At 68.0% G+C, this 57,671-nt stretch carries 46 protein-coding genes (2 of these 46 cut by a window edge); 38 read left to right on the forward strand and 8 right to left on the reverse strand.

Going from position 1 to position 57,671, the window contains the following annotated elements; genetic code table 11:
* Nucleotides 1–299, reverse strand: the 5' portion of a protein-coding gene (locus KO481_RS25545) for a TetR/AcrR family transcriptional regulator (protein WP_215920492.1). Its footprint begins 457 nt before the window's first position; only the first 299 of its 756 coding nucleotides appear in the window; it begins with the start codon at nucleotides 297–299; its stop codon lies beyond the left edge, outside the window.
* 102 nt (nucleotides 300–401) lie between these two features.
* Between KO481_RS25545 and KO481_RS25550 the strand changes: the two genes are divergently transcribed.
* Together KO481_RS25550 and KO481_RS25555 are read left to right on the forward strand one after the other, a co-directional pair.
* Nucleotides 402–986, forward strand: coding sequence for a flavodoxin family protein (locus KO481_RS25550; protein ID WP_215920494.1), 585 nt, complete (start codon nucleotides 402–404; stop codon nucleotides 984–986).
* A 207-nt stretch (nucleotides 987–1,193) separates the two neighbouring features.
* A complete protein-coding gene (locus KO481_RS25555) occupies nucleotides 1,194–1,493 on the forward strand; it encodes a hypothetical protein (protein WP_215920496.1) in 300 nt (99 codons plus the stop codon).
* 18 nt (nucleotides 1,494–1,511) lie between these two features.
* Here KO481_RS25555 and KO481_RS25560 read toward each other — a convergent pair whose 3' ends face one another.
* Complete coding sequence (locus tag KO481_RS25560) at nucleotides 1,512–2,186, reverse strand: TetR/AcrR family transcriptional regulator (RefSeq protein WP_215920501.1); 675 nt, start codon at nucleotides 2,184–2,186, stop codon at nucleotides 1,512–1,514.
* Nucleotides 2,187–2,324: 138 nt separating this feature from the next.
* Here KO481_RS25560 and KO481_RS25565 point away from each other — a divergent pair, with 138 nt between their 5' ends.
* Nucleotides 2,325–3,740: an MFS transporter gene (locus KO481_RS25565; protein ID WP_215920503.1), complete on the forward strand. Its 1,416-nt coding sequence runs from the start codon at nucleotides 2,325–2,327 to the stop codon at nucleotides 3,738–3,740.
* A gap of 22 nt (nucleotides 3,741–3,762) precedes the next feature.
* Nucleotides 3,763–4,440: an SGNH/GDSL hydrolase family protein gene (locus KO481_RS25570; protein WP_215921057.1), complete on the forward strand. Its 678-nt coding sequence runs from the start codon at nucleotides 3,763–3,765 to the stop codon at nucleotides 4,438–4,440.
* A 71-nt stretch (nucleotides 4,441–4,511) separates the two neighbouring features.
* On the opposite strand, the gene KO481_RS25575 is transcribed toward KO481_RS25570, so the two are convergent.
* Nucleotides 4,512–5,147: a TetR/AcrR family transcriptional regulator gene (locus KO481_RS25575; RefSeq protein ID WP_215920505.1), complete on the reverse strand. Its 636-nt coding sequence runs from the start codon at nucleotides 5,145–5,147 to the stop codon at nucleotides 4,512–4,514.
* An 87-nt stretch (nucleotides 5,148–5,234) separates the two neighbouring features.
* Between KO481_RS25575 and KO481_RS25580 the strand changes: the two genes are divergently transcribed.
* From KO481_RS25580 to KO481_RS25600, 6 genes are all read left to right on the forward strand, one after another.
* Nucleotides 5,235–6,281, forward strand: coding sequence for an SDR family oxidoreductase (locus tag KO481_RS25580; RefSeq protein WP_215920506.1), 1,047 nt, complete (start codon nucleotides 5,235–5,237; stop codon nucleotides 6,279–6,281).
* A gap of 135 nt (nucleotides 6,282–6,416) precedes the next feature.
* Entirely contained in the window at nucleotides 6,417–6,971 is a 555-nt protein-coding gene (locus KO481_RS25585) for a GNAT family N-acetyltransferase (protein ID WP_215920508.1), read from the forward strand.
* A 784-nt stretch (nucleotides 6,972–7,755) separates the two neighbouring features.
* Nucleotides 7,756–8,640 (forward strand): hypothetical protein, encoded by an 885-nt coding sequence (locus tag KO481_RS43310; RefSeq protein WP_245401526.1) that lies wholly within the window; start codon nucleotides 7,756–7,758, stop codon nucleotides 8,638–8,640.
* 142 nt (nucleotides 8,641–8,782) lie between these two features.
* The gene (locus KO481_RS25590) at nucleotides 8,783–11,389 is read left to right on the forward strand and encodes an MDR family MFS transporter (protein ID WP_308166785.1); all 2,607 of its coding nucleotides are present in this window, start codon (nucleotides 8,783–8,785) and stop codon (nucleotides 11,387–11,389) included.
* Nucleotides 11,390–11,837: 448 nt separating this feature from the next.
* The gene (locus KO481_RS25595) at nucleotides 11,838–13,175 is read left to right on the forward strand and encodes an MFS transporter (RefSeq protein WP_215920512.1); all 1,338 of its coding nucleotides are present in this window, start codon (nucleotides 11,838–11,840) and stop codon (nucleotides 13,173–13,175) included.
* Between the two features lie 130 nt (nucleotides 13,176–13,305).
* Nucleotides 13,306–14,046, forward strand: a complete 741-nt coding sequence (locus KO481_RS25600; RefSeq protein WP_215920514.1) for a DUF8020 domain-containing protein — start codon at nucleotides 13,306–13,308, stop codon at nucleotides 14,044–14,046.
* A gap of 27 nt (nucleotides 14,047–14,073) precedes the next feature.
* Here KO481_RS25600 and KO481_RS25605 read toward each other — a convergent pair whose 3' ends face one another.
* Nucleotides 14,074–15,069 (reverse strand): AraC family transcriptional regulator, encoded by a 996-nt coding sequence (locus KO481_RS25605; RefSeq protein WP_215920516.1) that lies wholly within the window; start codon nucleotides 15,067–15,069, stop codon nucleotides 14,074–14,076.
* 117 nt (nucleotides 15,070–15,186) lie between these two features.
* Here KO481_RS25605 and KO481_RS25610 point away from each other — a divergent pair, with 117 nt between their 5' ends.
* The 10 genes from KO481_RS25610 to KO481_RS25650 all read left to right on the forward strand — a co-directional run bounded on the left by KO481_RS25610 (nucleotide 15,187) and on the right by KO481_RS25650 (nucleotide 21,737).
* On the forward strand, nucleotides 15,187–16,161 hold the full coding sequence (locus KO481_RS25610; protein ID WP_215920517.1) for a quinone oxidoreductase family protein: 975 nt from the start codon (nucleotides 15,187–15,189) through the stop codon (nucleotides 16,159–16,161).
* Nucleotides 16,162–16,189: 28 nt separating this feature from the next.
* Nucleotides 16,190–17,083 carry a TauD/TfdA dioxygenase family protein gene (locus KO481_RS25615; RefSeq protein WP_372452132.1) on the forward strand — a complete coding sequence of 298 codons (894 nt, stop codon included), beginning with the start codon at nucleotides 16,190–16,192 and terminating at the stop codon, nucleotides 17,081–17,083.
* A 41-nt stretch (nucleotides 17,084–17,124) separates the two neighbouring features.
* The gene (locus KO481_RS25620; protein ID WP_215920519.1) at nucleotides 17,125–18,177 is read left to right on the forward strand and encodes a beta-keto acid cleavage family enzyme; all 1,053 of its coding nucleotides are present in this window, start codon (nucleotides 17,125–17,127) and stop codon (nucleotides 18,175–18,177) included.
* A gap of 34 nt (nucleotides 18,178–18,211) precedes the next feature.
* Nucleotides 18,212–18,790, forward strand: coding sequence for an RBBP9/YdeN family alpha/beta hydrolase (locus KO481_RS25625; RefSeq protein ID WP_215920521.1), 579 nt, complete (start codon nucleotides 18,212–18,214; stop codon nucleotides 18,788–18,790).
* A gap of 282 nt (nucleotides 18,791–19,072) precedes the next feature.
* Nucleotides 19,073–19,879, forward strand: coding sequence for an acyl-[acyl-carrier-protein] thioesterase (locus KO481_RS25630; protein ID WP_215920523.1), 807 nt, complete (start codon nucleotides 19,073–19,075; stop codon nucleotides 19,877–19,879).
* A gap of 67 nt (nucleotides 19,880–19,946) precedes the next feature.
* The gene (locus tag KO481_RS44030; protein WP_281066194.1) at nucleotides 19,947–20,078 is read left to right on the forward strand and encodes a hypothetical protein; all 132 of its coding nucleotides are present in this window, start codon (nucleotides 19,947–19,949) and stop codon (nucleotides 20,076–20,078) included.
* Between the two features lie 17 nt (nucleotides 20,079–20,095).
* Nucleotides 20,096–20,392, forward strand: a complete 297-nt coding sequence (locus KO481_RS25635; protein ID WP_215920525.1) for a hypothetical protein — start codon at nucleotides 20,096–20,098, stop codon at nucleotides 20,390–20,392.
* A complete protein-coding gene (locus tag KO481_RS25640) occupies nucleotides 20,374–20,625 on the forward strand; it encodes a hypothetical protein (RefSeq protein WP_215920526.1) in 252 nt (83 codons plus the stop codon). The genes KO481_RS25635 and KO481_RS25640 overlap by 19 nt, the downstream gene beginning before the upstream one ends.
* Entirely contained in the window at nucleotides 20,622–21,149 is a 528-nt protein-coding gene (locus KO481_RS25645; RefSeq protein WP_215920528.1) for a hypothetical protein, read from the forward strand. The genes KO481_RS25640 and KO481_RS25645 overlap by 4 nt, the downstream gene beginning before the upstream one ends.
* 405 nt (nucleotides 21,150–21,554) lie before the next feature.
* Entirely contained in the window at nucleotides 21,555–21,737 is a 183-nt protein-coding gene (locus tag KO481_RS25650) for a hypothetical protein (RefSeq protein ID WP_215920530.1), read from the forward strand.
* A 189-nt stretch (nucleotides 21,738–21,926) separates the two neighbouring features.
* On the opposite strand, the gene eccCa is transcribed toward KO481_RS25650, so the two are convergent.
* Genes eccCa through eccD form a run of 3 tightly spaced genes read right to left on the reverse strand, consistent with a single transcriptional unit; the run spans nucleotide 21,927 to nucleotide 28,841 of the window.
* The gene (gene eccCa / locus KO481_RS25655) at nucleotides 21,927–25,949 is read right to left on the reverse strand and encodes a type VII secretion protein EccCa (RefSeq protein ID WP_215920538.1); all 4,023 of its coding nucleotides are present in this window, start codon (nucleotides 25,947–25,949) and stop codon (nucleotides 21,927–21,929) included.
* Entirely contained in the window at nucleotides 25,939–27,378 is a 1,440-nt protein-coding gene (gene mycP / locus KO481_RS25660) for a type VII secretion-associated serine protease mycosin (protein WP_215920540.1), read from the reverse strand. Before mycP ends, eccCa begins: the two co-directional genes overlap by 11 nt.
* The gene (eccD, locus tag KO481_RS25665) at nucleotides 27,375–28,841 is read right to left on the reverse strand and encodes a type VII secretion integral membrane protein EccD (protein ID WP_215920542.1); all 1,467 of its coding nucleotides are present in this window, start codon (nucleotides 28,839–28,841) and stop codon (nucleotides 27,375–27,377) included. Before eccD ends, mycP begins: the two co-directional genes overlap by 4 nt.
* Before the next feature lie 137 nt (nucleotides 28,842–28,978).
* Between eccD and eccA the strand changes: the two genes are divergently transcribed.
* Complete coding sequence (gene eccA / locus KO481_RS25670; protein WP_215920544.1) at nucleotides 28,979–30,814, forward strand: type VII secretion AAA-ATPase EccA; 1,836 nt, start codon at nucleotides 28,979–28,981, stop codon at nucleotides 30,812–30,814.
* Between the two features lie 12 nt (nucleotides 30,815–30,826).
* On the opposite strand, the gene eccB is transcribed toward eccA, so the two are convergent.
* Complete coding sequence (gene eccB / locus KO481_RS25675; protein WP_215920549.1) at nucleotides 30,827–32,245, reverse strand: type VII secretion protein EccB; 1,419 nt, start codon at nucleotides 32,243–32,245, stop codon at nucleotides 30,827–30,829.
* Between the two features lie 374 nt (nucleotides 32,246–32,619).
* On the opposite strand from eccB, the gene KO481_RS25680 reads away from it, so the two are divergent.
* From KO481_RS25680 to KO481_RS25760, 17 genes are all read left to right on the forward strand, one after another.
* A complete protein-coding gene (locus KO481_RS25680; protein WP_215920550.1) occupies nucleotides 32,620–34,617 on the forward strand; it encodes a hypothetical protein in 1,998 nt (665 codons plus the stop codon).
* On the forward strand, nucleotides 34,614–35,420 hold the full coding sequence (locus KO481_RS25685; RefSeq protein WP_215920551.1) for an ESX secretion-associated protein EspG: 807 nt from the start codon (nucleotides 34,614–34,616) through the stop codon (nucleotides 35,418–35,420). The genes KO481_RS25680 and KO481_RS25685 overlap by 4 nt, the downstream gene beginning before the upstream one ends.
* The gene (locus KO481_RS25690; protein ID WP_215920552.1) at nucleotides 35,413–37,638 is read left to right on the forward strand and encodes a hypothetical protein; all 2,226 of its coding nucleotides are present in this window, start codon (nucleotides 35,413–35,415) and stop codon (nucleotides 37,636–37,638) included. The genes KO481_RS25685 and KO481_RS25690 overlap by 8 nt, the downstream gene beginning before the upstream one ends.
* Nucleotides 37,635–38,465, forward strand: coding sequence for an ESX secretion-associated protein EspG (locus tag KO481_RS25695; RefSeq protein WP_215920554.1), 831 nt, complete (start codon nucleotides 37,635–37,637; stop codon nucleotides 38,463–38,465). Before KO481_RS25690 ends, KO481_RS25695 begins: the two co-directional genes overlap by 4 nt.
* Nucleotides 38,466–38,575: 110 nt before the next feature.
* The gene (locus tag KO481_RS25700) at nucleotides 38,576–38,923 is read left to right on the forward strand and encodes a hypothetical protein (protein ID WP_215920556.1); all 348 of its coding nucleotides are present in this window, start codon (nucleotides 38,576–38,578) and stop codon (nucleotides 38,921–38,923) included.
* 16 nt (nucleotides 38,924–38,939) lie between these two features.
* Nucleotides 38,940–39,248, forward strand: coding sequence for a YbaB/EbfC family nucleoid-associated protein (locus KO481_RS25705; protein ID WP_215920558.1), 309 nt, complete (start codon nucleotides 38,940–38,942; stop codon nucleotides 39,246–39,248).
* 37 nt (nucleotides 39,249–39,285) lie between these two features.
* Nucleotides 39,286–39,927 carry a type VII secretion target gene (locus KO481_RS25710; RefSeq protein WP_215920560.1) on the forward strand — a complete coding sequence of 214 codons (642 nt, stop codon included), beginning with the start codon at nucleotides 39,286–39,288 and terminating at the stop codon, nucleotides 39,925–39,927.
* A complete protein-coding gene (locus KO481_RS25715; RefSeq protein WP_215920562.1) occupies nucleotides 39,924–41,192 on the forward strand; it encodes a hypothetical protein in 1,269 nt (422 codons plus the stop codon). Before KO481_RS25710 ends, KO481_RS25715 begins: the two co-directional genes overlap by 4 nt.
* A 28-nt stretch (nucleotides 41,193–41,220) precedes the next feature.
* Nucleotides 41,221–41,529, forward strand: coding sequence for a PE domain-containing protein (locus KO481_RS25720; RefSeq protein ID WP_215920564.1), 309 nt, complete (start codon nucleotides 41,221–41,223; stop codon nucleotides 41,527–41,529).
* Between the two features lie 21 nt (nucleotides 41,530–41,550).
* Nucleotides 41,551–42,516, forward strand: a complete 966-nt coding sequence (locus tag KO481_RS25725) for a PPE domain-containing protein (protein WP_215920566.1) — start codon at nucleotides 41,551–41,553, stop codon at nucleotides 42,514–42,516.
* A complete protein-coding gene (locus tag KO481_RS25730) occupies nucleotides 42,513–43,295 on the forward strand; it encodes an ESX secretion-associated protein EspG (RefSeq protein ID WP_215920568.1) in 783 nt (260 codons plus the stop codon). Before KO481_RS25725 ends, KO481_RS25730 begins: the two co-directional genes overlap by 4 nt.
* A 60-nt stretch (nucleotides 43,296–43,355) precedes the next feature.
* Nucleotides 43,356–43,694, forward strand: a complete 339-nt coding sequence (locus KO481_RS25735) for a WXG100 family type VII secretion target (protein ID WP_215920570.1) — start codon at nucleotides 43,356–43,358, stop codon at nucleotides 43,692–43,694.
* 36 nt (nucleotides 43,695–43,730) lie between these two features.
* A complete protein-coding gene (locus tag KO481_RS25740; protein ID WP_215920572.1) occupies nucleotides 43,731–44,045 on the forward strand; it encodes a WXG100 family type VII secretion target in 315 nt (104 codons plus the stop codon).
* Nucleotides 44,046–44,114: 69 nt separating this feature from the next.
* Nucleotides 44,115–45,563, forward strand: a complete 1,449-nt coding sequence (locus tag KO481_RS25745; protein ID WP_215920574.1) for a hypothetical protein — start codon at nucleotides 44,115–44,117, stop codon at nucleotides 45,561–45,563.
* A gap of 46 nt (nucleotides 45,564–45,609) precedes the next feature.
* The gene (locus KO481_RS25750) at nucleotides 45,610–45,951 is read left to right on the forward strand and encodes a hypothetical protein (protein WP_215920576.1); all 342 of its coding nucleotides are present in this window, start codon (nucleotides 45,610–45,612) and stop codon (nucleotides 45,949–45,951) included.
* A gap of 6 nt (nucleotides 45,952–45,957) precedes the next feature.
* Nucleotides 45,958–46,401: a YbaB/EbfC family nucleoid-associated protein gene (locus tag KO481_RS25755; protein ID WP_215920578.1), complete on the forward strand. Its 444-nt coding sequence runs from the start codon at nucleotides 45,958–45,960 to the stop codon at nucleotides 46,399–46,401.
* A 34-nt stretch (nucleotides 46,402–46,435) separates the two neighbouring features.
* Nucleotides 46,436–57,671 carry the 5' portion of a WXG100-like domain-containing protein gene (locus tag KO481_RS25760; RefSeq protein ID WP_215920580.1) on the forward strand. 2,105 nt of this gene lie beyond the right edge of the window, so only the first 11,236 of its 13,341 coding nucleotides appear in the window; it begins with the start codon at nucleotides 46,436–46,438; its stop codon lies beyond the right edge, outside the window.

The following is a 57,671-nucleotide window of genomic DNA, read 5'->3' on the forward strand; positions in this document are numbered from 1 at the left end:
TCGACATGAATGTCCCACCCTCGGCGGAGGTCGTCGACGGCGTTTTCGCTCGGCTCGAACGCTCGCTTCTCGGCCAGGTAGGTCTCGAACCCGAAACTGGCGATGCTGTCGAGCAATCCGTCCTTGTCCTGGAAAAGGCGGTACAGCGTCGGGGTTTGCACCCCGGCTGCCGCCGCGACCGCACGCGTGGAGATGCCGGTTGGGCCGACCTCGGCCAGCAGTTTCACCGCGGCTTCGAGGATGCGCTCCCGCTGGTCGTCCCTGCCGCCTGCCGTTGTTCGCTCGAGGTCGCCTGCCATATGCCGATGGTAACAGAAATTCATTGACGTTGACATTGACGATGTCACGCCAATACAGTTGCCACTGTTAACAACAGTGCTCACAACGAGAACGGAACTTGCATGAACCCCATCACCGTCGCGATCGCCTACTTCTCCGGCTACGGGCACACCCTCGCGCTGGCCACCGCCGTCCGAGACGGCGTCGAGTCCGTCGCCGACGCCGACGCCGCAATGGTGAACGTGGCCTTCCCGGCAGAGACCGACTGGGAGACGCTCGACGCGGCCGACGCAATCATCTTCGGCACCCCCACCTACATGGGAACCGCATCCAGCGCGTTCCACGTCTTCGCCGAAGCGACCTCGAGCCGCTGGTCGAGGCAGGCCTGGAAGGACAAGCTCGCCGCTGGATTCACCAACTCGGGATCCATGAGCGGCGACAAGCTGCACACCCTGCAGTACCTGTCCCTGCTCGCGGCCCAGCATGGAATGCATTGGATCAGCCTCGGCCTGATGCCCGGCTGGAACACGACAACCAGCAGCCAAGACGACCACAACCGGCTCGGCTTCTACCTGGGCGCAGGCGCGCAAACCTGGAACGACCAGGGCCCCGAGGCGGTCCACGCAGCCGATCTCGCCACAGCGCGATACCTCGGCACACGGGTCGCCACCCAAGCCCGCGTCTACCGCGGCGCAGTCCTGGCCTGACGCGTACCACTGGGTGTAGCGCGCCCGGACCTCGTCACCTCGGCTACCGCGCTTCATGCGGCCGGACGCTGGACGCGATGGCCGAACGGGCGGGCAGGGGCGCGTTGTTGTCACGAGGAGATCAGGCCGTGCGTCCTGCCCACCAGAGGCCCCGGCGACCGGACATCCCTGGCCAGGACTGCTATCCACCCGCTGGATCCCACCTCGGTGCTCATTGCCGGACGTATCGGTGAGTGGACGTTCATCTACGACGATCTGGGCGAGACCCGCTGCCTGTGGCACCTCGAGCAGCGCCCACCGGTCCACACGACCGCGGCCCTGTCCGCCCCGGGGAAGGTCGCGGCCACCGGCAGCGTCGCGATGACCGGGCACGTGGGTTTCGCCTACGCGGTCGACGGGCAACTCCTGGTGTTCCACACAATGCGGATGATCTGTGCCCTTGCCGGGCTGCCCCGCACCCTGGACGAGCTTCGCGACGTTCCGCTGGTGATCGCGCCGTACGAGTAGTGGCTGGAGGACTGGGGGTCAGCCGCGAGGACCAGCTCGGTGAGTTCGTGGCGGGATGCCGGAATCGGTACCCGCACCGAGCAATCCGTTGACCACATGCCGCGCCATGCTCACGCTGTCGTCGTCGCCGAGGCGCAGTGCCAGATTGACGGCATTCAGCACGGCGGCGACTTGGAAGGCGGCCTCCTCGGGATTGAGGGGCGCGATCTCGCGGGCCGCGGCGGCCAGCCGGAACTGCGTCGCGAGAATCGCGACCCAGTCCCGCTGTTGCTGCCGCAGCGCATCCCGGACCGGCCCGGGCCGGCTGTCGAAGATCGGCAGGTTCGCGCCCCAGAAGCAACCGCCGGGGAACAGCGGCCGCGCGGCATAGTCGATCCATCCGTCGACGAGGGCGCGGATGCGTGCGACGCCCGCAGCACAGTCCCGGGCGGGCCGCACAACCGCGTCGACGAAGGCCTCCTGGGCCGCTTCCACCGTCGCGAGCTGCAGCGTCTCCTTGGTCCGGAACAGGGTCTGAATACCGGCCTTGCTGACGCCGAGATCCTCGGCGAGACGCCCGAAGCTGAGGCCGTCGAGTCCGTCCAGCGACGCGATCTCGACCGCGCGCCGGGTCACCGCACGCCGGGACCGCGCCCCGCGCTGTAGCCGTCGATCGGTGCTTTCCTCGGCCGTCTCATGCCCGGATATGACCATACAGTCGATCGTATGTTGCTGATCTCCTGCGCGCGAGGTTGCAATATAAATACGTGCGACCGTATTCTTTTTGGTGCCGGTGGAGCTCGGTGCGTTGCCGAGATCGATGCCGATGAGAAGGGACGCCTGATGGATGGCATGACTACCACTTCGACCACGGACAGGACGGCGGCACCGCGACCGGTCCGTGATCGTTCGACGGCGATCGTGTGGGTCCTGTGCTCGGCCGCGTTCATGGCGATGCTGGACGTATTCGTCGTGAACGTCGCGTTCACGAAGATCGGTGAGTCCTACCGGGGTTCCTCGCTGGCCGATGTGAGCTGGGTCCTCAACGGATATGCGATCGTCTACGCGGCACTGCTGATCCCGGCGGGGCGCTTCTCGGATCGGTTCGGGCGCAAGGCCGGATTCCTGGTCGGGCTGGGCATTTTCACGCTGGCGAGCCTGGCCTGCGCGGCGGCTCCGTCGCTGTGGGGGCTGGTGGCGTTCCGTGTGCTGCAGGCGGTCGGCGCCGCCGCTCTGACCCCGGCCAGCCTGGGGTTGCTGCTCACCGTGCTGCCCGCGGCACGGGTGCCGGGCGCGGTGAAGATTTGGGCGACAACGAGTTCCGCCGCCGCGGCGTTCGGTCCGGTGGTCGGCGGCGCACTGGTCGAGGCGTCCTGGCGCTGGGTGTTCCTGATCAATCTGCCGGTGGGCGTGGTGGCCGGGGTCGCGGCCGTGCGGCTGGTGCCGAATCTGCGGCAGCAGGTGCAGGCGCGGGTGCCCGACCTGCTCGGAATCGTGTTGCTGATCGTGGCGATCGGAGCGTTGTCGCTGGGCCTGGTGAAGAGCAGCGAATGGTCGTGGTCCGGTGCCGCGACACTCGGGGCGCTGGTCGTCGCGGTGGTCGCCGTGGTCCTATTCGTGGCACGGATGATGCGGCATCCGAATCCGGTGGTGTCGCCGGCCCTGTTTCGGGTGCCGACGTTCATGTGGGCCAATGCCACCGTGCTGGCGTTCTGCGCCGCGTTCGGGGCGTGGTTCCTGAGTATTGCCCTGTGGTTGGAGAACGCGGCCCACTACAACACCCTCGAGACCGGGCTCGCCATCGTCCCGGGACCCATCCTGGTACCGATCTTCGCCGTGGTCGGCGAGCGACTGATCAAACGAGTGCCGGTGGGAGTCGTTGTGGCCCTGGGGGATCTGTTGTTCGCCAGCGGCGTGCTGCTGGTGCTGGCCACTGCGTCCACGCCCGTGCGGTACGCCACCGAGGTACTGCCGGGGTGGGCGATTTCCGGCATCGGCATCGGCCTCGCGCTGCCGAGCATGATCGCCTCCGCGGCCGTCGATCTGCCGGCGGACCAGTCCGCTACCGGCAGTGCCGTGGTGAACACCGCCCGCCAGCTGGGCTATGTGCTGGGCGTCGCCGTCCTGATCGCCGTCCTCGGGTCGCTCGATGTCGCGGCCGACCGGATGCTGAGCGCGTTCCGGCACGGCTGGTTGTTCGTCGCTGTCGTTGCCGTAGTCAGTGCGGCAACAGCATTCGGCATCACCTCGCGTAATCGTCAGTCGTAGCCGGAAATTCAGGTAGGTGACCATGCCGACATCGGCAATGACCGAACAGTCCGATCCCTTCTGCTTATCCGAGATGACCGCCGCAGCATTGCTGTTCGACGCTCCGTGGCTACGCTTCGGCGTGATCGGCGACAGCCTGTCGGCCGGCGTCGGCGACCCCACACCTGGCTACACGAACAAGGGCTGGGCCGATCGGGTCGCAGCTGTACTGACGCGGGCGTGCCCCGGTGCCCAGTACCTCAACACCTCGGAAATCGGGGTGACCACGGCGGGAACCATTGCCGGCCAACTCGACCGTATGGTCGAGTTCGGCCCGGACCTCCTGCATCTGCCGTGCGGTCCGAACGATATTGTGCGCCGCAATCCAGATTTCTACGAGATCGAACGAACAATGCGGCACATGTACGACCGCGCGGCCGGCACCGGCGCCCTGCTGACGACGTTCACGCTGGGCAGGGCATATGTCGTCCCGTCATTTCCGGACTGGCACAACCGAACCCGGACCATGAACGACATCACCCGCCGCCTGGCCGCCGAATACGGGGCCGTGGTCGTCGACATGTGGAATCACCCGCTCAACGACCGGGACAACCTCCTGAGCAAGGATCGAATCCATTTCTCGACATCGGGTCAAGCGGTCATGGCAACCGAGGTCGTCCAGCAACTGGCGCACGTACTCTCCAGCCGGACAGGCGAATAGCTCTGGGTACCCGAGTCGGCGCGAGGCTCTGAGCGCATGTGCCGCTTCCGATCGTCGCGGTGAACAGAGGCTCAGTCGCGGTCGGTTGTGACGAGGGCGGCCAGCATGTGGGTGACGCGGGCGGCGAGTTCGGGGGTGTCGATGCCCATGTGGGCGGCGCGCTCGCCGAGTTTGCCGTCGAGGATCAGTGAGGCCAGGCCGTGGGCGAGGCTCCAATAGGTGAGGGCCAGGGTTTCCGCGTTCTCGGCGGGGACTATCCCGGCTCGGACGGCGTCGGCGATGGCTTGTTCCAGGACGGCGAAGGCGGCGTCGCCGGCGTCGCCGGCGTCGCCGGCGACGGTGTGCTCGGCGTGTTTGCCGGACTCGACCAGTTCGGGGCGGAACATCAGGCGGAAGTAGGACGGATTGGTGACGGCGAACTGCACGTAGCTGTCGACCATGGCGGACAGTGCGGCGGCCGGATCGGCGGCGGCGCGCGCGGTGAGCAGTTCGTCGCGCAGTAACTCGAAGCCGCGCGCCCGGAGTGCCGCCAGCAGTGCGGCCCGGTCGGCGAAGTGGTGATACGGCGCACCGGGGCTCACCCCGGCTTCGCGTGCGACTCGGCGCAGGCTGACCGCTGCCAGCCCTTCGGCGTCGATGAGCCGCAGGGATACCCGCAGCAACTCCTCGCGGAGGTCGCCGTGGTGGTAGCGGTCCTTGGTCGGCATGCGACGAGGGTACGGGGTTGACACTGCCGACTCCTCTCATCTATACAGTGATTACATTCTAAACACTGCTCAAATTGGAGTGCGGCAATGTCCGATCTCGTTCTAGTCACCGGCGCCTCCGGCTATCTCGCTGGGCACGTCATCACCGAACTGATCAACAACGGCTATCGCGTGCGTGGGACGGTGCGCTCGTCCGGTCGCGCCCGGATGCTCGACCACCTGCCGAACACAGTCGAACTCGTCGAGGCCGACCTGAGCTCGGATCGAGGCTGGGACGCGGCGTTGGCCGGGTGCCGATTCGTCGCGCACACCGCCTCTCCCTTCCCGGTCGGCGTTCCCGAGGACGAGAACGAGCTCGTGCGGCCCGCCGTGGACGGCACCGGACGGGTGCTGCGCGCGGCAGCGGCCGCGGGTGTCGAGCGCGTCGTGCTCACCTCGTCCTGCGCCGCGATCTCCGGCGGCGACTCCCGCGGACGCCTACTCACCGAACAGGATTGGGCCGATCCGGAGAGTATCGAGGCCTACTTCAAGAGCAAGACCCTCGCCGAGCGTGCCGCGTGGGACTTCACCGCAGAGCATCCGGAACTCGAGCTGGCCGTGGTCAATCCGGCCATGATCATCGGACCGATCCAACATGCCGGCGAGCCCGGCACCTCCGTCGCCGGCATCCGTGCCCTGCTGGCCGGAGGGATGCCCGGCGTGCCGCGACTGGCGTTCGCCACCGTGGATGTTCGAGACGCGGCCGTCGCGCACCGGCTGGCATTGACAACGCCGGGGGCGGCGGGCAACCGCTACATCCTTGCCCGCGAACAGCTTTCGCTTCCGGACATGGCCCGGATCCTCGCCACCCGGTATCGAATCACCACCCGCGTGCTCCCCGACTTTCTGGTGCGCCTCGCCGCCCGCTTCGACGCGAACGCCCGTGCCGCCACCCACTATCTCGGCCGCACGGAACACGTCTCGGCGGCCAAGGCCCGCAGCGAACTCGGCTGGACCCAGCGCCCTGTGGAGCAGACTCTGTTCGACACGGCCGAAAGCCTCATACGATTCGGGTTGGTCGCAGATCCGGGCAGGCCGAAACGCGCACCGGCCGTGGGCAACAGCGCCACTTCCGCCGGAATCCGCACCACCTGAACCGAATCGGCTGCCGCAATCCAGATCCGCGTCGGCGACATGATGGCCGAGGCCGGGGGAGACGCCGCCTGACCGAAGCTGGTTCAACCGATATTCCGATGCGACCTCCGAAGGTCGTATGGGAGGGTGGCCCACATGTCTCACGATCCGGTGGCCTCGAACGACAATCGCCCGCTTCCGCAGGTGCGGATAGTGCACCTGAACCGTGCGACGTTCGAGGCTCTCGCCGGTGGTGACCTCGCTGCGGCGAATGCGGCGAGCCCGGTGCCGCTGACTGCGGTCTTTGCGGGTCCGGATTCTCGGCGGCTGTGGCAGATGCGTTGTGCGCAGGTCGAGAAGGATCCGGTCAGTGCGGGGTGGGTCACCGGCGTCATCTGGGACGAACAAGAGCGACTTGCCGTGGGCCGGGCGGGTTTTCACGGGCTTCCCGACGCCTCTGGGATGGTTGAAATCGGCTATGCCGTCGACCCGGAATACCGACGTCGCGGCTATGCCCGTGCGGCGCTGGAGTATTTGCTGCGCCGCGCCGACCGCGAGCCGCAGGTGCAGACGGTTCGAGTCACCATCAGCCCCGAGAATCTCGCCTCGTATACGCTGGCATCGCAGTACGGATTCGTCGAGGTGGGGGAGCAATGGGACGAGGAAGACGGCCTGGAGATCATCTACGAGGTCGCGGCAGCAGAGGTGTAGGCCTGCCGGGAAACGTGGAGGGGATGAGGTCTCTTCGCCCCCTTCTCATTCTGCGTCAGCCGATCGGCGATCGTCGAATTGCCTTCCGGGTGAATAGGATGCGGCCGTGACGTACCCGCCGCGCGGTCCGGTCCCTGGGCTGCCACCAGCCCCCGCGCATATGCCGGACCAGGCGGTTCCCGGGCAGCCGGCCGCCCGCATGGAATTCCGCACCACCGCCCGGGCAGTTCCAGTACCCCACGCCGTACCCGCAACCTCCTGCGCCGCAACGGAAGCCTCGGACGGCGCTGATCGTGACGTGCATCGCCGTGGTGGTGTTGCTTCTCGCCGGAGGAGGCGGCGTCGGCTATTACTACCTGAAGAAGGACGACGAGAAGACCAAGTACGGCCTCACCGCTGAACATCGGTGCGGAGATCGAGCAGGACCCGGCCGAGGATGCACGAAACCTCCGCGCAGGCACCGGCATATACATCGGGGAGCTGGTCGACAATGGCAACACGATCTACCGAATCCCCGCCAACGGCGCCGAAGCGGGGTTCGAATACCTGAATGTCGAATCAGGACTGCACCTTTCCACGACGCACCTCGCCGACACCGCAGCGGTGAAGACATTCATGACCCGTGCCGCCCTTTGAGGCTCGTTGCCGCAGCTCTGAGCCAGATCTACTGCGGCGCACTGCATGCGAGGGGCAGTCTCGAGGTCACTACTGGAATGATGTCCGGACCGGCGGGGTCGATGTGCAGTGCTGCGGATGTCTCGGCAACGTCGGTAGGCTGGCGGGCATGGAAAGTCCTGACTCTCCGCTGACCTACGACGAAGCGTTGCGAAAGGCGCGCGGTCAGGCGCGGGATCCGGACAACCTGATCCACTATCGCCACGAGGGGCTCGAAAATGCCCGCTATGGACGAGGTTTCGCCTTCGCGGAGACGATCCGAACCGATGGCGGCGACATCGACGCCTATGTCCTGGTGACCGCGACCGCTTACAACTTCGGGATACTGTGGGAAGGCACGCCGACCATAGATGCGGCGATCGCCGAACATCTAGCTCAGGCCGAACATGTCAACAGGCATATCCCCGACAGCGAACTCTCGGTGCTGCATCAAGTAGCGCTCGAGGCCTTCGACACCGGTCTCGCGCGTATCGACGAGTTCCCCTTGCGCCGGGCGCTCAACGCCGAGCAAGCCGATTTCGCCGAGTTCATTCTGCTGGTCCTGCGGCGCAACCGCACAGAGGGAGACAATGGCCGCAGAATTCTCGCCCGTCACGATTTCCTGTTGGAGGGTCGGACCCCCGGTCGTCGATACACCCAACCCTGCCCCCGCTGCGGGCAGCCGACGACCTACCAGGAACGTTATCCCCTCATCGTGTGCGATCAGTGCCAGCGCCGCGCAACCGACCATACGGGACGCGGCGTCACCGGATTCAACATCGACATGAGCGGCGGAATGATCGCCTACTACAGCGACACGGTCGATGCCGCCGACGGCTCCCGCAAAGAAGAATGCGTCGAGGTCACCCGGACCGGTGAGTGTCTTATCGACGGACAACCAGCGATCATGCAGGAGGCGCGCTTCGGCGGGATCCTCGTCCAAATGGCCCATCCGCCGGAGCCCCCGGCACGGCAGAGCCGCGTACGTCGCCTTCTGCGCTGGTCGCGCCGGTAGCAGGATCGCGAGTGCGACGAGGCGAAATTGGCTGCCCGGCCGCTACGAACGTCGCATAAATCCACCGTGTACGGGGCGGGATCCGTGGGTAGAGTACGACGCGATCGGTTCGCCCGGGGCGGGCTTTGGGAGGGAGACTCTCGTGGACGGTGCGGTGGGCGGTACGGTCGCCGGGTATGTGATCGAGGGTGTGCTGGGGCGGGGTGGGATGGGCACCGTGTATCTGGCTCGGCATCCGCGGTTGCCTCGGTTGATGGCGCTCAAGGTGCTCAATCGGGATGTGGCGGCGGATCCCGAGTTGCGGGCCCGGTTCGATCGCGAGGCCAGTGTTGTTGCCCACCTTGATCATCCGGGGATCGTTGCCGTGCAGGATCGCGGGATCGAGGACGGGCAGCTGTGGCTGGCCATGCAGTATGTGCAGGGCGTGGATGCGAGCCGGCTGGATCCGCGGACAGTGACCGTGGAGCGGGCGGTGCGGATTGTCAGTGAGGTCGCGCACGCCCTCGATTACGCGCACGCTCGCGGGGTTCTGCACCGGGATGTGAAGCCCGCCAATATCCTGCTGGCGGCGGCCGAGGCGGGACGGGCCGAGCGCGCGGTGCTGACCGATTTCGGCATTGCCCGGCTGCTGGCCTCCAACACCCAGCTCACCTCCAGCGGAACCTTCGTTGCCACACTGGCATTCGCCTCGCCCGAGCAGCTTTCCGGTGATCCGGTGGACGCGCGCTCGGATCAGTATTCGCTCGCCTGCAGCCTGTACGCCCTGCTCGTCGGGCAGTCACCGTTCGCCGCCGCCGAGCCTGGGCAGGTGGTGGCGGGGCATCTGGCCAAATCCGTGCCGCCGATCGTCCGACCGGATGTGCCGCCGCAGCTGAATGCGGTGATCGCGCGGGGAATGGCGAAGAATCCGGGCGAAAGATTCTCCAGCGCGGGGGAATTCGCCGCAGCCGCGATGAGTGCGTTGCGGGCCGCGGTACCGGCGGCGGCACCGACCGTGCAATACGCCGGGGCCGTGCGGGCGCCGGGTTTCGCTCCGCCGCCCATGCCCGGCCCGCAGCCGTTCGGTGTGTACCCGGCTCCGGCGCCACGTAATCCGTGGATCGCGTTGTGCGCCTTGCTGGTCGGCGCGTTCTTCCTCGGGCTGACTTCGAATGGCCTCGGGCCGGCGTATACGGAGATCATGCACAGCATGGCCGCGACCAACGGCATGCTGACCTGGATGACCACGGGTTATGCACTGGCCGCACTGGTTCTGCTGCCCGCCGCTGCCCGACTCGGAGATCGCTTCGGCCCCAAGAACATCTATATCGCGGGCCTGGCATTGCTGATGCTGGGCGCCGCCGGATGCTTCCTCGCGGCGAACATGGCGATGCTCACCGTGTTCTTCGCCATTCAGGGGCTGGGCATGGGACTGATGCTTCCCCAGCCGCTGGCCGTGATCATACGAACCTTCCCGCCGGAACGGCGCGGCGCGGCGCTCGGTGTATGGGCGGGCATCGGGGCCCTGACGGTTCTGCTCGGCCCGGCCGCGGACGCTGCGCTGGTCGAGCTGGTGAGCTGGCGGATGATCTTCGTGCTCGACATCCCCTTCGGTGTCCTCGCCCTGATACTGGCCGCGGTGCTGGTGCCGTCGCTGCCGGCGCAGCGGCGACCGGCGGACCCGGTCGGACTCCTGCTTTCCATGGTCGCGCTGGCGCTGTTGGTCGTGGGTATCACCCAGTGCGGCAGTCACAGTGGGGATCTGATCTGGATCGCGGTATTGGTTGCCGGGCTGCTCGTGTCGGGTCTGTTCGTGTTCCTGCAGGCGCGCAGCGGGGCTGAGGGAATCGTTCCGGCCCTGCTGTTCCGGGACGGCGAGGTGGTGCTGTCGAATGCGGCTGTCGCGGCGGCGTCGGCAGCGCTCGTATCGTTGACGATGGCGCTCGGTCTGACGCTGCAAATGGCGCACGGCTGGGCGCCGCTGAAGGCGGCCCTGTTGTTGATACCCGCCGCAATCGTCGCCGTGGTCGGTGGGCCGATAGCCGGGGTGATGTCCGAACGAACACGTCCCGCCGTGATCGCGACGATCGGATTCGGGCTCTTGGGACTGTCGCTCCTCGGTCTGCTGCCGTTGACGTCATCCACCGCCACCTCGCTCGAGCTGATCTTGCTGACAGTGCCGGGCGCGGTCGCCGGGGCCGGTATCGCCTGTCTGTGGACATCCCTGGCGTCGACCGCGACCCGCGTCGTGCCGATCCCCCCGGCGGGCGCGGGTGCGGCCGTTCACATTATCGCTCGCCAGCTCGGTCTCATGATCGGTGAAGCGGTGGTGGTCGGCGTCTTCACCCATGCGGGGAGCCGTTCCTCGTCGACCCATTCGTTCGCGACAGCGCACGCGTTGGCGCAGGCGGCGAGCGGTGCAATGCGGACGGCGGTGCTCGTCACCCTGGTGTTCGTGCTGCTCGGTGGGATCGCCACTGGTTTTCTCGCCCGACGCCGACCCCCCTCGGATGCCGCAACGATCGAATCAGCCCCGCAATACATTCCCGACATGGGCCGGACGACGACGCCTGTGGTGGCCGGTGCGCCTGGCGGATGGAACCCACAGAACGCCTGGGCGGCGACGCCCCCGCCGGCCCCGATGCCGGGCAATGCCGGATGGACCCCCACCGCGCCAATCGCCCCGACGGACGCGCAGGTGGCCACACCTCAGCCGCCTCAACATCCGGGCGGTGACGGGTGGAACCCCCACGGTGGGTCCCTCGGGTAAACCTCGAACTGTCAGACCGTCCTCCACTACTCCCTCGGCCCCGACTATCAGCCAATTCCGGTCACGGACCCGTCGTTTCCACAGCCGGACAACGCTATTCGTAGCGCCGCGGCCGGGCAACCCGCCGATCATCCTGGATGCGGGCCGCGTTCGACCGCGACCCGGCAAAGAACGACGGACACACCTTCGAGTTCGAGGAATGGCGGCTGCGGGAGATGCGGGGAGCTACTGCCGCCGCCCGCACCGGCGACCTGGCTGCGCGGCGCCACGGCTGCATGTCCCGTGATGGGCGGAATCGTGTCCCGTTGAGGTAAGCGTGGGGTGCATTCGCTCCCTAGTGTTGTGTGCGTCACATCGAGCGGACCGCGGTATTCGATGCCGCGCCCGCCGATTCCCTCGGTACCGGTGGGCGGTTCGTCGTGCCCGCCGGTTTTGCGTAGGAGCGCCAATGCAGTTGCGTACCAACCCTGTCGGGCCACCGCCCCGGACCGCCGGAGTCTCATCCGAGGCGGGTTCGGGCCGCTCCGAGCGGTATCCCTGGCTCGTATTCGTCTTGGCCTTCGGGCTGCTGCTGGCGGACTACATGTCCAGGCAGGTCCTCAGTGCGGTGTTCCCGCTTCTGAAAAGCCAATGGGGGCTGTCGGATTCGAAGCTGGCCTCGCTCGGCAGCGTGGTCGCGCTGATGGTGGGCATCCTCACGTTACCGCTGTCGTTGCTCGCCGACCGCTGGGGGCGGGTGCGCAGTCTGGTTCTGATGGCGGTGCTGTGGAGCGTCGCCACCGTGATGTGCGCGGCGGCGAGTGATTACTCGCAGATGCTCGGCGCCCGCTTCCTCGTCGGGGTCGGCGAGGCCGCCTACGGCAGCGTCGGAATCGCCGTTGTACTCGGCGTATTCGCGGCTCGCAGGCATGCCACGCTCAGCGGTGCGTTCATGGCGGGCGGCTCGTTCGGATCCGTGCTCGGCGTGTGGTTCGGGGGACTGGTCGCCGTTCATCTGGGGTGGCGGTGGTCGTTCGCGGTGATGGCCGTGGCTGGTCTGGCGCTGGCCCTGCTGTTCAGGCTGCTGGTGAGCGAGGGGAAGTTGGCCCGGCAAGCCGTCTCCTCGCCGGGAGTCGCTGATTCCCTCGCGCCCAAGACATTTCGAGCACCGGTGTCGACATTGTTCACCAACCCGGCGGTGTGGTGCGCGTACATCGGTAGCGGAACGCAACTGTTCACAGCGGCCGTGCTGCTGTCGTGGATGCCGAGCTTTTTCAATCGTTACTACCATCTGGCGCCCGACAATGCCGCCGGACGCGCGGCGCTGGTCGTGCTGCTCGTCGGCGCGGGAATGGTGTGCTGTGGCATCGTCACCGACCGCATCGGCCGGGTGCACACGGAGTACAAGTGGCGCACGGCCATCGCGTTCTGCCTGATCTCGATGCTTTGCCTCGGGATCGGATTCAGTTTGAATCCCGGTGGGCCGCAACTGATTCTGATCGGCATCGGCGCCTGGTTCTCCGGCGGCTCCTCGGGACCCGCGGCCGCGATGGTCGCCGACCTCACCCACCCCTCGGTGCGTGCGTCGGCGATGGGCACGCTGACCCTGGTCAACAGTCTGCTCGGACTTGCGTTGGGGCCCTTCGTCGTCGGCATTCTCGCCGATCACGTCGGATTGTCGGCCGCGCTCCGGCTCGCGCCGCTGTCCTGCCTCGTCGCGATCGCGGCGCTGGCCGCGGGCAGCCGCTTGTATCCCGCAGGACTACGCAAACTCGCCTCCCTGGAACCCTATCGCACCTGGCAGTGATCCGCCGAAGGCCTTGGCGGCGTGGGCGAATGGCCACGCCGCGAGCAGGACTTCGCGCTGATCGACCCGAAGTACCCGAAGTGCGCAGGCCGCCCGGGTCGGCGCTGCATCAACGAAGATGAGGAAGTCAGTGAAGAAGGAAATCGGTACAGCCCTCGTCGCCGCAACGGCGATAACTCTGTCGGCAGCGACGGCATCTGCCACGCCGCCACCCCGGAATGACGGTGCGGCCGTTCATTACACGGTCGCTCGCGACGGTGATTCGGCGGTCCTCACCGTCGGCGACGGACATGTGAAGATTGCCGATGATCAGTTGATCGTCACCGATCTCACCGGCAATCCGGTGGCGGCCGTGCCGCTGACCTATCGCGTGGACAACCTCGCCTATCCGGTCACCGCGCGAATCACCGGCGCCACAGCGACTCTCACGCCGTCCAGGAGCAACCCGCGGCCGCTGCCGGATGTCTCCCGGCACTCGATCGTCACCGCCGAGCAGGCGGCCGAATCCTTCACCCCGCGGGACAGCCAGGCCCTGGGGGCGCTGTCGCAGCGCATGGCGATCGCCGCGGCGGTGAGTGCGGTGCTCGGCGCGGTGCTGGGCGGCGGCATCGGCTGCCTGGTCGGAGGCGCGGCCGGTGCGGCAATCTCCAGTCCGGTGATCGTGCTGCTGCTGCCGTTCGTCGGGGCCACCATCGCCGGGTGCGTGCTGGGCGCGGCGACGCTCGGCGCGGTCGGGTCGATCGCCGGAATCATCCTGGCCGGTGGGCCGATCGCGCTCTTCTCGGCCATCCAGTACTTCTCCACCGTCCTGGCGCCCTGCCCGCCGCAGCTGCCCTACTGCAAGGACCCGGCTCAACCGTCCGGGAAATAGCCGCCCGGGGTGGGCCGCACGCGGCCGTCACCGCGTGCGGCGCCACCGGCTCGGACTGGATCCGAAGTGGGTGCGGAACCAGCGGGTGAAGCTGGCGGGACTGGAGAACCCGAGCAGATCGGCGACCTCGGTGAGGGAACGCTGCTGGTTGCCGACGAGTCGTCGCGCGAGGTCCTTGCGCGTGCTGTCGAGGATGTCGGTGAAGGTGTGTCCCTCCGTCGCGAGGTGGCGGTGGATGGTCCGCCGGTCGATGCCGAGGCTGCGTGCGACCTGTTCGACGGTGCAGCGGCCGGTGGGGAGCAGCAGTTCGATGAGCTCCTGGACGCGGTCCCGCGTCGTCGCGGCCGGTCCGGTGTTCGCCGAGTCCAGCACCTGCTGGGCATAGGGGCGCAGGAGCGGATCCGACAGCTGATTGGGGGTGTCGAGATCCGTTGTGTAGACGGTCATTCCGGTGAATTCGCGGTTGAACCGCAGGTGCGGCCCGAACAATCGCAGATGGGTCTCGCGATCGCGGGGGGCCGGATGCGTGAACGTCGTCTCGACGGGTTGCCACCGGGCGCCGAGGAAGACGCGCAGGATTCCGTGCAGCGCGCCGGTCGCGAGCTCGGTGGCCTGCCGGGTGCCGCCCGGTTGGCCGATGTCCAGATCCAGGCGAATCGTGGCGATGCCGTTGCGTTCGGCGAGCCGGATGCGCAGCGATTCGTTGTACATGTGCTGATGGCGCACCATGACGGTGAGCGCGCTGCGGACGTCCGGCTCCTCCCTGATGACCAGGCTGAGCGGGCCGAGATTGGACAGGCGGCGGCGCTCGGCGAGCAGCAGGCCGAAATCCTGGCGCCCGGATTCGGTCGCGGATCGTTCGAGCAGTTCAGCGACGGCGGCCGCGGGGACCCACCGATCCTGCAGGCTCAGGCCGGCCGGATCCAGGCCCGTCTCGCGGACCAGCCGGGCCGGGTCGAGGCCGAGGGATTGCCCGAGGCCGACGTAGTCGTTGAGGGCCGCGTACCGGGCCAACGGTTTCACAGCTCACTCCATGTCCCGAGAAGGTCAGCAATGTGTCCCCTGAAGTTAAGCACACGACCCGTTCCCCGCCTACTGTTGGATGCATCACATCCGCCGCGCAGAACAAGGAGATGCACTGTGGCACAGGCTGTTCGCTTCTACGAGATCGGTGGGCCGGAGGTGCTGCGGTGGGAACGCGCCGAGGTTCCGGCTCCGGGTCCCGGCGAGGTCCGGATCCGGCACGAGGCCGTGGGGCTGAACTTCGCCGACACCTATTTCCGGACCGGGCTGTATCCGGCCGCGCTGCCCGCCGGGATGGGCGTGGAGGCGGCCGGGGTGATCGAGGAGACCGGCCCGGGCGTCACCGAGTTCGCACCCGGTGATCGCGTCACCTACACCGGCAGCCCGCTGGGCGCCTACAGCACCGAACGGGTCCTGTCCGCCGAGCACCTGATCCGGCTGCCGGACTCGATCGCCTTCGACACCGCGGCCGCCATGACGATGCGCGGGCTCACCACGGCGTATCTGCTGCGGCGGATCCATCCGCTGCGGGCCGGGGACACCGTGCTGCTGCATGCGGCGGCGGGCGGGGTCGGACTGATCTTCCTGCAGTGGGCGAAACTGCTGGGGCTCACCGTGATCGGCACCGTCTCCACCCCGGAGAAGGCCGAGATCGCCCGCGCGCACGGTTGCGATCACGTGGTGATCTACACCCGTGAGAACGTGTCCGACCGCGTCCGCGAGATCACCGGCGGCGCCGGGGTGCGCGTCGCGTACGACAGCATCGGCAAGACCACCTTCGACACCTCGCTGGATTCGCTGGCGCGGCGCGGACTGCTGGTGTGCTTCGGCACCGCCTCGGGCCCGATTCCGCCGATCGATGCGATGCAGCTGGCGATCAAGGGATCGGTGTTCGTGACCCGTCCTGCCCTGGCCGATTACATCGCCGATCCCGCCGAACGCGCCGAACTGGCGGGGGAGTTGTTCTCTCACGTCGCCGCGGGCCGGATCCGGATCGAGATCAACCAGAGCTACGAACTCGCCGACGCCGTGCGGGCGCACCGGGACCTCGAGGCCGGGATCAGTGTCGGCTCGTCGGTGCTGCGGCCCTGAACAATTCGAGAAGACTGAAGGAGTTTCGTTGAATACCGTTGCACCGCTGGAACATCGGGCAGTCGATGGCGTGCTCGAGGCGCGGCCGCTGACCTGTCATATCGGCGCCGAACTCATCGATGTGGATCTCGCCGCCGTCGCACACAGCGACGAACTGTTCGCCGACCTGCGGGCGCTGCTGCTGGAGTACAAGGTGCTGTTCGTGCGCGATCAGGACATCTCCCGCGCCGATCATGTTGCGCTGGCACGTCGTTTCGGTCCGCTCGAGGATCATCCCGTGCTGGGTAGCGACCCGGAGAATCCCGGTTTGGTGCGCATCTACAAGGATCTCGACAGCGCCCCGGAGCACTACGAGAACTCCTACCACTGCGACGCGACCTGGCGGGAGTGCCCGCCCATGGGCAGCGTGCTGCGGTGCGTGCAGGGCCCGCCGGTCGGCGGGGACACCATCTGGGTGAACATGGCCGAGGCGTACCGGCGGCTGCCCGAATCGGTGCGCGAGCGGATCGACGGCCTGCACGCCCGGCACTCGATCGAGGCGAGCTTCGGCGCGGCGATGGCCCCCGAACAGCGGCTGCAGCTGCACGCCCGGTACCCCGACGCCGAACATCCCGTCGTGCGCACCCACCCGGAGACGGGCGAGAAGGTGCTGTTCGTGAACTCGTTCACCACCCACCTCGTCGACTATCACACGCCCGAGCACGTGCGCTTCGGCATCGACTACGCCCCCGGGGCCGCGGAACTACTGCAGTACCTGATCCGGCAGGCGAGCGTGCCCGAGTTCCAGGTGCGCTGGCGGTGGACCGAGAACAGCTTCGCGATCTGGGACAACCGCTGCACCCAGCACTACGCCGTGCAGGACTACTGGCCCGCGGTGCGCCGCATGGAGCGCGCGGGCATCATCGGCGACAAGCCGTTCTGAAATCTCCAGTACATCAACACATTTGAACAAGGAGCATTATCATGCACTTCCACGACGACGCGCTGTTCCCGGAGAACCAGGACAACCTGGTCATCACCGCGGCTCCTTACGGTCCGGAGTGGGAACCGGACGACTTTCGCGAGGATCTGCCACTGACCATGGAGGAGCATGTGCAGCAGGCGGTGGACTGCTTCGAGGCGGGCGCCACGGTCCTGCACATCCATGTGCGCGAGCTGGACGGCAAGGGATCCAAGCGCCTGTCGAAGTTCAACGAGCTGCTCGCCGGGCTCCGCTCGGCCGTTCCGGAGATGATTCTGCAGGTCGGTGGCTCGATCTCGTTCGCGCCGGAAGGTGAAGGCGCGGACGCGAAGTGGCTGTCCGACGACACCCGGCACATGCTGGCCGAGCTCGACCCGAAGCCCGATCAGGTGACGATCGCGATCAACACCTCCCAGATGAACATCATGGAACTGATGACCCCCGACGACATCGCGGGGACCTCGATGGAACGGCCCGAACTGGCCGCGGCGTATCGGGAGATGACGGTTCCGGCCGGTCCCGAGTGGGTCGCGGAGCACCTGAAGCGGTTGCGGGCCAACGGTATTCAGCCGCACTTCCAGCTGTCGAGTATTCCGCAGCTGGAGACGGTGGAGCGGCTGATCCGCCGCGGGGTGTACAGCGGTCCGCTGAACCTGACCTGGGTGGGCATCGGCGGCGGCTTCGACGGACCGAACCCGTACAACATCATGAACTTCATTCAGCGGGTCCCGGACGGCGCCTGCCTGACCCTCGAAACCCTCATGCGCAGTGTACTTCCGGTGAATGCGATGGCGATGGCGCTGGGCCTGCACACCCGGTGCGGCAACGAGGACACCATCTGGGGTCGCCGGGGCGAGAAGTTCACCTCGGTGCAGCAGATTCAGCAGCTGGTGCGTATCGCCGGTGAGCTCGGCCGTGAGGTCGCCACCGCGAAGGAGGCCCGGGAGATCTACAAGATCGGGACGGTGTACGCGGACGCCGACGAGACCCTGGCCCGGCTCGGATATGCCCCGAACCGCAAGCCCGGACAGGTCGGATTCACCCAGCACGCCTGACCTGTCGGTGCACCGAAAGGAATTGCCGCACACCATGAACGCCTCGCTAGACCCGACCGTCGTGATCGTGCCCGGCCTGCGCGATCACGTCGAGGAGCACTGGCAGACCCTGCTCGCCGGGACTCTCGACAAGGTACGCATCGTCCCTCCGCTCGAGCGCGACAAGCTCAGCCGCGCGGCCCGGATCGAGGCGCTCGACGCCGTGCTGACCGCCATCGACGGTCCCGTGGTCCTGGTCGCGCACAGTGCCGGTGTGATGATCACCGCGCACTGGGCGCGGCACGCCACCCGCCCCGTGCGGGGAGCGCTGCTGGCGACGCCGCCGGATTTCGAATCATCCTGGCCTGCGGGCTATCCCACCACCGCCGAGCTGAATGACCATGGCTGGAACCCGATTCCGTGGCAGCGCCTGCCTTTCCCGGCGATCGTCGCCGCCAGCACCACCGACCCGCTGGCGTCGTTCCGGCGGGTGTCCGGGATGGCCGAGGCCTGGGGCAGCCGCCTGGTCGACCTCGGCGACGTCGGCCACCTGAACCCCGCCTCGGGGTACGGGCACTGGCCGCGGGGCGGCGAGCTGCTTCGCGAGGTGATCGGCATGTCGTCGCGCGGGTGATCGTCGCGGACGGTGGGGCGGCTGATGCGGACGGCAGTGCGGCCGATACCGGCGGGTGAACGGGATGGCCGAGGCCTGGGGCCCGCGCATGATCCTCGCACACGGGTCCATGGCTGATGCCGGCGGCTGCCCGGCCGACGTTATCGGCGGCGTCCCGGGTCCAGCGCGGTCTCGGGCCGGTGCCGTGTCGAGTGGCACGGTCTCGTACCGGGGCCGTGTCGGGGTTCGGGATTATGCCGTCCGGTCGGTACGCTTGCCTGTGACCACCGAAAGGATGTGTTCATGGGTGCTGCCGCAGCCGTCGACGAGTTGCTGGACATCGCGTCTCCGCTCCCCGCGTGCGGGGACCTGAGCCGGGCGTTCCACAGGGAATGGCCGGTACGCCTGGGGGATACCGACGGTGACGAGCGGCTGCGGCTGGATGCGGTGGCGCGGTACCTGCAGGACATCGGGTGCGACCATCTGCTGGCGGTCGAGGAGGGGGACCTGCACCCGGGCTGGATCGTGCGCCGCACGGTCATCGACGTGCTGGCGCCGATCGGTTTCGGGGACCGGGTGCACCTGCGGCGGTGGCCGTCCGCACTGTCGAACCGATGGTGCAACATGCGCATCCAGGTGCGCAGCGAGGACGGCGGGCTGATCGAGACGGAGATGTTCCTCGTCCACGTCGACATCGAGGCCGGGCGCCCGGCGCGGATGAGCGACCGCTTCATGGCGCCGATGCTCGCGACGACCACCGAGCACCGGCTGCGGTGGCGGGCCGCGCTGCGGGAGAGCACCGGCGTGGACGCGGATACGTGGTCGTTCCCATTGCGGGTCGCCGATGTCGACCGCTACGGCCACGTGAACAACGCCGTGCACTGGGCGGCGGTGGAGGAGGCGCTGGCCCGGTTCCCCGACGCGCAGCGGGCGCCCTACCGGGTGATCCTCGAACACGCCGGGCCGGTGATGGCGGGCGATGACGTGCAGATCCGCGCCTGGCGGGACGCCACCGGACTGTGCGTGCAGCTCGAAGTCGACGGCGGCGCAAGGACATTGGCGAGAATCGAATCCGCCGCGGGTACCGGGCCCGGCGAGAGCTCCTGCTGAGACTCGGCTTTCGCGTGGTACGAGGTGAACCTGTGTGGTGCACTGGTTCATTACTCGGATTGGGGCTGTGGTGAGCGATGCGGGACCGTGGACCGGCGACAGTGAACGTCACAATGCCGAGTGCGGTCGGCGCTGGCTGCCGCTGAACCGCTCGTCCACCGATCCCGACTACCCCGAGGCGTGGTACTGGGGCCGGTGACGCTCGCAGCGTCCGCCATGAACCCATCGCACCCACCTCGGCCGGGCCGCCGCGCCGGGCGCCAGGCCACCGTCGCACTGGTGGCGCTCGCCGCCGTCGGCACGGTTGCCGCCTCGGCGGCCGCCTACACGCACTCCGCCGCCGCATCGAGCGGAGCGACCACGCACCCGACGTCCGACACCGACTCGTCGGTCGCGCCCGCGACGGACGGCTCGGCATCGCAGCTGGGTACGGACGGCTCGGCGCCGCAGCTCGGGACCGGTTCCGGGCAGGTACACGCCCATTCACAGGGGTCGTGGTCGCCGCGATCGTGATCTCCGCGCTGCTGCGGCGGCGGATCGGACCGCGAGCCTTCCGGCTCGTGCACTGGGCCACCTACCTGCTCTGGCCGATTGCGCTGCTGCACGCGGTGGGCACCGGCACGGACAATACGCAGCCGTGGATGCTCATCGTGGCGGCCGCGTGCTCCGTCACCATCGCCGCCGCCGTGATCTGGCGCGCGAGTAGCGATTTCACCGAATTCCGAACGATCGGGAGCCCGCGATGACAACACAGCTGTCCGGCGCACCGGCGGGTGTCCGGCGTCTGCTCGGCGCCGAGAATCCGAGCCTGCCCGCCCACCTCGACTGTTACGGACCGCAACTGCCGCAACGGGATTCGGGCGAACTGATCTCCGCTGTCGCGGCCGCCGGACTCCGGGGACGCGGGGGCGCGGGATTCCCGGTCGCCAGGAAGCTGGCGGCCGCCGCCGTCGGCGCGCGCGAATGCCATCTGTACGCGCCCGCACCACTTCTCGAACCCATCCGGCGCGCGCTCGGCGAGCGGCGGGCCGCAGGATACGACACCCGCCACGTCGAAATCACCGCGGCGGCAGACGGTTTCCTCGCCGGGGAGAAGACCGCGGTCGTCAACCGTTTGGCAGGGCGGGCGCCCATTCCGTCCGACCGGACGGGGAGCGCCTCGGAGGCCGGGCTGCGGGGTCGGCCCACCCTGGTGCGCGTTTGTCGAATCGGACTGTGGTGGAGCTTGATTCGTCTAGAGCGAGGATCAGGGAGCGGTTCACCATGCTGAGCTGTACGTTCAGCACGGCGGCGGCGATGCAATAAAGTCGGTGCCGAATGACGTAACAGAGGGGATTCGTGCAGTGACCTACCCGCCGCAACCGCCCAACCCAGGCATGGGGTATCCGCCGCAGCCACCCGCGCCAGGTGTGGAATATTCGCCGCAGTCTCCCGCCCCAAGTGGGTACTCACCCGGCTACCCCCAGCAGGCCTGGCATTCCGGACCTACCGGGTATGGCGGGCCGCCTGGTTATGCTCCGATGCCCGGACGTTCTCCGCGGCGGCGGCTGGTGTGGCCCTGGGTTCTTAGCGGTCCGGGTTGAGGGCGCCGATGACATACGAGGTTACCGGTAATCCCGTTGGGGCCATTCGCATTACGTACCGAGATCAGTCCGGTGATACCACCGTTTCGGATGTGACGTTGCCCTGGCAGAAGACCGTCCGTGTGCACACCGGCACGAAGTATTGGGTGAAGGTCGAAACCGATCGCTCACTCGATGTGGATCACGGCTTTCACTGCCGAATCCTTCTTGATGGTCTGGAAGTGGCGGGAGAATCAGCAGCAGTGTGGGAACAACGCATTGATTGCAGCGAGTAGCCCCTCTATCGATCCGTTCGACCGGCCTGGGTCGCGGCGATCAAAGAATCACAGCGCAACACTGGATGGATCCCGAACGCATCCTTCGTCCCGACGGACGCGCAGCTGCCCACACCCCGGTCGCCCGAAAATCCGGGCGGCGCCGGGTGGAGTCCCCGCGGTGGGTGACCGGTCGAGACGCCCGGTGCCTCACTGCGGCGGGAAGAAGGTCACCTGGATCATCTCGTTGCCCCGGCTTCGGGACACGAGCGTGCCGCGGCCCGGGGGTAACGCACTCGAGCGGACCCCTCCGAGCAGCACCCCCTCGTCCTTGGGCGCACTCATCAGCAACGCGCTGACCGACAGATCCTTGAGCGGCCCGAGCACGGGATCGTACAGCGCCCGCGACGCGCCGCCCGCGCGCCGCGCGATGACGACGTGCAGCCCGATGTCCCGGGCCTGCGGCAGCAGCTCCAAAAGCGCCAGCAGCGGGTTGTTCGCCACGACCATCTCGTAATCGTCGACGACCACGTAGATCTCGGGCCCGGTCCACCAGCTGCGATCGCGCAGCTGCTGCGGGGTGATGTCCGCGCCCGGAATACGCCTGGCCAGATATCCGGCGACCTCCTTGAGCATCGGGATCGAGGTCTGCGAGGACGTGGTGTAGCCGGCCAGGTGATCGCCCTCCACCAGGCCCAGCATGGTGCGGCGATAGTCGACCAGGATGACCCGCGCCTCGTCCGGGGTCGACCGTTCGACGACGCCGGCGACGATATTGCGCAGCACCGTGGTCTTGCCGGACTCCACGTCGGCGAAGATCATCAGGTGCGGCTCGGCATCGAAATTCAGTATCACGGGCTGCAACTCGGACTCACCGAGCCCCACGGCGACCCGAGTCGGACCGAGGTCGGCGCAGACGGCCTCGACGGCCGCGGCCACGTCGTCGCGCTTCACCTCCGCGGGCAGCATCCGCACCGCGGGGGCGCGGCGGCCGCCGTAGAGCTCCGCGAACTGTTCCCTGGCGGACGCGACGCCCTCGGCGATGGTCAGGGGATCGGTATCGGAGTCCACCCGCGGCAGCGCCACCAGCATGTGCATGCTGTCGCGGGTGATGCCTCGCCCCGGCCGCCCGATCGGCACGAGAGCTGCTGCGCGGCGGTTCATTTCGGAGTCGCTCGGTTCGCCGAGCCGCAGCTCGAGCCGGGTGCCGATCTGGTCCTTGACGACCGGACGGATCTCCAGCCATCGCGAGGCCGCCACCATGAGGTGGATGCCGTACGACAGTCCCTGTGTGGCAATGGCATTGACCATCGATTCGAGCGGCTCGAACTCCTCGCGGAAGGCCGCCCAGCCGTCGATCACCAGGAAGACATCGCCGAAATGGTCGGCGGAGAGCGGGTATGCGGCCCGGTCCGGCTCCGGCAACCCCAGCAGTTCTGCCTTGCGCATGCGGAATTCGCGCATGCTCTCGATGCCCAGGGCGCGGAATCGCTCCTCCCGCTGCCGCATCAGGGTGGTCAGTTCGGCGATCGTGCGGCGCACGCGATCGCTCTCGAGCCGCCCGGCGGTCGAGCCGACGTGCGGCAGGTCGGTCAGCGCCGCGAGGGTGCCGCCGCCGAAATCGAGGCAGTAGAACTGTGCCTGCTCCGGTGTGTGGGTCGCGGCGGCGGCCATGATGATGGTGCGCAGGGTGGTCGACTTTCCGGACTGTGGCCCGCCGACGACCGCGACATTGCCCTGGGCGCCCGCCAGATCGATGGTGAGCACCTCGCGCTTCTGCTCGTAGGGTTTGTCGATGATGCCGATCGGCATCCACAGCCGCCCGTTGCGATTGCGCGGCGAGCTCCACTCCGGATCGGGCAGCAGCATGTCCAGGCTGGGGGAGACGTCCAGCGGTGGCAGCCACACCTCGTGCGCGGGCCGGCCGTGCCCGCTCAGCCGCTCGACCACGACCTGCAGCATCGTCTTCTCGGGTCCGGCCGGTTCGGTTGTCCCCAACAGGGTGTCGAGGTCCGGCAGCTCCACGTGCGCCGGTTTCGGCGGCTCGGTGATCTCGACCGGGCGCGCGGTGAACAGGGCGGCCGGACGGCCACCGGCCGACATGCCGCCGCTCTGTCGTGCGCCGCGCGCGGACACATAGGGCCCCGACACGTAGGCGCCGTTGAACCGCAACGGATCCGCCGCGTCGCTCTTGAGGTACCCGGACCCGGGCACACTCGGCAGATGATAGGCGTCGGTGATGCCGAGTACCTGACGGGACTCACTGGCCGAGAACGTGCGCAGGCCGATCCGGTACGACAGATGCGAGTCCAGCCCGCGCATCCGGTTCTCCTCCAACCGCTGCGAGGCCAGCAGCAGGTGCACGCGCAGCGACCGGCCCAGGCGCCCGATCATCACGAACAGGTCGGCGAAATCGGGCTTCTGCGAGAGCAATTCGGAGAACTCGTCGACGACCACGAACAGCGCTGGCAGCGGATCCAGCAATGCGCCGTTGGCGCGGGCCTTCTCGTACTCGGTGACGTTGGCGAAATTGCCTGCCGCGCGCAGCAGTTCCTGACGGCGGTTCAGTTCGCCCGCGAGCGCGTCGCGCATGCGGTCCACCATCGAGAGTTCTTCCTCGAGGTTGGTGATGACCGCGGCGACGTGCGGCAGCGGATCCAAGCCGAGAAACGTTGCACCGCCCTTGAAGTCGACCAGCACGAGATTGAGCAGGTCGGGCGAGTGGGTGGTGACCATCGACAGGATCAGCGTGCGCAGGAACTCGGACTTTCCGGAACCCGTTGCGCCGATACACAATCCGTGCGGTCCCATGCCGTTCTCGGCGGACTCCTTGATGTCGAGTTCCACCGGGGTGCCGTCGGGGGTGACGCCGATGGGTACCCGCAGTCGCTCGCGTGTGGTGCGCGGCCGCCACACCATGTTCGGGTCGATCTGCGCGGCGTCGGAGATCTTGAGCAGCGACATCAGCCCCGGATCGGCGCGGGTGTCGTCGTCGAGGTTCAGCACCTCCGCCATGGCGATGCGATACCGGGCGATGTCCCGGGCGAATGCCCTGGCCTGCGCCGGGCGCGTCAGATCCGCCGCGGCGAACTCCTCGGCGCCGACCGCGGACCGGGCGGCCAGCGTGCCGTCGGTCAGCACCAGCCGCAGGCCGCGGCGCACGGCCAGCCCGGTCGCCGGGGCGGTGAGGTCGATGACGGTGACCGAGTCCAGGCCCGCCTCCGCGACCAGCCGCTCGGAGCCGTCGACGAAGCCGTCATCGATGACGACGACCAGGTGCATGCGCCCGGCGGTGGGCGGTGCATTGCGCATGAACCGGCCGCGCTGCGAAAGTTCGTCCGCCAGAGCGCGTTCGAGCTCGGCGAGCGAGCTGTACATCATCCGGGCCTGGCCCATGCCGTCGCGCATCGTCGCGTGCAGGATCTGCGGCAGCCACTTCGCCCACGACCACGCCTCGCTGTCCGGGTCGGCGCACACCACCGCGATCGCCAGGTGGTCCGGACCGTGAAAGGCGGTGAGCTCCATCAGCATCGACCGCATCAGTGCCCGGGTCTGCGCGCGGTCGCCCTCGACGTTGATGGCTGGGAAGGCGCGCAGCGAGATCGCGGTCGGCAGGTCGTGGACCACGGAGTGGGTGCGGACGAATCGGCGCAGGGCGACCGTCGACACCGGTTCCAGATCCTCCAGCGGCCCGGTCTCGGGGCGGGCGAGCTTGGTTGCGATCCTGTGGCTGCCGACGCCGACCCGGACGTGCGCGAAATCGGGATCGTTCGGGCGGCGCTCCCACATCCGACGGGTGCCGATCAGCGATTGCAGGTCGGCCGGGTCGGGGTGACTCCATTCCAGGGCCTCCCGCTGCAGCGCACCGGTCTTGCGGACGTCCCTGCGCAGTTGCTCCAGATAGCGGAAGTAGTCCTTGCGGTCCTCGTTGAGCTCGGCCGCCTTCTTTCCACCGCCGCGCCCGCCCCCGGCGAAGGTGCCCACCATGGACATCACCATCATCATCGGGAACATCAGCGACAGCGGATTGCTCAGCACCCCACGGCCGCCCGTGGTGATCATCAGGGCGACCATGCCCACCACGGCGACGACCATGACCAGCGGCATCAGCTTCAGCAGCAGTCCGCCCGGTATCGTCCGGGTCAGCTCGGGCGGTGGATTCAGGACCACCTCGCCGCCGGGCGCCCGCGGCGGAGCCAGGCGCGTCGTGCGGACGAATCTGTCAGTGCTCATCGGTCGAACTCACACTCATGCGAAATCCTGTTCGGTCGTGCAGCGGCGAGTCGTCCTCGGTCGCGTCGCGCCTGGACCCGCGGCGTAGTGCGGCACCGATCGCGCTACCGAGCGCGAGGGCAACGAGGCAGGCGATCGTGCCGACGGCGGCAATTCGCCTGGGCAGTGGGTCGATTCGGGGCGCCGCCGCGGCGGGCGGAAGTCTTCGGCTCGCGGCCGCGGCCACCGTCTGGCCGGGCAGCTGGGCGGTGAGCGCGGCGACCGCATCCACCGTGCCGTATCCGACACGGTCGTCCCGTCCGGGACCCGGCGCGTGCGCGGTGCGGATGATGCGGTCGATGACCTCCCGCGCCGACAGGCCTGGAAAACGGGAACGCACCAGCGCCGCCACCCCGGAGACGAAGGCGCTGGAGAAGCTGGTGCCGTTGATGGGGTTCGGCGGCCCGTCCTGGGCGGGAATCCCGTCGACCAGGCCGGTCCCGCCCGGCGTGCTGTCGAGCGAGACAAGGTTGGTGCCCGGCGCGGCGACCGAGATCCAGGGGCCGTCGAGCGAGAAGTCCGACACCTTGCCGTCGGGATCGGTCGAGGCGACGGACAGCACGTACGGGGTGAACCACGCGGGGCTGGCCACGGTCTTCACCTGACTCCAGCCGGTGCCGTCGTTCTGCGCCTTGCATGCCCCGTCGCTCTGCACGTTTCCGGCCGCGGCCACCACCACGACATTGTGGTCGTACGCGTATTCGACTGCGGCGCCGAGCATTCCGTCGTTCAGGCGCGCGTCCGCGGGCGCGCACGAGACCTCGGACATGTTGATGACCGTCGCGCCCAGGTCGACCGCGCGCACGATCGCGCTCGCCAGCGTCGTCACGTTGCCGTAGCCGCCGCTGGACATGGCTCCCGGGTCGTCCTGGTGACCGCTGTTCTTGGCCTCGAACTCGAGGCTCAGCTGGCGGATCGACAGAATCGTGGCATCCGGTGCGACGCCGGCGAATCCGTCGCCGGAACTCGGTTGGGCCCCGATGATGCCCGCGACGAAGGTGCCGTGCCCGTCGCAGTCCGAGGTGCCGTCGGAGTTCGAGACGAAGTCGCCGCCGGGAATCAGGTGGGGCAGGCGCGGATGTCGATTCACGCCGGTGTCGATGACCGCGACCGTCTGCCCGCGGCCGCGACTGAACTGCCATGCCGTCGGAAGATCCAGTGCCCGTTGCGCATCCGGTGCGGTACGCGGCGACTCGCGGGTCAGTACCGGCTTCGCGCACAGCGAGCGCTGTTCGGTGGGCTCGGGAGGTTGCGGGGGTCCAGGTCGGGGAACCAGGCGCGGATCCACCACGGGCGGTGCGATGGCCACCGCGGGCGGCGCGGCCGACACCGCAACGAACAGTGCCGCGGCGACCAGAGCTGCTGCGCCCGTACCGAAACCGGCTCTCATAGGTTCCGGGCTGTCGAATAGAGGTCGAGGGACCACAGGACGAGCGGGATCACCGTGACGATGAGTGCGTACTCGGCGATCTCACCGGCCCGCCGGGCCACCGGGGACATATCGATCGACGGCCCCACTATGCCCACGCCGACCGCGATGGCGGCCATGGCCAGCAATATCGCTGCGGCCGTGACCAATTCGGTGCTGTCACCGAGCCCGAGCCCGATCAGCGTGCCCAGGAACGCCGCACAGCCGCCGCCCACGAGGGTCCCCGCCTGAATCAGGTCCGCATAGGCCCGGCCGCGCAGGCACAGAATCCCCGCGACGACGAACGCCAGCGCGACGCCCTGCCAGTGGTGTGAGCTCGGGGCGCCGGCGGTGACGACGGCGGCCGCGACGGCCGCGAGGGTGGTGCCGATAAGCATCCCGGACTGGTATTCGGTTGCGGCCCTGGCCCGTTCGGTCAGACCCATGGCCGAGGCCAGCGCCGTGGCCCCGATCGCGCCGACGCCCTCGATGGTCGGGCGCGGCTCGTGGTCGGCCGGATCGATCGCACCGCCCGCGGTCGGCACGGGTGGCACCGGCAGCCGGGAGGCCAGCACCGCCAGCCGCGCCGCCGCCGAGATCGCGATCAATGCCGCGACCGACACTCCGGCGGCGACCTTGCCGGGTGGAGTGTGCGCGGTCATCATGACCGCCGCGGCCGCCCCGCCGAACAGCGCGACGGTGACCGCGGCGGCGAACATCGTCGCCCCGGTCCGGCTGACGCGGTGTCCCAGCGCCGCGGCAACCAGCAGCACCGCGCATCCAAGGAGCGCGTGCGGGCTCCCGGGTGAACCCGGAATCAGCAGCGCCACACCGGAACTCAACAGCAGCAGGGCGTACAGCGACAGCGCCGTGGACACCGCGGTGAGCGCGAAGACCCGCGCGACGATCATCGCCGCGGCGAACGCGACAATGCCGGTGGAGGTCGCCACGGCGCCCGGGACCACCCCACCCTGATCGCCCTTCGACAGAGCCAGCAACAGGACCGCCACGGGTACCGCGACCATGGCCACGAGCAGCCCGGCCCACCGTGCGGTCGTCGCGGTCCAGCCGCGGAACGAACTCTGCGTCAGGCGCGCGACCGCGTCGATGACATCGTCGAACAGAACAGGAACCGTTTTCGTGCCGACCGAGCGCAGCACCAGCAGCTCACCGTCGAACACGCGCGCCTCGGCGAGCGTCGAATCCGGTTGTATCGCTTCGTGTCCCAGGCGCGCGAGCGTCCAGTGCCGGGTCTCGATCGGGGCGTCCTCGCGCTCGGTGAGGTCCGGGTTGCGCGAGTCGATCAGCGCCACCACATCGGTGATGAACTCGGCGATCGGGACGGTCGTGGGCAGGCCGACATCGATCTGCGTGTTGTCCCCGATTACCGAAACTCGGCACAATTCGGGTTCACCGGCGGCCAACCCTTCAAATGATTCGATCAATTTCCCCGCGTCCCCATGATGCTGAGCGGTCTCCAACAAAGGAAGTGTATCCGAATGGCCGCGGGTAAGCTACGTTGAGTTGTCGGGGTACGTCGGTGCCCAGCCGGTCACGGGAAACACGCGGGAGCTATTCGATAATGGCCAGCATCCAGCAAGCGCAAAAGATTTTCGACGCGGGCGTCCTGTCGCTCGGTCTGTCCGTCGACGGCCGGCAGACCACCCGGAATCTCGAATACGCCAGAAAGGCGTTCCAGCGGACCACGGAGCTGGATCCGGGCATGGCCGACGCGTGGCTCGGCCGGGCCGCGGCGGGCACCCTCACCCGCGAGGTGCTGTTCAATCTGGTCAAGACCAGCGACTCGACGCTGGGCCGGGAGCAGCGCCGGCTCGGCCTGCGCTCGCGTGAGTTGTCCGGGCGCTTCGTGATCGGGCCGTATGTCGACTACCCGTTGGCCACCCGCACCGAGATCTGGCTGGCCCAGGCCACCCGGCTGATCGAGGAGGGCCAGTACGACGAGGCCGAGCGGCTGCTCGACGAACTCGCCCGGCACCGGCGGGCCCAGCCCGCCGCGGAGGATGCCGAGGTCGAGGACCGGATCTGCGGCTACGTCCGCGCCCACCTGCACTTCGTCACCCAGCGCTGGAGCGATGTGATGACGGTGCTCACCGGCTCCGCCGACTGGCCCGACGCGTACCTGGCCGCGGGCGCCAATGTCATGGTCGGCTCGGCGTGTGCGCAGCTGGGACTGTTCGGCGAGGCCAACAGGCGGCTCGAGCTGGCCGAGGGCGGGCCGATTCCCTCGGCGCGGACGACGGCCATGTACTGCCGCGGGCTGTGCCTGCGCGAACAGGGGCACGAGGAACAGGCGCGGCAGCTGTTCGAGCAGGTGTACTCGGAGGCGCCGGACTTCGAGGCCAACGCGGCCGCCATGCGCGATCCGAAATACCGGATCACCATCGTCAGCCGGGAACAGATCGACCGCCGCACCGACCGCTGGGACCCGTCCTCGGCGCCCGACCTGGCCAAGGCCGAGGAGGAGACCCGCGAGCGCGAGCACGAGAATCGCGCCAGGACGATCCTCGAGCAGGCCCGCGCCGAACTGGACCAGCAGGTGGGCCTCGCCGCGGTGAAAACCCAGGTCGCCAAGCTGCAGTCGACGGCGATGCTGGCCAAGGTGCGCGCGGAGAAGGGGCTGGCCAGCGTCCCGCGCGGGCAGCATCTCGCGTTCACCGGGCCGCCCGGAACGGGTAAGACGACAGTGGCCCGCGTCATCGCCAAGATCTACTGGGGGCTGGGGTTGCTGAAGAGCGACAAGGTGGTAGAGGCCAAGCGGATCGACTTCGTCGGCGAGCATCTGGGCAGTACCGCGCTGAAGACCTCGGCGCTCATCGACCGCGCGATGGACGGCGTGCTGTTCATCGACGAGGCATACACGCTGGTCCAGACCGGATTGTCCGGCGGGGACGCGTTCGGTCAGGAGGCCGTGGACACGCTGCTGGCCCGGATGGAGAACGATCGCGACCGGCTGATCGTCATCATCGCGGGCTACGACCTCGAGATCGATCGGCTGCTGGCGGCCAACGACGGCCTGGCCTCCCGATTCGCCAAGCGGGTTAAATTCGAGTCCTACACACCGGCCGAACTCAGCGGAATCGCGCAGGTCGTCGCCCATAAGCGGGATTCCACGATCTCCGCCGACGCGCTGGAGCTGCTGGAACGGGCGTGCGGTCCGCTCTGCGATCAGCCCAGCACCGACTCGAACGCCCTGCGGCGCCGCGGCATCGATGTGGCGGGCAACGGCCGCTTCGTGCGCAACGTGATCGAGGCCGCCGAGGAAGAGCGGGAATTCCGGCTGACCGGCGGCGGTATCGAACTCGATGTGTCCGGGCTGGACGAGTCCGCGCTGATGCGGATCGAGGCGGCCGACATGCGCAAGGCCCTGGACGCCGTGCTCGGCTCGCTGGGTGGCTGACCGGCGCCGGGCTCAGCGTTGATTGGGCCGCGGCAGGGTGTCGTAGGCGGTCTGGGCCGCGTCCGGGGTGAGTTCCGGGCCGGGCACGAGCTGGCCGATGATCTCCCACGGCGCCAGCTTGGGCTTGCCGGTCAGGCCCAGGATGCCGGCGGTGGCCGTGTCCGGGATGCCGTACCGAATGCCGTTGTCGGTGATGTAGAACAGGCTGTCGCGGCGCGTGCTGTCGGGTGCGATGCCGGTCGACTGGACGAACTCGCCCGACGAGGGCGCAAGGTAGGCGGCGTCGATCCGGCTCGGGTCGACGCCGCCGCTGACCATGCCGACCGGGACCGCGGCCGGCGGCATCGGCCAGGAACTGCCCGCGAGCAGGCGCAACGACGCGTTGCCGTCGTCGCTGGAGCGCGACCAGGCGACGCAGGCGACGGGCAGGTCGTCGCCGGACAGGAGGCGGGGACGGGCCGCGGGGAAGGCGCCGAGTGGCAGCTCGCTGACCACCGGAATCCCGCGCAGGGCATCGGGCGGTACCGCGATCACGTCGTCCATGCCCAGCGAGTCGTCATTGCGGATGAAGTCGGCCGCCAGTGGCGAAATGGGCTGCACACCATCTGCCAGCGCCACGTACACGTCGGTGGAGCTGGTGCCGCTGACCCTGATCACCGCGCCGATCTTCACGCCGGGCACAGGACTCGGCTTACCGAGCTGCGGAATGACCGGCGGCGAGAGTGCGGGTATCGGGACGGTGGCGTCCAGCAGTCCGGAACCGATGGTTCGGGGTTCGATGCCCTGCAGTTTGAGCGAGCGCACCGTCGCGTCGTTCGCGAGGTCCACCTGCGCCCGTTTGCCGTCGAAGAGCAGGTAGTTCGTGCCGTTGGAAGCGACCAGCAGAGCGTCGCCCGAGTCGAGCGCCCGCAGGCCGGGACCCAGGGCGGGCCTGCCCGCCACCACGATGCGCGATGCCCCCGACACCGGTGTGACCGACTCGCACATCGTCCAGTCCGAGCTCTTCGCATCCGACCCGGGCAGGGCGTCCGGCGCGCCGGGAATGCCGACCAGCGGGCCGCGCGGATAGCTCGCCAGCTGCGATTCCTTCACCGAAGTGGGGGTTTCCGCGGCGCCGGCGACCAGCCGCGCCGAGGCCAGGTTCAACACCGGATGCAGGGTGCCGTCGCGCAGCACATACAGCGCGCTGCTGTCCTTGCCGACGATGATGTGCGCGTTCCCCACCGCACCCTGCGGACGCAGCAGGCCGAGCACCGCGCAGGCCCCGAGGGCGAGCACCCCCAGCACCATGCTCACCATGAGCGCGCGGAACTGCACCGCCATCGGATCGTGCAGCATCCGGACGTCGCGCCGGATCAGCGCGTGCTCGAACCGCTTCAACAGGAATCGGTACCCGCTGACCTGCGCCCTGGTGGTCAACTGCGTCGGCACGTTACTTCTCCCGGGCTGCTCGGAAATGCTGGAATTCTTTTATTTGGGTCGGGGAGTCCCGCGTAATTATATTGCGGAGCGCCAAGCCGAAACATCCGCGAGTCGGCGGATATTTACGCTCCGCCGGGTGTTTCGAGGAGGGTCTCGTTTCTATTTCCGCGGACCTCTGGGCAATGTGTGCGAGCGCATGTACCGTTTGCGATGTGAGCGAGCGGAATGCGCCGCACGCGGATGCCGAGACAGCCTTGACTGTGGTCGCGGCCGCGCGCGAAATCGAATGGAATCGGAACGATGCGGGCGCCGTCCGGGCGTGCCGTGGGATGGGGTCGGCCGGGGGCGCACTCGGCCACTCGCGCTGAATGACGGGGGCGACGATGTCGAACAAGACTGCACCGGTTGATCAGATCGGGAACACGTGGGCGGGGTTGTCCGCGCAGGCGGCGAAGGGGGAGGTGCGGTTCCATCCGAGCGTCGCGGCGACGGTGGCGGGGAAGATCATCGCTCTGCTCGAGCAGATGTCGCACGTCGACAACCAGATCGCCGGTGGGGGATTCGACCTTCCGAAGGGATCCTTCGGAATGCTTCCCTTCGAGGACAATTCGGCGGATACCGGCGACTTTGGGAGTTCTCTGCGGAGGCCGGGGTCGAGTCCAGGCGAGCAGACCCGACTGATCTACACCACCCTCGCGTCGGACACCCTGAAGTCGAGCCTGGACAGCCATGTCAAGGTGCTCAACGAGATGCTGGACACGTATCTCAACATCGGCCGGATGTATCAGGGCACCGACCACGATTCGGCATCCATCTTCGCTGATGTAGCGAAACGACAAGCAGCACTGTCGAATCCGTCGTCCACGACGCCCAGTGGCGTGGACAAGTTGGACACCTTCGAGAGCCCGACCGTCGACACCGGGGGGCCGAGGAATGCACAGGCCTACGCGGGGCGCCTGGACCACCCCGAGGCGGTCATGATCGGCAAGCCGAAGTACTACGGGGGTAAGAGCGACGACAAGTCCGTCACTCCGCTGGACGCCACCCAATTGAGCTACCACGATCTGTACTACCTCGGGGCGACCATGCAGCCCGACGCGACCAGTCGGACGGCGGGTTTCTGGTGGCAGATGGCGGGGCAGCTGCGTTCGCGATGCGACGACCTGACCACTCTGTTCACCAGTAACGGCGGCAAGAACAGCGTAACGAATGCGTGGGACGGCGCGGGGTATTCGGCTGCCGTGCAGTCGATGTCCGCCTACAGTGGGCAACTCGATTCGTTGACTGGCGGCATGTACGGTGCGCACGGCATGCTGATGCACGTCGCGAGCTGCATGAGCGCGGTGCAGCCGCAGTTGCCGCAGGATCCGAACCCACCGACGCCGCCGGCGACCGTGGTGGGAGGCAAGGTCGAGCAACAGATTCCGGACGGCGGCGACACCCGGCCCTACCTCGCGGCTTATGAGAACGGCTACGCACCCAATGTCGTGACCGATCCGTCGTCGTATGTGCCGCAGATCCCGGTCGCCGCGGCGGTGACGGCCGCATCGGCCAAAGACACGGGTCCGGGCGGTCCGCTCGGTAATCCGCTCGGGGGCGCGAACAACGGCGGTCTGGGCGCGGGCCTGACGCGGCTCACCGGTCCCCCGGTGAACTCGCTGCATACATTCACGGGCACAACGCCGCTCGGGAACCTCAACGGACTGCTGAACAGCGATCCGCCCGTTATCGCGACTCCGATTCCGCCGGGACAGAATCCTCCTGGCCAGAACCCGCCGGGACAGAATCCTCCCGGCCAGAACCCGCCGGGACAGAATCCTCCCGGCCAGAACCCGCCGGGGCAGCAGAATCCGCCTGGGCAACAACAAGATCCGACAGGGCAGAACGAGACTGGACAGCAACAGAATTCGCAGGGCAACGCGCAGAATGCGTTGAGTCAGGCGCAAAATTCCCTGGGGCAGATGAACCCGGCATCGGCACAGGCGCTGTCGCCGGCCGACAGCGCTCTGCGCGACCTGGCGGATGGCCGCAAGGTCCCGCTGAGTGCGCTGAAGGCCGGTGCGTTCGGCGGGCTCGGCGGCGGGGGAGGGGTCGGCGGTGGTCTCGGTGCCGCCGACCTGGCGAAGGAGGCGGCACAGGGCGCCAAACTGTTTCCCCGCGCGCTGGCCGACGTCCAGCAGGACGCGCTGGACGCGCGGGCGGCCGCGGCAGCCCCGGGTGCAACGTCGATGGGCTCCCCCGGAGGCATGGGCGGCATGGGCGGCGCGAAGCAGGGCGAGGACAAGGAACGCAAACGCGCCGAATACCTGTCCTCGAAACGGCACCTGGAAGAGGCCTTCGGCAAGCCGCCCTCGGTCTCGAAACCGATTGTTGAACAGTGATATTGGATACTCAACGCAGCTGGAAATGTGACGACCTGGAGTTCCTGGAGAGGTGGCGCGAGCGCACCGGGGATCGATATCCTCCCTCGCCGTTGGCCTTCCGGACTTCGATCGTGAATCCCGATGAGCTGCAACGGCAACGGGCACAGGCCCGGGAGCGTATGAGCGCGTTCCCGGATCCGGTGCTGGACCAGGTGATCGACAGCATCGCCCGGCCCGACATCCGCGTGACGGCGCGCGCGCTCGGTCCGGACCCGCTCGACACCTCGCGATGCGTGCGCATTCTCGCGACCCGGCGGGGTGGCGACGGGTACATCGTTACCCAGCAGCTGGGCCAAAGTATCTGGCATGCAACGGGATATACGATCGTCGAGTTCCCGGCGACAGCGCTTGCCGAGGTACTGGTGCGGCACCTGCCGAAGGCGGGCCCGGGCCGCCGGGGGGAAGTGGACCTGTCACCGGTGGTGAGTCCGGACGACGTCGATCATTCCCATCATCGTCCGGTGGCGACCGGCTCGGCCGACGACTACGACAGTGACCTCGACCGCGCCAGGGCCTTTGTCGAGGCGGCGACCGATGCCCGCGGCGTGATCGAGATCGAGCAGGGCGCTTCGAAATTCGGCCCGCGCGGCGTGCTTCGGCTCCAACTCGGCTGGCGAGACCTCGCGGACGACGGTCGGTACGCACTGCTCGACGAGAATCCTCCGCTCGCGGTCGGCGTCGACGCGGCCCGGCTGACCGCGCTGATCAACGCCCGGATCATCACGGTGATCGAGACGATTAAGGACGAGAACCTTGCCTGATCCCAGTAGCGGCACGTCGAATGCGTCCGGCAGCGACGGGACCACGACTGGTTCCTCCTCAGGAGCCGACAGCGACCCCACGTATCTCGACACATCTACCGATCCGTCGAGTGTCCTGAGCCCGTGGACCGGCCTGACGGCGCAGCTGAGCGGGAACACGCTGTCGCTCGGGGATGGGAAGACGGTGTCGGTAGCCGATGGTGTGGCGGCCAACTGCGCAGCCGCGGCTTCGGATGCATTGAAGAAAGTGCAGGCCGTGAAACGGGACACGAATGACCTGTACCTGAACGGCGATTCGCCACCGACAGGTATTTTGCCGCCGGGTGATGACGGCACAAATTTGGGTGACACCATGCAACAGGAGTTCAACAAGCAGGCCAACGCTTTCGTCGACTCGCTCGAGCGGCATGAGGCGGTGCTGCAGAGCATGGTCGATACGTTTCACGCCGCCGACCGGGAATATAAGAATACCGATGCCACGAGCGCCGCGGCTTTCTCGTCGATAGACGACGGCGGGCACTCCCCAGTGGACGTTAAACAGGTCTTGACCGCGGTTAAGCAAGGTGATTCGGGGGGGATGCAGCACCTACTCGGTTTTCAACCCACAGGTAGGCAGCAGAGTGACACCCGCACTGTAGCCATTAAGCCCCCGGCGTCGAAAAGCCTTACCGATGATAATTTCAAAACGCTGATCGGGTCGATTCATGATGCGAATATCGAGCAAGTAGCTGGCCGTTGGATGGATCTATTCGGCCTGCTGCGGGATTGTTTCGTCGCTCTGCAGGGCAACCTGAACAAGGTGCTACAGGGCGGCGATTCAACGGCGTGGAGCGGTGTAGGTGCTGCGCAGGCGAACAGGGCATGTCAGGATTACATCGATAGCTCGTCGAATCTGCTGTACAGCATGGCGCTAAATGCCTCGAAGCTCATGGATACCGCGGGCTGGCTGCGGCAATTCCAGGCAGCAATGCTTGCGGATTCCGCTACGTTCGCGGCCCAGTATGCACATGTCTTAGAAAGTGATATGGGTCAATTCATCGCTTCTGTCATGGATGTGGGTCCGGCCTGGCGCGATACTTATGACAGCATCTACGCGCCGGGGGCTGTCCAGAGTATGTCGAAACTCCCGGTGGCACCGCTGCCGGCGGATGTCGGCGGCGGCGGTGCCATGTCGAATGCGGGGTCGGTGCTCGGCGCGGCGAATGGCGCCGCAAATAGCGGAGATTTGGCGAGTCTGCTCGGCCTGACGCCGAACCCGCAAAATCAGTCGAATCAGAACCAGCAAAATGGGGATGCCGCCACAATCGCCGCGTTGGAGAAACGCTTGGGGCTGCCGCAGCCGGACGCCGCCAACATACAGTCCGCCAACGGTGCGGCAACAGGCGGTCAAAATACATCGAACGGTGACGCTACGGGCGGGGCGGTCGCCGGGAGCGCTGGGGGTGTCGATGGCTCTGTGGCCTCGACAACCCATAACTCGACGCCGCCGGGCAAGACAACTCCGCCGGGCAAGACACCGCCCCCGGGTAAGACGACACCGCCTGGTAAGACGACACCGCCTGGTGGGACGACACCGCCCGGCGGGACGACACCGCCCGGCGGGACGACACCGCCCGGCGGGACGACACCGCCCGGTGGCACGACACCGCCCGGTGGCACGACACCGCCCGGTGGCACGACACCGCCCGGCGGGACGACGCCGCCTGGTGGAACCACGCCGCCCGGCGGGACGACACCACCCGGCCAACCCACGCCGGTGGAACAACAGATCCTCGCCGAGCTGCAAAAGATAGATACGGAGCTCGGCCAAATGCCGTCCGCCGCCGCCGGTCAAACGCTCGCTGGGCAGATCTCCGATCCTTCGGTGGCGGCCGACCAAGGCTCCGCGGGTCTCAGCGCGCTGGCGAATATCGGGCAGCAGGTGACCGGCGTTGTCCAGCAGTTCACGAACCTGGTGGCGCAGGAGGTCCAGCAGCTGACACCGTCCATCGAACAGGCACTGCAGGGTCTCGGGCACCACGATCCGGGCCAACCGCCCTGGGACACAGGCGATCATCCTGGGACACATGCTGGAGCGAACCCGGGGAGCGGAACCGTCGTCGACGCGCCGGTCGCGGCGTCCGCACAGCCGGCGCCCGCCCCGGCAGCCGGCGGAGTGGCTCAGAGCGATGCGGGCTCGCAGGTCGCTGCCTCGCCGGAACCGTCGGTCGACGCATGATCAAGACCTGGAACCTGACCGATACCGAGCTCGACGTCCGGTGGTGCGAGCTCTCGGGTCAGAGGAATCTGCCGCGGCCGTTGTATTACACGACGCGGATCGTGACGGACGCGGAGTACCAGCGGGAGGTCAGGTTCGTCAGTGAACAGTTGAAGGGCAAGCTGGATGCGTCCTTCGACGCCGCGCTGAGCATCATGATCGATCCCGATGTGCGCGTGGGGATCCACGGGTTCGACGGCCGGGAGCCGCGCAATGCGGCCGCCCGGATCAGGGTCGCGGCGGCTCGCAAATGGGAGCGGTGTGTGGTGATCACCCAAATTCCCGGCGAGACGATCTATCACAGCGGCGGCTATGTTGTGCGCGAGTGCTACGCAACGGAATTGGCCCGGATGCTCGCCGAGCAGCTGCCCGAGATGGATGCCGGCCGTCAGGGCCGGGTGGAGTTGGCGGACGTCGAGGACCAATCGTTCGACGACGAGTGGTCCGATCCGGACTACCGCGGCGTCGCCGAGCGTTCCGAGGCATTCCGGAGTGCGCCGGCGACGACGGTCGGCCTGTTCGAAATCGAGCAGGGCAGTTCGCGATTCGGGCCGCGTGGGGTATCGCGCCGCATCCTCGAATGGCGTGACCTGGTCGACGACGGCCGGTACGTGATCGATGACAACCGCACGGTCGCGGTTCCGGCCGATCGGGATCAGCTGCGGGTCATGATCAACAACGGAATCGGCACGATCATCGGCATGATCGAGGACGAGACCGGCGTCGGTGGAAGCCTGCGCTCGGTGTCCGATTCCGGACGCGTGTCGGTGACCGAAGAATCGTGGTGAACGGCATGGACATCGCTGAGATGCGATCGGCTGGGACGGTTCTCGGATTTGGGAAGAGGGCGCGGCCCAGGGGAGGCCGGCACCCCTTTCTGCTCGAAGGGTAGGTAGGAATGCAGGACGTGGAACCAGGCGTGCTCACGGGCACTGCCGCATCATGGTCGGGCCTGATCTCCGTGGAAACGACCGAACTGGGCTTGCCTTTGTCGGTCGATGTGGATCGGTCCGAATTACAGCGTGACCCAGCTGATCTGGCCGCCGAGCTGGTGCGGCTGTGCGGGCAGGCGGCTAATCGCGCGCGGCTGGCCCGGCGCGCGGAGCTGGCGGAGGCGGGTGTGACCCGCGACGTGCTGGATCGGCTGGGCCTGGCGACCGCGGAGGAGGTGGCCGAGGCGGAGTACGCGCAGGAGGCCGAATACGAGTACGTGCCGCGGACCTGGCGCAGCAACGGGGGTGTCTGAGGTGGATATCCGTCAGATGTCGGATGTTTCGGACGCGGTCGACGAATTACGGTCCTATGCAGGACGAATGCGAGAACTGAGCGATCGGATGCGCGCGATTCGGGTGGAGGAGACGTCGCCGGACGGTTCGGTGACGGTGACGGTGGACGGCGAGGGTCGGCTGGTGGACATCCGATTGTCCCACAGCGTCTCTCGTCTCACATCCACCCAATTCGGCCAGCGGCTGGTGGACGCCGGACACGCGGCCGCCCGTCGCGCGATGGCCGAGCAGTCCGCTCTGGTCGCGGCGTTCAACGACCCCGATCCGCCCAACCCCGACACCTAGTCCCAGCCACGTGGCGTCGACGCAGAAGGACGACCAGATGAACGAGGTAGTGGTTATCCCCGGGGCCTTCCGCGCGCACGGGGACCTCAATGCCACCCAGGCGGGCCTGGTGACCACCGCCGGCACCGTCGACCAGGTCGCCGCGATCCAGGCCGCCACGGCGGTGTTCGGGCCCATCGCGGCCGACTTTCTCGCCGCGTTCGCGGTGGCGCAGGCCAACCATGCGCGTGCCGTGGCGGAACTGGCACAGGTCCATACCGCCACCGCCGCCGCAGCACAGGCGGCGGCCGCGAATTATGAATCGACCGACGCGGATTCGGCCGCCGGCTTCGAGGGGCTCGCGCCGATCGAAGGTGTGTTGTCGTCCGTCCTCGGGACTGCCGCGTCGCCCGCTGAGGCGGCGCCGGCCGCGGAGCTCGGGACCGATGCCATTCCGAATGTCCCGCAGGCCAGTGCCCTCCCCGCTGCGGCCCTGCCGCAGGACTCGGATGCGGACCCGCGGTACCGATCCGAGCTCGGCAACAATGCGCGTGCCGCCGAGGCCGCGCGGCCCGGGGTGGCATCGGCAGATCCCGTGCCGTCCAAGGCAGTTCCGGTGGCTGCGACGGCGCAGCGGGAGGTCGTCCATCCCGTCCCACGGGCGGCCGTGGCCGAATCGACTCGAGCGGAGGCGCTGTGAGTTCACCTGCCCCCGGCGTACCCCCGGCGCCGCTGCATCCGGAAATCCTGGACATGCTGCGGCACAATGCCATCGGTGTTCCAGGCAACCAGTCGGTGGATCAGATCCTCGGCGGTCTCGGCCTGCCGCCACTGCCGCAGTTCCCGGTGCCGCCCCCGTTGCCTGGATTGCCGACGCTACCGCCGCTCGACCCGGTGGCGTTGATGCGGCCGATCACCGACCAGTTCGGCCACTTCGGCACCGGCAATCTCGGGATGGGGTCGATCAATCCGTCGCAGTTCTTTTCGCAGGTCTCCGAGGGGCTCACACAGGTGATGTCCCTCGGGTCGACGGCGATCGGCGCACTGTCGGCACTGCAGGGCGCGGGCACGCAGGCGGCGGTGGCGAAAGCGGCTCAGGCGCAGGACAATGCGGCCGCGGTCACGCAGCAGGCCACGCTGATTCAGTCGCTGCTCGTCTCGGCCGCGGTGGTGGTCCAGACCGGCAATGCCGAATTGGCCGCCATCGCATCGAAATTGGCCATCGAGATCACCGCCGCGGCGGTGACACCGGGCGGGCAGGCGTTCATCGCCGCCGCTACTGCGGAGGCAGCCGCGGAGGCAGCCGCGGTAGTGGCGCACGTGCGGGCCGAGCTGACGGTGCTGACCACGCAGATGACGGCGGCGGGACAGCCGGTGCCGATCACCAGCCCGCCGAATCCCACGCCGAGCCCGCCCACGGTCGGGAAGGCGCCGTACCACCCCGTGAAGCACGACGTGCCGCCGGTGCAGCCGGTGCCGATTCACGGCAAGAAGGTTGTCGCCAAGCCTGTTCCGCCTCCACCCAAGCACAAGGCGCCGGTGACCAAAGGCTCGCCGTATCACCATGGCGCCGCGGCAGCCGGCGGGGTCGCGCCGATGGGGGCCGCGGCCTACGGTGGTGGCCCGAGCGGGGCCGCGCGGGCGCCGTTGCGAGCGGTCGTGACCGATGCGCCTGTAGAGCCGCGCGCGTCGGCGGTCGTGCGACCGGTCGGGGCGGAGGCGACGGCGAGCACGGAACTGGCGGCCGGGGAGACGACCGCGGCGCGGTCGGGCGCTCCGATGATGCCGATGGGCGCCGGGGTGGGCGCACGAGCCGCCGAGCTGTCGGTGGCCTCGCGCGACTACCTGGTGAACGCCGAGCACGGCGACGAGGTCGTCGGCGAGTTGGACGATGTCGCGAAGCCGGTCGTCGGCGGACCGGTTGCGGCCGTGGTGAATTCGCCGGACAAGGCATTGACGCTGTAGCCCGCCGCGGGACGACCAGGGAGAAACCATGAGTGGATACGTCGAATTCGATGCGGTGTCGGCCGACCGGGTGGCGGCGCGCCTGGACGCGCTGGCCGATCGCCTCGACGGCGCGCTGAGCGGAAGGCAGGGAGCGCTATCGCCCGTGTCCGCCGCGCTGGACGAGGTGTCAGTGCATGCCGCGAGGACGTTCGAAACCGTCGGTGCAGTTTTCGGAGCGTCCTATGCGAACGGAGTGCTCGAGTTGCGGAAGCTGGCCGCGCACATGCGCTCTCACTCCCACTCGTTCCGCACCATGGATGCGCAATCTGCGGCGTACTTCGATGGCTTGCGCTGAGCGGGTGCGCGGGAGTCGGCGATGATCGAGGCGAACGGATTCACCGGGCGGGTGTGGGAGGCGACACCCGCGGACAAGCTGGCTCGTGATCTGGTCACCGGGCCGGGGGCGCTGCCTATGGTCGATGCGGGCATCGCGTTCGGAGAGTTGTCGACGGTCCTGACCGAGGCCGCATCGGAATATCAGGCGATACTCGGTGAACTGGCCGACGCGTGGCGCTCTGCGGGCAACGAGGCGGGGGTGCAGCGGCTCGCGGAGTTGCGGAACTGGATGGCCGAGGCCGCCGAAGCAGCCGCGGTGAACGCCGCGAGCGCGGAGGCACAAGCCGTCGCCTACACGACCGCCCTCGCCGCCATGCCCGGGGAGGCCGAGCAGGCCGTGTGCCAGGCCGTGAAAGATGTTGCCGCACCGCAATTTCCACTGGGCGGATCCTTGCTGGGCACGGTCGCGAGCCGCGAGTCCGAGGCGCATGCGATGAGATCGGTTGCGGCACAGGTCATGCGCAGCTATGAGGCGGCGACCACGCCCGTCGCGCAGCCATGGACGCCGCCCGCGGCGCCCGTAGTGACGAGCGATGCCGCCTTGCTGGCCGAGCGGCAGGTCTCCGTGCAGGCGCGCGCGGTGGACCCGAGTGCGGTCGTGCCGCGATTGCCGGTCGAGGCGGGGACTTCCGTTCCCGCCGGGACGCCCACGCTCGCCGCCGCACTGGGTGAACGCGTGCCTGTCGACAGGCAGGCGTTTGCGGTGCACCCGGTTGCCGAAACGGCCACACCGTCGACGCAGCTCGCACCGCCGCCGATGGTGCCGATGGCGCCTGCCGCCGCGAACGATCACTACTCGCCCGTTCGCCCGGCCGCGAGTTCCGGTCCGACGGCGGAGCCGGACGCACTGGGCAGCGGCGCCGGAATGGCCGGAACCCCTGCCGTATTCGGTGCAGGCGCCGCCGCACAGCTGCGCTCGACCATTCCGGGACAGGAGCGGACGTGACTACACTGTCGCCGGATATGCTCACGATCGCCGCCGATCTGCTCGAAATCCCCACTTTGCCAGTGGTATTGGCATTGGATCCGCAGCACGAGACGATCGCGGCGGCCCAGGCCGCCTACGAGGCGGGGCTCGGCACCTTGCGCGGGCACGGTCTCGTGGATGAATACGGCGGCGTGACATCCGATGTGGCCTCGGCGTTGTACACGCTGGCGCAACCGGAGCGGCAGCTGGTCGCCCGGTCGTTCGGGCCCACCGGAATCCGGCGGATGTGTCTGGCGCGGCGCGGCGGCGCTCATGCCCTGGCAGTGCGCGAGGACGATACCGTCGACATCCGCGAGATATGGTGCGACGAGGATCCTGCCAACCTGGCGCGAATCGTGAGCGGGGTGCTGGGCCGCATGCCCGCCGCGGAAATTCCCGTTATGTGCGGCCCGGCCGTAGACATCGCCGAAAGATTCGACGCGGCAATGGGTTCGGCGGACTTCGCCGATGTGGCATACCACTTCGGGGTGACCGGACAGGAGGCCGTCCACTTCGGTCTGGCCATGTCCGCCTGCCACACCCATACCGAAATCGTATGCTACGGAGAGGATGCCGCGACCGTTGTCGGCGCGGTCGCGGTGTATGACACCGACCGCGGTCGCATCGTCGCCGCCCCCGACTCGCCGCCCGGCGATCCTCGCACCTGGACCACCCTCACATCGGGCTCCGATCATCGTCTCGCACAGGCGATCTCGAACCTGATCGAAGCCCTACCGGGAGGAAGGTGGATGCCTTAGCCCCGCACATCAGCCCACACGTATTCGATAAAGACCCCGAAGACAGAAAAGAGGCCATCGATGGCTCAAGATATGTCCCTTGATCATGCAGCACACGCCCAGGCGACCGGACACATAGTCGATCATGTGGCTCCGAAAATACATCGAGCTGCGGCGGACCTGGAAACCAGCGTGCAGGCCGCTGGTGCCGGGTGGAAGGGCGAGGCCAAGAGGTCCTTCGACAAATTCGCCGCCAACCTGCACAGTGCAATCCAAGACCTGCACGCGTCCGTCAACGATATGACGGACAAGCTTACGCATAGTAATCAGAACTTGGGCACGACCGATGTCAGCAATGCCGATCTCTTCGGACATGCGGGGAATGGGCTCGAGTCCGCACCCTTGACCAACCTCCGCTGAGCAGGCCTCAGGCATAAAACACGAAAGGAATCCGCCATGGACGGCGACATGATGCAATACAGCCCGGCGACCATCAATGGACTATCGGGAGATCTGCAAACACATCACGGCCACCTGCAGGAGGCGCACGATGGAGCCAACGAAGCGTACGCCAAGATCATGGGTGTCTGGGACGGTGAGGGCGCACAGGCGTTCGCGGGTTCGTTCGCCAAGTACAAGCAGGCGCACCAAAGCGTGCTGGACGTTCTGAAAAAGGGTATTGAAGGGGTCGAGCAGGCCCACGCCGCCGCCATGTCCGCGGATGGCAAGGTCTCGGACATGTTCGATGGGAGACATCACCGCCTTCCATGACGGGCGAAAGTGATTTGGGCGAAACGCCTTCCGTCAATGGTGACGGAAGGCGTTCGAACAGGAGTGACCATGCGAGACACCCCGGTGGACGACGGCGTGCCGGATCGAACGGACGACGGGCCGGAGCCATTTGTCGGATTCACCTTGGGAGACATCGAATCCCATGCAGGCCCCGACCTGCGCGCCCCGGATGCCGGCACCGATGTCGATCCGGCGTCGGCGGGGGTGTTTCCCTCTTTCGCACCGGAGGTGTCGCCCGACGGAGGGGAGATGGCATCGAGCGGTGAATCGCACACGCGCACAAGCGAAGTGGCGTATGCGGTCGCCAGGCAGTTGGCGCAGGCGGCACCCGAGGGGTGGACGCGCCTGGACGCGGTGTTCTCGATGACGATCACCGACGCATTCCGGCGGGTCTTCTACACCCTGTCCGACGACACCGTTGTCGAGGCCGTGCCCGCGGAGTCGATCGTGATCCTGGCGGGCGCACAACGGGAGTCGGTCGCCGAGCTGGAGGGTGAGCCGTGGTGGCGCATGATCCTCGGCCTGCGCGAGGACGGGGAGATCACCGTCGACTACGACTACGGCGAGGAGCCGTTCCCACAGGAGCAGCTGCTGTCGCCGCAGGCGTATCTCAATGACCTCGCGGTATTTCCGCGCGCGCGGCTACCGCTGTGGCTGGCCGCGTACATCGCCCGTGACGGGCGGCAGATGCGACCCCCCGAGCGTGCGGTGCTCCAGGTGGAGCTGGACCGTGTCGCCGGAGCCCGCGCCACCCCCGTCGACGAGGAATTTCCGCCCCTGGGGATCGTGTGGGCCCGGTGGGCGACGCTCGCGGCGGTATTCGTGGCGACCGGATCGGATCGGGGACCGCGAATCCTTCCGTCGCTGGGGTGGTTCGAGGGCACCGCGCGTGGCGGCAGCACCCTGTTCCTGATTCCGGGCGGTCGCGCTGTGCTCTCGGGCGGCGTCTGGAACGCGCCCGAGGTGGAGGCGGCCTACAACGGACTTCGGGACATGCCCGAGTTGTATCGTGGCGCGCCGTACTGGGTGGCGAATCAGGTGCTGAATTCTCGTGCCTCGCAGGGAACCCTGTCGTTCTGCTATTGGTGGGACGGAACCGGTTGGTACCGGGGAGATTCGCCGTCTCCCTCCGCATTCACCGCTGCGGTTCCGGGCATCTGGACCGCCGATACCGTCGTCGGCATTGTCTCGGCACGGTTCGGCGCCGAAACGGATCCGCGCGTCCGGTCCGCCGCCGGCACGCTACTGGCTGCCGCCGAGCGAGGCGAGGTGCGCCGCGAACATCTGGTGGACGTCCTTGCCGCGGACTCCGAATCCGACCTCGACGGTGCGTATTACCAGTTCTGCCTTGCCGGGCTCACGACGCCCGATGTCTCGGCGATGAGCAAGGCGCCTGCGGAACAACTTGTCCCACAGGTCATTACCGGCGCGCGCATGGGTTCTACGACCGATCTGGTCGCAGAGCTGTTGTCCGATAGGAGGAACGGGGACATGTGATGTGGGGGCGGAGGGGGATGTCGGAAGTCTTTGTCAGGAGGTGGAAATGGCTGAGCAGGTCAGTGTCGAGTTCGCCGAGGCCAAAAGAGCGGCGCGGGAGCTTCAGGACGCGGGTGAGAAGATCGGTGAAGTCCAGTCGAACCTGGCGGACACCCGGGACAACTACGAGAGCCCGCCGGTGTGCGGCACCGACGACATTGGTCAGGGCTTCGAGAAGAACTACAAGCCGCTGGCCGACAATCTGACTTCATTGCTGGACAGCTACCACAAGACGCTGACCGGTAAGGACGGCCTCGCTGGCGCGCTGGCCAACTCCATCGACATGTTCAATCGGGTCGACCAGGCATCCGCGGAGGGGTTCGGCGGCTCGGGCATGTTGGAAGCGTAGGCCGTCATGTTCACAGGAGCTGCCGGGCGCGCCCGGCTCGACGAGTTGATGGACGCAGTGCACAAGGGCATGGCGAGTATCGCTGCCGCGCAGGAGGAACGGGCGAAACTTACCGCGACCGCCTCGGAGGCCGATCGGCGGGTGACCGTGACGGTCAACGCCGATGGGATCGTTATCGAGACCCGTTTCGCCGCCGACGTCGACGAGCTCACCTACGACGAGATTGCCGCTGCGGTGACGAAGGCTACGCAGCGGGCCGCCGCCGATGTCCTGGCGCGCTCGGCCGACGTCATGTCCGGTGCGCAACAGGGTTTCGGAGATATTCCCGCGTTCGACGATCTCGCCGCCGACTTCCCCGACTTCACCAAGCTTGTCCCGACGGCGCCGGAGGTATCGCTGGCACCGCCACCTGCCGCGTCGTCGCCGGTGGCCGACGAGGACGATTGGTGACAGTTTGCCTCGAATATCCTGGTAGGGGCCCGATGTGAGTTGGGCCCGCCTGCCGTCGTGGCTGTGGCCCACGGCGGAGATCCTGAACTTCGGTCAGTCGTACCCGAACGGCGATCCCGATCAGATGCGCGCGTTCGGCGACCAGTGGTCTGGGCTCGCCGACCAGTTGGAAGGCTGGATCGACGCGATCAAGAACGCGGTGCAGGACGTGGGTGCGCACCTGGTCGGCGAGAGTGAAGCGTCGTTCCATCAGCAGTCGGACTACATGATCTCCGACGGGCAGACGAACCTGGAGTCGACCGTCGCGTCGATGCGCCAGGTCCAGGGCATGACGTACAACGCCGCGACGAGCATCGACTACACCCAGCAGCTGCAGGACTTCTTCTGCGCCATGACGGCCTACCAGGTCGCGCAGCTGGCGATGACGGCCGCCGGAAATGCGGCCGCCCCCGGGGTTTACGCGGCATTCCGGCAGCTGGTGCGGCTGGCTTTCCAGGACTGCTCCGAGGTGGTCGCGCGCGATGCGGAGGCGGACGCCATCGCGGCGATGCTGGCCGAGCAGATGCCCAAGGTATTCGAGCACTTCGGTACAGATATTTCCCAGAAGGTCGCACAGGATTTGGGGGAGAAGGCAGCTCAAACCATTGGGCGCGACGGGCTTTCGACCATCGGCCGCGATGCCGCGGGCGATCTGGGTGCGAGTGCGGCACGGCACGCCGGTGAGGACCTCGTGGGACAGGGGGCCAGGATCGCGGGGCGCGATATGGCCGCGGACGTTGCGGGGCAGGGGGGCCGGGCTGCCGCGCGTGACGTCGCCGCCGATTTTGTGGGGCAGGCGGGCGGCGCCGCCGGGCGACACGCGCTGGTGGACCTCGCGACCGATGGTGCCGGAGACATCGCCCGTCGGCAGCTGGGCGAGGCCGCGGCCCGCGACGGCGCCGGTCTGATCACGAAGGTCGGCGGCGATGCTGCGGAGAAAGCCGCTGCGAAGCTGCCATTGAAGGCGATCGGGCAGGAAGCCGCGCAAGACGCCGCGAGCGCAGCGGCAAAGCAGGCGGCAGACCAGGCGGCGAAGGAGGCGGCGAAGAAGGCGGCCCTGAAGGAGCTGGCGAAGAGTGCCGCACACGAGGGATTCAGACAGGCCAGGCAGGGGGCGGCCCTGGATCTGGCCATTCAGGCCGACCAGATCGTGCGGGGTCAACGCAGCGGGTTCGACACCGAACAGTTCCTATCCACGGCGTTGTCCTGGGGTGGCGGAGTAGTCCTCGGGCATCCCGCCGGGGAGGTGGTGGGGAAGAAACTGGCCCAGGAGGGCTTTGTGACCCGGTTCCTCGTCGGCACCGGGGTCGCGGCGGCACTGAACGTTCCGGGAATGGCGTTGGGGGACACCGCCGGCCGGGCCCTGTTCCAGGCAGGCGAGGCGGGGCTCGGGGTGCTCGATCCGACCGGTGGTCACCAAGCGGACTGGTCACACCTGACGTCCGGGCTGAACCCGCAGCAGTTCTTGGCAATCGGTGCAATGCACGGCCTGGGTATGGTCAACAGCGATCTCGCGATGCACAAAGGGATTGTGGCTCCTGCTGACTTCCATCAGATCAACGAGATGTTCGGCAACCTCGCGGTGCGAAGCACCGCGCCCGATGCGACGGGCCCCGACGACGGGTTTCGCCAGGATTATCAGCACAGGTTGGGCAAGGCATATGCCGAGGCAAGGGCGCACGTCGCGCGGTCCCCCCGAGATCCGGTGCCGCTGAAGAAGTTCCAACGCCTTCGCCAGGAGCTCGATGCCAGGCAAGGGGTGACATCGGACCGTCGCACCGGCGAGGTGCCGAAACCCTCCGCGGGCCCGGCCAATCGGACCACCGAGGTAACCGGGCGCGGGGGTGCCACCGGCGGCCGGGGCGCAAACGACCCGGCTGGCACGAAAAACCTGGCGGGTGATCCTGCCCGGGGAGGTATGACCGGCGCCCGCAGCGCCGCTGCGGCAGCCGGTCCGGTGGTCAGTCATCGGGCAGAATCGGCAGTGTCGCCATCCGAGTCGGCAATCGCTGCGGGACCTGGGCCGGGCCGTGCAGAGGTGTCGGTCGGTGCGAGCGCCGACACCCAGGTGCCGAATGCCGTTGTGCCGCAATCCGAGCCGGTGGCAGTTGGGAGTTCCGAAGGCATTCCTCCGCAGGAACACAACACCCCGGCGGTGGAGCCTCCAGCAGTGTCGGACGCTGCGGTGCGGCAGCCGGTATTGGCATCTGTCGCCGCCGGAGGGGGCGTCCGTGCGGAGCCGCTGTCCGGCGCGGGTCCCATCACCTCGTCGATTGCGGACGCCGCTTCGGCCGTGTCGCGGCCCGATACCTCTGTGCCGCAGTCCGCGGCGGCGAACATTGCAGGCTTCGAGGCCGTTCATGCGGAGGTGCGGGGAGGTGCGGGTCCCGGTGCTGCGATGACACCGGATGCCGCTGTGCCCCAACGCAATTCCTCAGTCGCCGGCGGCGGCAACGGCGGCTCGGAGGGTGCCCCGGAACGCTGGTCAGCGGGGGCTGCTCCGCCTGATCTGCGGGTCTCACCCACCGCAGGTGATGCTGCCCGGCCTCCGCTCGAGACGTCGGAGCCTGTCGCCGGGCAGATCGGCGTTGACGGCGCGGGTCACCCCGCCGGGGGTGCGGGCCCGGCCGGACCATCGGAGGCAGGCGAACATTCGGGGGTGCCGACCTCGACGTCCGCGGATGCTGCGGGTCTGCCGTACCGCGACCATGGCATCGGTGAGGCAGGTCCGCCGGGTGCGGAATCCCCGGCGGGGGTCGACTCCCACGGTGTGGTTGCGTCGGGTGACCACGTGGACGCGGAGCATGGCATCGCAGCCATCGGCCGCGAGTCCGCCGGCTACGGGGATTTGCACGAGGCCGTTGTCGACGCGCGAGCGCAGGCCGATCAGCGGTGGATCGGGGCGTTGGCAGACGCGGGTGTGGACGTCGCTGCCGCGGATCCCGCCGCCGTGGCCGCGCTGCGGGACGCGGCGGCGAACGACCACGCGTTCGTGGGTCGCAACGGTCAGCTCGATCGGGGCCCGCGCGACGCGGCCCGGCGCGAGTTCGCCGATGCCGCACGCGCTGTGGGGATCGACGTGGATGCGACCGATCCCGCGAGGCTTCGCGCGCTGCGCGACACGGCGGTGCGGGACCGCGAGACGCAGGAACGTCTGGACCGCCTGAATCGGGCCGCCGAGACGGTCGGCGACGAGGCGGACCCGGCGTTGCTGGCGTATGCGCGCGCGATGGTCGCCCATCATGACGCGTCCGTGCGGTTCGACGAGGCGACCGCCGACCTGCCCGAGCACGCGGCATGGCTGCTGCGCTCGCCCGCCAACCGGTTCGGAGCCGTCGACACGCTGACCCGGCTGCTGTCCGGCGGTAACGGCATCGAGCTCACCGACGCCCAGCGGGCGGAGTTGCACGACGCGGTGATCGGATATCAACTCACCGGCATCGAATCCGCCACGGCGCGAGCACATATCGACGCGGCACACGCCGCGGGCGACGGCTCGGAGTCGGACGCCGCACCACCGACCGGGCAGCTGCGGCGGGGGTTGAGCGGGACGTTGCCGGGGCCGGTGCCCGATCGCGTGGAGGATCTGCCCGCCGGTGCGACCGCCGAGCCCTCGTCCGCGGCGACACGTCGACCGGCGGACGAACTCGCCGGTATGGATGGATCCGTCCCGAGGCCGACGTCCGGCGATGGGGGTGAAGCTCGCGCCGAGCCCGCGATGATTCCGGGATCCGAGCCGGTCACGGGCACAATCCCACGTCGGCCGGAGGAGAACCTTCGGCCGGAGATGGCCACCGGGCACCCTGTCGGTGAGGGCCGACGGGCCGCGCGCCCGGACCTCGGCGACGGTAGTCGTCCCCCCGGGCCGGCGCACGATGCCGGAGGCGGCAGGCACGGCGGCGCCGAGTACGGATCGGGCAAGCGCGATTCGGGTAAGCCCGGCCTGGGCCTGAGCGAGGTGTATACCCGGGAGAGCGGCGACGAGGTGCTGCCCGAGCGTGTGCTCGAACCCGGCTCGGCCGATGCGACCGGCGCTGGCTCCGGACACGCGGTGGCAGAACATGATCCGGGATCGTCGCACACCGAGGCGCCAGAGCACCGGGCACCCGGGGACGCCGCGAAGAACGCCGAGTGCGGGATACGGGCGCTGCGCAGGTTGCTTCTGCGTTTCGGCGAGCGTTCGGGAATTCGCCTGCCCGCGCGTCTGATCGGCGTTGAAGGGATGTCGCGGGATGAACTCGTGGGGGCGACAGGAGGGCGGCTGGAGGAGCAGTTCACCAGGCATACCGATGTCGCGGATCGGGTGCCCGATGGCGGGGCCGCGCTGGTGGTGGACATGTACGGGCGGAGCGACGGAAACCGGGTCGGTGGTCACGCCTATCTGCTGTGGCGTGAAGGTGACCGGATCACGGTCGAAGACTTGGGAACGGGGGAGGTCCACGAGGATCTGTCCCGCCTGTCGGATGATGTGGAAAGTATCGGGGCGATCTTCCTGGACCACGAGGGCGTGCCGGTCGATCGGATCGATGAGCCGACCCGGGAGCGGTTGCTGCGCGAGGCGCAGGAGCAGGTCGCCGAGGCGGACTGGGTGGGCGTCGGCCGAGTGCGCGAGCCGCCGGGGAGCGGCGAGGAACAGCGGAGGTTCGGTGATCATCCGATGCCGGCAGTGCTGAGGTTCCTGGCGCAGCACGGTGTCGAGCACGCCGCTGACCCGGAGGCACCACTCGACCCGGCCGACCCCGGCTACGTTCCCCGCTTGATCGAAGCGATCGGATTGCGAGAGGCTCTCGGTAACCATCCCGACCCGAGCCGTGCGCTGCGGGAACTCGCCGAAGAAGTCCGGGTGCAAGGTGAAATCCGCGGGGCTCGGGGGGGAGAGTTCTTCGGCCCTTCCGAGAAGTCCGTGGGATCGCCACCCTCGGCCGCCACACCGCGCGTCCGGTCCCCTCAGAACGCGCGCGAGGAGTTGCTGCGAGGGCTCGGCCTGCGGCAGGAGGACCTTGCGAGCGCCGATCGCGGCAACATCCTGGAGCAGCTGAAGGTTCGAAATATTCTGCGTGCCGCCGCGATCGAGGCACTTGCGGACCATGCACTGCGCGCGGACGCCGCAGCGACTCCCGAGGAAGGCGCGCGGCTCGGGGCGATCCGGGACGACTGGGCCCGACGACTTGGCGCCAACGCAGCCGACTTCGAGACTCCCACGGGCGCCGCACGTCGGCTGGCCGATCTGCGGGCCGGGGTGATCCAGCGGGCCCACGATATCGCCGATCTCGTGGCGCTCGATACCGCGTTGCACGACCCGGAGCAGCAGGGGCACCAGATCGTGGTCGAGCTCGGGCGCGAGCGGGTTCGACTGCGCGTGGAGTCCGATGACGCCGGCGGTTGGCGGGTCGTCGACGAGGTGCCTCGTGAGTCCGTGTCGGCCGAGCATGCGGACGATGCGGCTGGGGCAGGCAGAAAGTCGTGGCTGCGTCGGCTGTGGCAGGGGTTCTTCGCGCCTCCGATCAGGCCGCACACCGGTGCACCGTCCGGATCGGGTAGTGCGCTCCCATCGCCACCGCACGGCGAACCCCATCCGGACATCGCCTCCGGCGGCGCGGGTATGGAGCATGGAATGTCGCTCCTGGATCACCTGAGCGCGGTCAACGACTTCGTGACGAAGCTGCCGATCGGCCTGACCGCCGACGTGATTTCGATCGTGACCAATCGTGAACGGGTCGGGAACTTTTTCCGCAACCGCCACCGCGACAGCGAGCTACCGCCCGCGCGCCTGTCCGACGGCACTCTGTACGAGCCGGAGAACAGTGAGGCCGACCCGAAACTGCGTGCCCAACTGGTCCTTCCGGACGGGCAGCGCGACCACCTCAACCGCAGAACCACGCCGCCGGATTCCGAACCACCTGTCGTCGAACAACGGCCGTCCCTCGCCGAGCCCTCGCACCCGGCCAACGGTGAGCAGCACACACCATCATCTGAAGACGGTGCGGTACTGCAGGATTGGCTGCGGGAGGCCGACGCGCTGCGGACCAGGCGCCGGGAAGTGGCCGAGGCGATCGTCGAGCTCGCGCGAGACCACGGGCTCGATCTACCAGACCTGACGCACGAATCGGTGCAGCGCGCCGTCGACCACCTGGAATATCGGATTGTCCGCCGCACCGCGGTGATCGATGGCTGGGCCGAAGCGAGCGAGGCGTACCGCAACCAGGACGGGCGCATCCGGTTCAACCGCTACCCCAGCATCGACGACAATGAGCCGACCCAGAGATTCCAGCTGGATGGGGCACGGGCCGCGGGGGACGATCTATTCGAGATCTTGTTGCGCTGGCAGTCGCTCCCTAACAAGACCGCCCCGCTCCCACCGGTTTGGCACGACCTGTTCGACTCGGACGGTAACCTCAGCAAGTCCGTCCTGCCGAGCCTCTTTGTGAATGCATTGCGTCGCGAGCAGATTGTCCAGCAGCGGGCCAGTTGGGAGGAGATGCTCGCAGAGGATCCATCACGGGATCCGGAGCGGATGGCCGAGGCTCGGATCGAGATGAGCGCCCGTACCGGGGTGGGGATATGGGCACTCGAGGAACTACGGTCACTGGCTCGGGAATACGAGAGTGTCGACGATAAGTTCCGCGCTGTCAGCGAGACCTTGGTGCACCTGGCGGGTGAGGAGTGGCTCGCACACGATCCGAACGCCACGCAGGTCGAACACAATGTCTGGCGTGTCGGCGGTCAGCCCCATCGGCTGGTCGTGTTGGATGCGGCCCTGGAGCACGACGAGATTCTCGCCCGCACGCTGGCAAAATATCCCTCCCTGGCCGTGGCGGTGAATCGCGGCGATCTCGTGCCCGACTATCGCCTCGGCTGGGTGGAGCCCGACGGGTCGGTCCGAATCGGACAGCTCGGTGCGCCGCAGGTGCGGCATCTCGATGGCATCGTCGACGGTCGCCGGGTGCGAGTGACACTGATCCGCGAGGGCAATGGAGCCTGGCATCCCGTGCTGGAACACCCCATCGATCCAGCACCGGCCGCGGGCGCATCGAATTACCCTGCCGCGCACAATGCTTCGGCGGGCGTCCCGCGCTCCCGGGCGGAGGTCGAGCAAGATCTGCACGCTCTGGGGAAGCGGCTCGGTCTGAAGGAACCCGGCGACCTGCTACGCCGTGGGCTCGAACTCGTCGAGGCCGAGCAACTGCGCAACGGGGTGCGCGCGGTGCAGATCGAGGCCCTTGTCGACTATGCCCGCAGCGCGACCGAGATCGAAGAGTTCCGAGGATTGGGTCAGGCGCACGGCGACCTGGCCAGCCGACTAGGCGTGGCCGCACGCGACCTGACCCCCGAGCGGATCGCGTCCGTGCTGTCGGACCCACACCTGGGTAAGTCCGCCCGCCGCCGCATCGCGAAGGAATTGACCAAATTCGCCGGCGAGGTGCGTAGTGCGGATCCCGCTGCCGTCGACGGCGCACGAGACCGCTTGGCCCGCCGGCTCGGATGCGAACCGAAGGATTTCCTTCCGAAGAAGCGTGACGAGAATCTGAAGTCTGTACCGGATGAAACCGGTCTGAGCTCGAAAAGGCTGTCAAAGGCGATCCGTCGAGCGGTCCGGCTTGAGGGCGACGGTCCGGATGCGGCCCGGGCGCTGACCGAATACGCTCGCACGCTCATGACATTGGACGAGTCCGCCAAGGCGTGGGCCGGCGATACCAGGGCGGACCCGCGCGTCGTCGGATCCGGGATCTCTACCCTGAGCGACACCGCATACGCGGATTTGTACAGCCTTATCAGGAAGGAGGTCGGCACCGACGAGGCGACCCCTGAGCAGATCGCCGAACGACTGGTCGACCCGTCACTGGCCAAGCAACAACGCCAGGTGCTGGTCGAGGCCCTCGTGGATTGCGTGCGCGAGGTCGGGCCTGATCATAGTGGTGAAATCGCCTCCGCGCGTGATCGATTGGCGCGGCAGCTCGAGCCGTTTTTGCGGCTCGGGTTGCGGCAGGAGGACCTGTACGGAGAGCGGTATGACGACGACTTCCATCGTCACCGGGATGCGACCGGCATCACGGATGCGAAATATCTGACCAAGAAACTCGACAGGGCAGCGCGTCATTCACCGGATCACGCGCTAGCCGAGCCGGTGGCGGATTTCGTTCGTGCCGTTCTGAACGCCGAGCCGTTCGCTCGCCGGCCGGAGGCTGCGCCGGTTGCCGGTGGGGAAATGCCGGTCCACGACGACACGAGTCCGGCGCACCTGCGCGATGTGATCGGTAATCTCGCAGAGTTCGCCGATCGCCTCGGCGGCACCGTTCACACCGCCGACGAGGATGGTGTGCACCGCGATTGGGCCCGCATTATCGGCCTCGACACCGCCAGCGAAGAGTTGGAGAAACTGCCCGAGTACGTGAAGCGCTACAAGGAGTTGAATGACCCGAAGAGTGAAGGGTATCGGAATCTCGAGAAGAAGTACGAGAAGCACGCGAAGGCATATAAGAAGCGCGGGAAGAACTGGCAGAAGCAGTTTCAGGACCGACGTCGGAAAATGCGGGGCGCAGCACAGGCCGAGATACAGCGGCGGATCAAAAACTATGTGCGCGTCTTCGACGCATACCGGGACGGTGTGGTCGAGAAGCACGAGCGGTTGAGCCCGCAGGAACTGGCCCGAGTGCACGCCGAATTGCGTGACGAAGTGCGCCGGCGCGCAACCCATTTGGCGCGGGCGGCGACCCTGCTCGACGAACATCGGGCTGCGGTTGCGGTGGGCCGGCAGGACGAGCTGGCGGCCGCCGCTGAGGCAGTCCGCGACGCCGTACAGGCTCGGGGCGTCGCGGAGCAGCAACTCCAGGCAGCGATCGATCGGGTGGCCGAGGTCGAACAGGATGCCGCCGATCGCGGTGACCCGGCCGCTCCCGGAAAACCGCGGTTCGACACGGTGACCGATCGACGCCAGCTCCCGCTGGTGCTGGGTCGGTTGCGCGGCCACGTGATGCCCGAAGACACACAACAGCAACGCGATGCCGCCCAGGAACGGCGCGACGCCTACGACGAGCTGGAGCGCGCGGCCGGGGACTACCACGATGCGGTCGAGGCGGTGGTTCAGGCCGAGAAGCATCATGAGGACCTGGCTGTGCGCGATGCCCTGCTGTCGGCAGACGCGGACCCGCTGGCCGGTGAGCCCCGCGTCGGGATCATCGAGGGCCCACCGCGTCGGGTAGCAGTCGTGGTCCGGGGCGAGTCGGAGACTCCCGTCGAGGCGCTGGAGCATGCCGTCGAGCTGCGCCCGGCGATCGATGCGATCGCAGGCCCGAATCGGAAAAACGTTGTCGTGCTACGTGTCCTGATCGACAGCAATGAGGTGACCACTGTTCATCGGGAAGACCCGCCCGAGCAGCCTGGCGGGACTGCCGCTGCCCCGCCTCCGGATTCGTCGGGGTCCGGTGGCGGTGGCCGGGCGGGTTCGGCGTCGGATGAGCCTGATACCGAGGCTGGTCAGGTAGGGGCGTCGGGTGCCTCGCCTTCGGGTTCGTCGGGGACTGCTAGTGGTGGTCGGTCGGGTCCGGCGTCGGGTGAGTCCGATGTTGCGGCGGCTCAACAGGGGCGGCCGGCTGCCCCACCTCCGGATAGGTCGGGTTCTGGTGGTGGCCGGTCGGGACCGGCGGATGGGCCTGATGCTGAGACGGCCCGGTCTGAGCCGTCGGCGGGGTCGGCCGCAGATGTGCAGAGTTCCGGTGGTGGTGGCCGATCCGGTGCAGCGTCGGGTGAGCCTGACGCCGAGGCTGGTCAAGAGGGGGCGTCGGCTGCCCCGCCGCCGGGTACGTCGGGGTCTGGTAGTGGTGGCCGGTCGGGGTCGGCGTCGGGTGAGCCCGATGCTGGGGCAGCCCGGTCGGATCCGTCGGGGAGGTCGGCTGCGGATGTGTCGGGTTCCGGTGATGGTCGCCGGTCAGGTTCGGCGTCGGGCGGCCCCGATAACGAAGCGGCCCATCCGACTCCGCCGGCGTCCCCGCCGCCGGCACCTGCGGGAGGTCCGTCCGGATCGACTCCGTCCCACCAAGGTTCGTCACCGTCCGGGTGGACCACAGTGGGTGCGGCACGTCCACACCGGCCGACGACCTTCGCCGCAGAGATCGCCGACTGTGTCACGCAGATCGCCGATCAGGTGGCAGTTCGTGACCGCGCGCTTGCCGATGTGCGGGAATCGGCCCGTTCGCTGGAGGTCGAGCACTGGGACACCCTCGATGCGGATCAGCTCAAGGTGCAGATACAGGCCGCTCAGGTGGCTCTGGAGGATCACATCCAGGAACTGTGGGCGCGAGGCGCTACGGGCGGCAGACTGTACAGCTTCTTTGATGAGGTGGAGGAAGCGGAACGGAAGCTCGTGGCAGCTGGGCCGCACGTCAAGGCGGGGACGCGGCGGCTCTCGGATTTTCATGTCGCGGCCGATGCCGTCGCCACGCTGCGTGGCGAGGCGGCCAGGCTCCTTGCCCGCGACGTGATCGCCAGTGAGCAGGCCACGCCTGTCCCCGGCCAGAAGTTCGTCGCGCTCCTGCCCGGCAGGCCAACGCGACTCCTGGTTGTATCGAATTCCCCGGAGCCTGACTGGCTGATAGGACGAGATATCCGGAATGCACAGGCGAAGAACGGCGTCGCGATATTTTTCCGTCAAACGCGGGTGGACGAAGCCGGACAGGGGACCGTGATCGATCTGCGTCCGCCCGAGGCCGGTGAGCCGATGCCGCAGGGGGCGCGAGCGCCGGAACAGCCACGTGGGGAGGTGGAAAGCCCCGGAGACGGCACTGCCGGCCACACCGGACCACGTGTACATGGGCGACCCGACGGGGCGGATCCGCGTACCGCGCAGTCGGATTCGGGTCGGGGGCGGCGATCCGCCGATGGTACGGCGCACTCGCACGGCGACGGTGCTCACACGAATGATCCGGCGGCGGTGCATAATTCGGGTGCCGCGGTGCCTGCGGACGGACCGGCTGCCGAGACCGGCCACGGCCGCGGTGGCGGTCAGTGTGCCGTGCTGGGGTTGCGTGAACTGCTGCGGATGTTCGGGAGGATTTCGGGCATCCGGCTGCCCGCGCGACTGGTCGGCTTGGAGGGTATGTCGACCGGGGAGATCGAAGCATGTGCCGGTGGCGCGTTTCGGGACTTCAACGGTGGTCGCGCGGATGTCGCGGCCGAGCTGCTGGGGACGCCCGATGAGCAGGCCCGGGGTGTCAAACACGGTGCGGCGGCGCTGG

The organism is Nocardia albiluteola, assembly GCF_018860155.1.
Taxonomy (GTDB): domain Bacteria; phylum Actinomycetota; class Actinomycetes; order Mycobacteriales; family Mycobacteriaceae; genus Nocardia; species Nocardia albiluteola.

Excerpts from the sequence above, each read along its gene's own strand:
- KO481_RS25585 (WP_215920508.1), top strand. The coding sequence starts at position 6,417 with ATGTCTCACGATCCGGTGGCCTCGAACGACAATCGCCCGCTTCCGCAG.
- KO481_RS25740 (WP_215920572.1), top strand. The coding sequence starts at position 43,731 with ATGGACGGCGACATGATGCAATACAGCCCGGCGACCATCAATGGACTA.
- KO481_RS43310 (WP_245401526.1), top strand. The coding sequence starts at position 7,756 with ATGGAAAGTCCTGACTCTCCGCTGACCTACGACGAAGCGTTGCGAAAG.
- KO481_RS25550 (WP_215920494.1), top strand. The coding sequence starts at position 402 with ATGAACCCCATCACCGTCGCGATCGCCTACTTCTCCGGCTACGGGCAC.
- KO481_RS25580 (WP_215920506.1), top strand. The coding sequence starts at position 5,235 with ATGTCCGATCTCGTTCTAGTCACCGGCGCCTCCGGCTATCTCGCTGGG.
- KO481_RS25750 (WP_215920576.1), top strand. The coding sequence starts at position 45,610 with ATGGCTGAGCAGGTCAGTGTCGAGTTCGCCGAGGCCAAAAGAGCGGCG.
- KO481_RS25755 (WP_215920578.1), top strand. The coding sequence starts at position 45,958 with ATGTTCACAGGAGCTGCCGGGCGCGCCCGGCTCGACGAGTTGATGGAC.
- KO481_RS25560 (WP_215920501.1), bottom strand. The coding sequence starts at position 2,186 with ATGGTCATATCCGGGCATGAGACGGCCGAGGAAAGCACCGATCGACGG.
- eccA (WP_215920544.1), top strand. The coding sequence starts at position 28,979 with ATGGCCAGCATCCAGCAAGCGCAAAAGATTTTCGACGCGGGCGTCCTG.
- KO481_RS25570 (WP_215921057.1), top strand. The coding sequence starts at position 3,763 with ATGCCGACATCGGCAATGACCGAACAGTCCGATCCCTTCTGCTTATCC.
- mycP (WP_215920540.1), bottom strand. The coding sequence starts at position 27,378 with ATGAGAGCCGGTTTCGGTACGGGCGCAGCAGCTCTGGTCGCCGCGGCA.
- KO481_RS25575 (WP_215920505.1), bottom strand. The coding sequence starts at position 5,147 with ATGCCGACCAAGGACCGCTACCACCACGGCGACCTCCGCGAGGAGTTG.
- KO481_RS25725 (WP_215920566.1), top strand. The coding sequence starts at position 41,551 with ATGATCGAGGCGAACGGATTCACCGGGCGGGTGTGGGAGGCGACACCC.
- KO481_RS25700 (WP_215920556.1), top strand. The coding sequence starts at position 38,576 with ATGCAGGACGTGGAACCAGGCGTGCTCACGGGCACTGCCGCATCATGG.
- KO481_RS25735 (WP_215920570.1), top strand. The coding sequence starts at position 43,356 with ATGGCTCAAGATATGTCCCTTGATCATGCAGCACACGCCCAGGCGACC.
- eccCa (WP_215920538.1), bottom strand. The coding sequence starts at position 25,949 with ATGAGCACTGACAGATTCGTCCGCACGACGCGCCTGGCTCCGCCGCGG.
- KO481_RS25680 (WP_215920550.1), top strand. The coding sequence starts at position 32,620 with ATGTCGAACAAGACTGCACCGGTTGATCAGATCGGGAACACGTGGGCG.
- KO481_RS25710 (WP_215920560.1), top strand. The coding sequence starts at position 39,286 with ATGAACGAGGTAGTGGTTATCCCCGGGGCCTTCCGCGCGCACGGGGAC.
- KO481_RS25720 (WP_215920564.1), top strand. The coding sequence starts at position 41,221 with ATGAGTGGATACGTCGAATTCGATGCGGTGTCGGCCGACCGGGTGGCG.
- KO481_RS25635 (WP_215920525.1), top strand. The coding sequence starts at position 20,096 with ATGAACCCATCGCACCCACCTCGGCCGGGCCGCCGCGCCGGGCGCCAG.
- KO481_RS25695 (WP_215920554.1), top strand. The coding sequence starts at position 37,635 with ATGATCAAGACCTGGAACCTGACCGATACCGAGCTCGACGTCCGGTGG.
- KO481_RS25620 (WP_215920519.1), top strand. The coding sequence starts at position 17,125 with ATGCACTTCCACGACGACGCGCTGTTCCCGGAGAACCAGGACAACCTG.
- KO481_RS25745 (WP_215920574.1), top strand. The coding sequence starts at position 44,115 with ATGCGAGACACCCCGGTGGACGACGGCGTGCCGGATCGAACGGACGAC.
- KO481_RS25595 (WP_215920512.1), top strand. The coding sequence starts at position 11,838 with ATGCAGTTGCGTACCAACCCTGTCGGGCCACCGCCCCGGACCGCCGGA.
- KO481_RS25705 (WP_215920558.1), top strand. The coding sequence starts at position 38,940 with ATGTCGGATGTTTCGGACGCGGTCGACGAATTACGGTCCTATGCAGGA.
- KO481_RS25645 (WP_215920528.1), top strand. The coding sequence starts at position 20,622 with ATGACAACACAGCTGTCCGGCGCACCGGCGGGTGTCCGGCGTCTGCTC.
- KO481_RS25630 (WP_215920523.1), top strand. The coding sequence starts at position 19,073 with ATGGGTGCTGCCGCAGCCGTCGACGAGTTGCTGGACATCGCGTCTCCG.
- KO481_RS25625 (WP_215920521.1), top strand. The coding sequence starts at position 18,212 with ATGAACGCCTCGCTAGACCCGACCGTCGTGATCGTGCCCGGCCTGCGC.
- KO481_RS25565 (WP_215920503.1), top strand. The coding sequence starts at position 2,325 with ATGACTACCACTTCGACCACGGACAGGACGGCGGCACCGCGACCGGTC.